We start from the raw sequence: 57,671 nt of genomic DNA on the forward strand, positions 1-57,671 counted from the left end.
TTTGTTGTTGCGAATGACTTTTATATTCCTAAATGAACCAATTTCGTTGGGACCTCCCGATAGGTATAATGCATTAAAGACAGTAGCTGTTACAGGGAGAGTATAGGTGCCGGGTGTTACCACTTCGCCCAGCAGGTTTACTCGAATAGATCGTAATTGTCCCATATCTAACTGGGCAAAGGTTCCCGGATTGTCGCCTCCCATATCGGCATAAATTGCCGTGAGGTTTTTTATAATTTTCTTTTCAGCCTCTTCAAAATTCAAGCCGGCTACATATATTGGTCCCAGGTCGGGGATTACGATTTGTCCATTATTGTTTACCCTTAACTGATAGGTGTTTTGCGAGTTTCCCCATATTTGTATAAGAAGTTGATCGCCATATCCAATCTCATAGTTTTTTGGTGTCTGTATGTTTAACTGTGGTTCAAAAGTAAGATTTTCGTTATTAAACAGGTAGGCTCCAAATACTTTTAATTCTTTAGCGAATTCGCTTGTTCGTTGTGAATTGATGGTGTCTTGTTCAGGAAGTATCTCCGGCTCTTCGTAGAGGTTGTACATATTTCGTCGCGAGGTATCCTGTTCACTTAAACGTTGCCGCATTTCGTTGATCTGCTGTTCGGTTGCTCCACGTTGTCGGGCAAGTTTTATAGCCTCCTCTTCCGATAATCCGGCGTCGATCATGGCTTTTTGAGCCTTTTCGATCTCGGATTGTGTTAATGATTTAATATCTATCTTCTTTACATCCTGTGCGTGAACAGACAAAAGCATTACAGTGCATAGGATTAATGTTAATATTGAACTTAATAAGTGCTTCATATTTTTGAAGTGTTAATCTTTCTGGTTAGTATATTGTTTGTCTTTGCAATAAGAACAAAGCTAAAATTTATTCTTTTGACCAAATATGTAAAGCGTTTTGTTTTTGCAAGTAATCGGTTTTTTCGTCGTCTGAAAGAACAAGGTAGCGTATTTTTTTATTGACCATTTTTTCGGCTTTAGAAACTAGCGCAACAACGAAACGTGTATCGATGGAGTCTCCAATCAGCAGCAGGTCGATTATTCCTGATGCCTTACCGATTGCCAGATCTCCAATTAGATAGGCTTCGTTGAGATCGCCAACATTTTTAAGGATCTTATCAATGACAGTATCTAAGCCCACTGTTTTTTGCAAAATACTATTGATCTCGCTGTATAGTGGGTGATTGTCGTTGGCACGGAAATATTTTCTGTTACCGTTAAAATTGGATACTAGTAAATCTGCTTTTTCTAGTCTATTCAGTTCCACTCGTATCGCATTTGATGACTCACCAAACTCATTCTCAAGGTTTCGGAGGTAGCTGGTAGTCTCCTTATTCAGAAAGAACTTGAGTAAAAGTTTTAGCCGGGTTTTGTTAGTAATTAAGGAATCTAACATAAGGGTTATTTAATAAGTTAATTGAAATGGTGCGTATTAATAGACCGGGTCGATATTCTGAGTTGGACACTGCTTCGCCTCCTCAGTTACATATAATGTATGAGTTGGTTGTTAAAATTAATATTGAGTAACAAATGTACTCGTTCTTCTACGAAAATAAACAAATTTTATAAAATTCTTTAATTTTTATCTCTACGTTAAATGTTTTGTAGAGTCGTAGGTAAAAAGTTTTTAACGGTATGTATTTGATTACAAAATGGTAAAAGAAATTTGAGTGGTGTTTCTTTTCGTAATTATATGTTAACTAGGTGTTTGGTTGATTTTACTTGCTGTTTTATGATATGCTATTAAGTTTGGTTTTTATTGTTTTTGATGGTCTGTTTAATTCTTTTTCGCGACTGTTGTTAAGAGCAAACGTTCATAGTTTCAGGCAGTGCACTTAGATAAGCGGCCGGTATTTCCACCAAAAAGGAGGTGTTGATCTGCTCAATACGCAACGCAAATTTATTCTTGCCCCTGGATTCGATCAGTTCACCTTTTAGTCCCACCATTGGTCCTTCGATCACTTCAACCAGTTTTCCCGGTTCAAAATTTTCCATGGTAACATCCACTTCAAAATCAAATTGCTGAAGTAGGGTGCGCATGGCATCAATTTCCTTCTGGCTGACGATGGCTGCTTTGCGCTCGAAAGTGATGTAGTATACCACATTTGTCAGTTGCAAAACCTGGTCGTATTCTTTTCGGGTGATATTTACAAAACAATAACCGGGAATGAGTGGTGTTTCTACCCATTTTTTGCGGTCTTTCCACTGGCGAAGCTGCTTCTGCATGGGGAGGAAGCATTCTATATCACTGGCCAGAAGTTCCTGTAGTACTTTTTTTTCGGCTCGTGATCGGGTATATATTACATGCCATTGTTTCTGGGTCTGTATGGTCATTATTAGTCTTTCTTGTGAATCTTAAATATGCAACAAAAATATAAATTGCCGGTGAAAATAACGCTTTGCAGCTTGTTATATTTTGTGCTGATGCTATTTTAGGCAATTTGCTGAGTAGGACTAAGGTGTTTTTGGGAATAAAGTGAAAAGGCAAAAGTAAAAAGGCAAAAGTGAAAAGTAAAAGGGCAAAAGTGAATGAGTAATTGAGTGATTGAGTGGGTAGTTGGCAAATGGCGGTAGGTATGTTGGCAATGTGGCGTAACGCGGTATGCTTTTGGAATTGTTGGTAAGTAGTGTTGAAAAGGGAAAAGAGTTTGAAGTTGTTTAGCTGAATAAACTCAGTCTTCTTGGTGTAGCTTTGTGACTTCTTTGTGAAGCTTTGTGGTAAATGGTATTCAGGTTAAGGTGAAAGGCAAAGGTGAAAAGGCAAAAGTAAAAGGTGAATGAGTAACTGAGTAGATGAGACGGTGAGCACTGCGACTGTGTGATGGTAAAATAGTGGTGCTGAGTTCTTGGGGTGGTAGTTTGCGAGTTTGGCTTATTATGTTTTGAACTTGTAACTCGTAACTCGCGGCTCGTAACCTTCTAAAAAGTATAAACCAAAGCAAGTCCCTTTTGCTGGCCGGTTTTCCACGGGAAAATATCGAGGTTTTTAAGGTGCTGGCGATCCCATTTGTATTGGTGGGTAAGGTAGGTGAGTTCGGTGGAGATCATTCCGATTCCAGCCCCGACCATTACGTCGGAAGCCCAGTGTCCGCCTTTGGCAACACGCATAACTCCTGTGGCTGTAGCACAAGCGTAGGCGCCTATACTGTACCACGGACTTAATTCTCCATATTCGCGGTGCATCCATTGAGCTGCTGCAAATACTATTGAAGTGTGTCCTGAAGGCATAGAGCCGGATTCACCTGTTGGGCGTTTCACATCCAAAATGCTTTTTAAGCTTTTTGTAATAAGCGTTGTCAATATCATACTTTTGCCCAGGATCGCAGTTTGGTTACCAATGTTGTTTTTCCCTTTAATTCCAAACGCATTTAAAGAATACACTGCGGCAATTGGTGCAAAACGGAGATAATCGTCCAGGTCTCCGGTGTAGTTAAAATGTTCCCAGCGCCACTGGTCGATATCGTATTTCCAATCGGAAAAATGCAGGATCGTTCCTCCTGCAATCAGAATCGATGGAGCGATAAAAGGCTTAAACCCTCGTTTTTTATCCGCATAACGAAAATCAATCCGGTGAATGGAATCGTTGTGAAACGCAAAGCCGGAATTTATTTCAGTAGTCAGCAAAGAAACCCGTTCCGGATTTTTCTTATCAGACGCTATTCCTATTATGGAGAATAGTAGCAGTACAGCTACCAGGATATTTTTTATGAGTGTTGAATGATTTTGCACGTGGCAAAAATAGAAAAAGGATTTGCAAGGCAAAAGGAAAAAGTTTAAAGGCAAAAGTTAAGAAGCACCAAGACTGTGAGATTGTTGGAGATTGAAAGGCCGAGAAGGATGAAGGATTAAAGAGCGCTGAGCACTGAGATGGTGAGAGATTTGAAAAACTAGTAGCTAGTGACTAGTAGCTCGAAGCTGGAAACAAAAAAGCACCACCTCCAAAATTGAAGATAGTGCTTTAAAATCTATGGTGGTTTTGCTTAAGCCAGTGTGGTGACCATAACTGCTTTAATGGTGTGCATACGGTTTTCGGCTTCGTCGAATACCAGTGATGCTTCGCTCTCAAAAACTTCTTCGGTTACTTCCATTGCTTCCAGACCAAATTTTTGATAGATCTGCTCGCCAACTTTTGTGTCGCGGTTATGAAAGGCCGGTAGACAATGCAGGAATTTTACATCGGGATTGCCGGTGAGGTCCATAGCTTTTTTGTTTACCTGGTAAGGGAGTAGTAGTTTAATTCGTTCCTGCCATACTTCGTCGGGTTCACCCATCGACACCCAAACATCGGTATAAAGAAAATCACAGTCTTTAACGGCGGTGGATACATCTTCGGTAATAGTAATTTTGCCACCTGTTTGAGTGGCTATTTCGCGGCATTCAGCCTGTAATTCTTCCGAAGGCTGACAGGCCTTTGGAGCAGCTGCCCTGAAATCCATTCCCAGTTTGGCCGCGCCTACCATTAGCGAATTGCCCATGTTGTTTCGAGCATCGCCCAGGTAGCAGAATTTTATTTCCGATAAAGGTTTGTTGCTGTGTTCTTTCATGGTCAGGAAATCAGCCAGAATCTGCGTCGGATGAAATTCGTTGGTTAGTCCATTCCAGACCGGAACGCCGGCAAATTCTCCTAATTCCTCCACAATATCCTGTCCAAATCCACGGTATTCAATTCCGTCGTACATTCTTCCAAGTACGCGTGCTGTGTCTTTCATAGTTTCTTTTTGGCCAATTTGCGAACCCGAGGGGCCGAGATAAGTAACCTGCGCTCCCTGATCGTAAGCCGCTACTTCAAAAGCGCAACGGGTGCGGGTAGAGGCTTTTTCAAAGATCAGTGCAATGTTTTTACCTGAAAGTTGCGGTTTCTCAGTGCCTTCGTATTTTGCCTTTTTTAAACTTGCTGCTAAATCGAGCAGTTCATTTATTTCGTTGGGTGTAAAATCAAGTAGTTTAAGGAAGTTTCTGTTTTTTAAATTATTGGTCATTCTATTTTAGTATTTTATTTGGTTGCTGTTGATTCTAATTTGTTACTAGTTTTTTACTACAGAGCCGCACAGAGCCGCACAGAGAAAAAGGCAAAAGGAAAAAGTGTAAAGTCAAAAGTTATTAGCACAATTTATCAGTTTTTCAATTTAACAATCTCTAATCAATCTTTTCTTCATCGTCGTATTCCATTGTAATCTTCGATCCATAACTTTTGTCAGCCAGTTTTGTGGCTTCGGTGATGATACTTTTACTGCCGCCGTTTTTTATAAAATCGAGGCAGGCTTTAATTTTGGGCTCCATTGTTCCTTCAGCAAATGTACCATTTTCAAGATGCTTTAGCGTGTCAGCATAATTTAAAAATTCCAGTTTTTGCTGCGTTTCCTGTCCAAAGTCTTTATAAATAAAAGGTACGTCTGTGAGGATGTATAACTCGTCAGCATCGATATTTGTGGCCAGCATACCCGAAGCCCTGTCTTTATCGATTACCGCATCCAATGTGCGTACGTCGTTGTTCTCGTCGAAATAAACCGGAATGCCACCGCCTCCGGCAGCAATAACAATATTACCGTTTTCCAGTAGTTGCCGGATAATGTCTTTATTCAAAATATCAATGGGCATGGGCGAGGGGACAACTCTCCGGTAACCATCTTTGCTTTTTGATGTAGATTTAAATACCCAGCCTTTTTGTTTGGCCAGTCTGTCTGCTTCGGTTTTGCTGTAAACTTTCCCGATTCGTTTCGATGGATACTGAAAAGCCGGATCGTTGGCATCGATCTCCACCAGCGTAACCATGGAAATTACGTTTTTATCGATGCCGTGTTTGTTAAGCACATTGCGCATCATTCGCTCGATCATAAAACCGATACCGCCTTGTGAGTCGGCTACGCAAATATTAAGTGGCATAGGCGCAATACTGTAAAGTTGTTCACCGGCGTCGTTGCGCATTAATATATTCCCTACCTGCGGCCCGTTGCCGTGTGTGAGCACCAGCTCGTAACCTTCGCGAAGCAAAGGCACCAGGTTTTCAAGTGTGTCGGTTACATTTTTTTCCTGCTGAACGATGGTTCCTTCTTCGTTACCGCGCAGAATGGCGTTTCCGCCCAAAGCAACAACAGCTCTTTTCTTCATTGGTATAGTTAATTAGTAACCTGAAAATAGATCAGGCGCCTAACAAACATAGAAAAACAAAGCATAAAAAGAAATGTGTTATCGCTTGGTTTTGTGTTGGTTGTGCTATTTTACAACAGCTTTTTCCGATTGATTTATTAATTCGGAAAACAGGTGTAAGGTATTCTTTCGAATTGCAAGAAAAAGGCCTTTATTTATTAACACTTTTTTCTTGAAATGATAGCCGGAATTAGCAAGCAGGCATAACTTCTACCTGAGTTTTTTTAGTTAAATTTGCGGGCAATTTAACCCACATTATTCAGTTTATGCAGAATAATGTTCCTGTTTGGCGGTTAAAGTCGATTTTGTTGAATGATTTTTGGGATCTCAAAAATTGAAATGAAACTTAATCGTTATATTGGAAACTTGTTGTGAATAAAAATTCGGATTAAAAATAACTCCATGGCATTTAGAGCGAAAAAAAAGCCAGCAAAATCGAAAAATAAACGTACCAAAAAGAAGCGTACACCCCTCGTAAACAAGGAAAAACTGTATTTCCTGTTTGGGTTGTTCGTGCTTTTGGTGGCAGCTTACCTGCTAATTTCTTTTGTGTCGTTTTTATTTTACGGTGCAGCCGATCAAAGTATAATGGACTCGGGCTGGCGCGAATTCCTTTTTAACACCGAGGTGAAAGCTCAGAATAAAGGGATGAAACTGGGTGCTTATTTGTCGGAAGTTATTATGAATCGCGGATTCGGATTGGCGTCATTTGGTTTGGTGTATTTAATGGCCATTTCAGGTGCGCGTATTTTGGGCCGAAAAACAGGAAACTTCCTGAAAAGTGTTTGGTATAGCGTTCTCTGTATTATTTGGTTTTCGGTAGCGTTGGGTTTGTTTTTTAATAAAACCGATGCCGGATCGGCTATCTACTGGGGGGGGCATTATGGTTTTGTGCTTAGCAACTGGCTGCGCTCGCTGATCGGGATTGTTGGACTTGTATTCCTGTTATTTATTTCCGGACTGGCGATTGTTGTTGTGCGTTTCGACGGAGCTTTTAACATGCTGAAAAGTCTGTTAAAAAGGAAGTCAGGTGAAACAGCGCAGGAGGATGCCGATGTGGAAGAAGAGACCATTTCGAATGAAGAAGTTGATGGTGAAGAGGCAATAACAAAGGTTATTGAAGATGACGACGATGTGGTGAAAGCCATTTTTGAGTCGGATGACGATGATGATTTGCCGATTGAAGAACCGGAGGTTGAGATTGAAGATGAAATTGAAATAGAGCAGCCGGAAGAGGAGAGTGGGGATGATATTGAAGTGATTCCGGTGAAAAAAGAGGATGACCTGAATTTAACTGTCGCGCCAAAACACGAGGAAGAAGAGTCGGATGGCAAGGAGCCGGAGGAATTGGAAGACTATGATCCAACACTGGATTTGGCCAGTTTTAAATTCCCGACACTGGAATTGCTGGAAGACCATAAATTCGGGAATGCCGAAGTTAAAAATGAAGAGCTGGTAGCCAACAAAAATAAAATTGTTGAAACGCTACGTCATTATAAGATAGAGATTACGAAAATCCGTGCTACCATTGGGCCAACAATTACACTTTACGAAATTGTACCGGCGCCGGGAGTGCGTATCTCGAAGATTAAAAACCTGGAAGATGATATTGCCTTGAGTTTGGCAGCATTGGGTATTCGTATTATCGCTCCAATTCCGGGGCGCGGAACCATCGGTATTGAGGTGCCAAACCAAAATCCGGAAACGGTGTCGATGCACTCGATTATTCGCTCGAAGCGATTCCAGGAGAGCAAAGCAGAATTGCCGGTGGCTTTGGGAAAAACCATTTCGAACGAGACCTTTATGTTCGACCTGGTGAAAATGCCGCACATACTTGTCGCAGGTGCTACCGGACAAGGTAAATCGGTGGGTATTAACGTCATCATTACTTCGTTGTTGTACAAAAAACACCCGTCGCAACTAAAGTTTGTTTTTATCGACCCGAAAAAGGTGGAGTTGAATATTTATTCGGTACTGGAAAAGCATTACCTGGCAAAATTGCCTGATGCTGAAGAGCCGGTGATCACCGATATTCAGAAAGTAAAAAATACGCTGAATTCGATTAACGTGGAAATGGATGCACGTTACGATTTGTTGAAAGCGGCGCAGGCACGTAATATAAAAGAGTATAACAAGAAATTTATATCGCGCAGACTGAATCCTGAAAAGGGACACCGGTTTATGCCATACATTGTGGTGATCATCGATGAGTTTGCCGATCTGATTATGACCGCCGGAAAAGAGATTGAGTTGCCGATTGCAAGGATTGCACAGCTGGCAAGGGCTGTGGGAATTCATATGATTATTGCCACGCAGCGCCCATCAACCAATATTATTACCGGTGTAATTAAGGCTAACTTCCCGGCGCGTATTGCGTTTAAAGTAGCATCGATGATCGACTCGCGTACCATTCTCGATTCGCCGGGAGCGAACCAGCTTATCGGGCGTGGTGATATGCTTATTTCGCAGGGAAGTGAAATGACGCGTGTTCAGTGTGCTTTTGTCGATACGCCTGAGGTGGAAAATATTGTTGAGTTTATCGGCGATCAACGCGGGTATCCAACGGCATTTTTATTGCCTGAGTATGCCGGCGATGAGGAACCCGGACCGGGCGAAGTGGATTTGCGAAACCGCGATGAGTTGTTTGACGATGCAGCACGAGTAGTAGTAATGAACCAAATGGGATCGACATCGATGATCCAACGAAAATTCTCTATCGGTTATAACCGTGCGGGACGTTTGATGGATCAGTTGGAAGCTGCGGGTATAGTTGGCCCAAGCGAAGGAAGTAAAGCACGACAGGTTTTGCTTCAGGATGAATATAGTTTGGAACAGTTATTGAATGGTTTGTAAAATTAATTTTTGAGGGTGATACGGGATCGGGATTTATACATTGGGTAGAAAAATCGTAGCGTTTTCATTTTCTGACAAAGGAATAGAACAATAGTAAAATGATGAGAAGGATAGTATTGATGGTTGCGCTGGTGATGGTAGCAACATTAGGATGGTCGCAGAGCGATGCAAAGGCCAAACAAATTCTGGATGAGGTAAGTGCCAAAACCAAAGAAATTAAATCGATGTCGGCCAGTTTTGTGTTCTCGATGGTGAATGAAGAAATGGATATTGACGAAACCAACGCCGGTACCATAAAAATTAAAGGTCAGAAATATTGCGTGCAACTGCCCGATTTGGGAGTTGAAGTATTTTCGAATGGCGAAACCATCTGGAATTACATGAAAGACGGTAACCAGGTTACCATTTCGAATATTGATGATGAAAGCAGCGAACTGATGGATCCTTCGTCGTTGTTCAGTATTTACGAGCGCGGTTTCCGTTCGGAGTTTGTAGATGAAAAAACAGAAGGTGGAAAAACACTGTATCATATCAATCTTTTCCCTGATTCGGATACTTACGATGTAACAAAAATTGAAGTGGCTATTGATAAGGCTGAAATGATGATCCATTCGGCAACTTTATACAGTACCGATGGAAACTTGTACGGAATTCTGGTAAAAGAAATGGATACAAACGCCGGATTTGATGATTCGGAATTTGTTTTTAACGCTGCTAATTATAACGATGTAGAAGTTATCGACTTCAGATAACTAAAGTATATAAAAAAGAAAAAGCCTTGTTTCTATAAAGAAGCAAGGCTTTTTTTATGGTGATATACCGAATCACAATATCGAGTATCCAGCATCAAGGCAAAAGTTGAGAGCAGCTTTGCCGGGAGCAACAGTTGCAAGCTACAAGCCACTAGCCGCGAGTTTGTAGCCAGTATAAAGGCAAAAAGATATAAAGGATTTAGCACAGAGTTACACTGAGAAATTACAGAGTTCCGCCGAGAATTGGATAAAAGGTTATGAACTACAATTTTACAATTTATCAGTTAAAACAATTCTGTTGTGTCCAGCATCCAGTTTCCAGCAACGAGTATCCAGCATCCAGTAACGAGCATCCAGTATCCAGCATCCAGGTTTGTATACAAAAGAAAAAGCCTTGTTTCAATGAAGAAGCAAGGCTTTTTTTATGGAGTAAATCGTTGTTAACTTAATTCTTTTGGTTTCATAAATAACCTGTCGGCAGTTGATATTTCGATGAACGATGCACCGGCATCTTCACCAAAACGGCCACCTACATAAATTACCAAGTCATCCATGTTAATTGTTCCCTGGTTAACCAGTTCCTGAACAGCAGCTTTCTGGATCTTCATCTTGTTCTTTTTCGCTTCAAGGTACGAAGGATGAACACCAAAAGAAAGTGCCAGTTCACGCATTACTCGGTGTGAGTGACATTTTACAAAAACCGGGTAAAACGGACGGTGCGATGCCAGGTAACGACCTGTTTTTCCTGTAGTTGTTGATGTAATAATTGCATCGGGTTTTAACTCGCGTGCCATACGAATTGCCGATTGTGCCAGGTAAGCCGGAATATCAGCTTTTAATGGTACAAGCAATTCTCTGCGGTCGCGGTCAGGTTCAACCTCCTGAGCAATTTTAGCCATCGCTTTAACGGCTTCAACAGGATATTTTCCGTAGGCAGTTTCGCCACTTAACATTATTGCATCGGTTCCCATGTAAATCGCACTTGCCACGTCGCTAACTTCTGCACGTGTTGGTCTTGGGTGCTCAATCATGGTGTGCAGCATTTGAGTAGCAATAATAACCGGTTTTTGGTACAATATTGCACGACGAACCAGGTTACGTTGAATAGTTGGGATCTTCGATTCAGGAAGTTCAATACCCAAATCGCCACGAGCTACCATAATACCATAAGCGTGCTCTAATATCTCGTCGATATTATCAACACCCTCCATATTTTCGATTTTGGCAATAATTTTAATCGGGCTATTATGCTCATCAAGAATCTTTTGAACGTCGTTTACATCTTCTTTGTGACGAACAAATGAATGTGCAATAAAATCAAGATTGTTTTCTGCAGCAAAGCGAATAAAATCTACATCGCGTTCAGTTAACGATGGAAGTTTAATTTCTACGCCGGGTACGTTAATACTTTTACGCTTTTTAATAACGCCCGAGTTGCAAACTTTACACAATAAATATTGAATGTGTTTTTCAACCACTTCAAATTCAGTTTCGCCGTCATCCACAAGGATTTTGTTACCTACATTCAGGTCGTTTACAAAACCTTTGTAGTTAACGCAAATGTTTTTTACATCGTCCAGTACTCCGGTAGAGTACGACAATGTAACCAGTTCTCCTTCCTTAACTTCTGTGTCCGAAAGAGTTTGACATGTTCGTATTTCTGGGCCTTTCGTGTCAACAAGAATTGCAATTTTATCTGAAACCGCACGAATATTATCCACCATTACTTTCCCGCTTTCGGGAGTAATATGGGCGGTGTTAATACGGGCTACGTTTAGTCCCGCATCATAAAGTGACTGGATAAAATCTACATCACATCTTTGATCTGAAATTGTTGCAACAATTTTGGTCTGTCTCATTACTTCTAAATTTTAAGGGCGCAAAAGTACAATAAAACCCGATTTAACGGTTAAATTAAATTTAATGAATGATTAAATTTAATAGAGAGTATAGATTCATCATCAATTTACGAAACTTTGAATTGCCAATCGATACGATTCGAGGCCAAATCCCATAATACATCCTTTACATACCGGGCCGATAATTGATTTATGCCTGAAATCTTCGCGCGTAAGTGTATTTGAAATATGCACTTCAACAACGGGTGTTTTTATACCTGCAATTGCATCGCGAATGGCCACCGATGTGTGCGTATAGGCACCTGCATTTATGATTATTCCGTCGTAACTAAAACCATGCTCGTGTAACGAATTTATGAGTTCTCCCTCAACGTTTGATTGATAATAGGCAAGGTCTAAATCGGGAAAATCCTGTTTCAATTGTTCATAATAACTTTTAAAACTTTCTGTTCCATAAATCGACTTTTCCCTTATCCCAAGTAGGTTTAAGTTAGGTCCATTGATAATCAAGAGCTTCATTTCTTCGATTTTAATTTATTTTATAGTAACTTTATTCAAAATGCAACGTAATATTTTTTTGTTATAATAGTTCATCTATTTAACAGACGTACGTAGCATTTAATAAACAGACATAAAAGTAACCTTAATTTGCAATATTATGAAATGGGAGGAATGTAAAAAGGGATATGAGAATTACTTGAAGTTGGAGAAGTCATTATCGCAGAACTCGATAGCTGCATATATTAATGATATTAATAAGCTTGAAGATTTTTTTGACAAAAGCTTCAAAGGGGTACCCCCTGAAAAGGTAACATTGAGTCAGTTAAAAAGCTTTGTTGAATGGTTAAACGATAAAGGAGTTAGCCCGAGAACTCAGGCACGAACCATTTCCGGCATAAAATCTTTCTATAAATACCTGTTGATCGAAGAGAAAATAACCAGTGATCCGACTGCTTTGCTCGAGTCGCCAAAAATTGGTCGCAAACTTCCTGATATTTTGTCGATGGAAGAAATTGATATGCTAATTAATGCTATCGATCTGAAGAAATCAGAAGGGCAAAGAAATAAAGCTATGTTGGAAACCTTGTACAGTTGCGGATTACGCGTATCAGAACTTGTGAACCTGAAAATGACCAACCTGTTTTTTGAGCAGGGATTTATAAAAATTGAAGGAAAAGCAGGTAAAGAGCGATTGGTACCGGTTAGCGGACGGGCAATTGAAGAGATTAACAAATACCTGGGTAACTACAGAAAAAACTTGCGCGTGAATAAAGACAGCGAAAATATTCTGTTCTTGAACCGCCGAGGAAGAAAACTAAGCAGGGTAATGATTTTTACCATTATAAAAAACCTGGCCGCTAAGGTTAACTTAGATAAAAAGATCAGTCCGCATACTTTCCGTCACTCGTTTGCCACACACCTGATAAATGGTGGAGCAGATTTAAGAGCTGTACAGGAAATGTTAGGTCACGAGTCGATATTAACGACCGAGATTTATACACATCTCGATAAGGATTATCTGAAGTCAACAATCCATCAGTTTCATCCACGATCGTAATCAACAAAAGATTATAATAAAAGAGCGTTACATCTTTATTTGTAGCGCTTTTTTTATGTCTAAATTAAGACAAAAATACCTTCTTAAACGCAAAAATTCTATTGTTAAGCTAATGTTTAATCGGTGTGAAAAAATGGTCAAATGGGGGAGATCAACCCTGTCGATTGGAAAATTATGATATTTTTGTGTCCCGATTTAAGTAGACGAAAAATTGTATTATTAAGTTAATTATTAGGTAGTTATGGCAAATTTAGATTTAAGCAAGTACGGTATTGTAGACGTACAGGAAATTCTCCACAACCCTTCATACGAGAAACTTTATGAAGAAGAAATGAATCCAGCTTTAGAAGGATTCGAAAAAGGTCAGTTAACAGAGCTTGACGCTGTTAACGTAATGACAGGTGTTTTTACAGGTCGTTCACCTAAAGATAAATACATCGTTAAAGATGCAACCACTGAAGATACAATGTGGTGGACATCTCCAGAATCACCAAACGATAACAAACCAATTACTCAAGAAGTTTGGAACGATCTTAAAGCTACAACAACAAAAGAGCTTTCAGGAAAAAAATTATTCGTAGTTGACACTTTCTGTGGAGCTAACGAAGACACTCGTTTGAAAGTTCGTTTCATTATGGAAGTTGCATGGCAAGCTCACTTCGTGACTAACATGTTCCTTCGTCCAACTGCAGAAGAATTGGAAGCTTACGGCGAGCCTGATTTCGTTGTAATGAACGGTTCTAAAACCACTAACGAAAAATACAAAGAGCACGGCTTGAACTCAGAAGTGTACACTGTATTTAACCTGACTGAAAAAATGCAGGTAATTGGTGGTACATGGTACGGTGGCGAAATGAAAAAAGGTATGTTCGCAATGATGAACTACTACTTGCCACTTCGCGGTATTGCTTCAATGCACTGTTCGGCTAACGTTGGTAAAGAAGGTGACGTTGCTATCTTCTTCGGTCTTTCAGGTACAGGTAAAACAACTCTTTCAACTGATGCAAGCCGCCAGTTAATTGGTGACGACGAGCACGGTTGGGACGACGATGGTGTATTCAACTTCGAAGGTGGTTGTTACGCAAAAACTATCGACCTGGACAAAGATGCTGAGCCAGAAATTTTCGGTGCTATCAAACGTAACGCTCTTTTAGAGAACGTAACTGTTGATGCTGAAGGTAAAATTGATTTCACTGACGGTTCTACAACTCAGAACACTCGTGTATCTTACCCAATCAACCACATCGAAAACATCGCTGTACCATCAAAAGCTGGTCACGCGCAAAAAGTAATTTTCCTTTCTGCTGATGCATTTGGTGTATTGCCTCCGGTTTCAAAACTGACTCCAGAGCAAACTAAATATCACTTCTTATCAGGATTTACTGCAAAATTAGCAGGTACTGAGCGTGGTGTAACTGCTCCTCAGCCTACTTTCTCTGCATGTTTTGGTGCTGCATTCTTAACATTGCACCCAACAAAATATGCTCAGGAATTGGTGAAAAAAATGGAAGAGCACGGAGCTGAAGCTTACTTAGTAAACACTGGATGGAACGGTACTGGTAAACGTATCTCTATTAAAGATACTCGTGGTATTATCAACGCTATCCTTGATGGTTCTATCGAGAAAGCTGAAACTAAAACTATTCCGGTATTTAACCTGGAAGTACCTACAGCATTGCCAGGAGTTGATACTAACATTCTTGACCCACGCGACACTTACGCTGACGTTAAAGAATGGGAAGATAAAGCTCAAGATCTTGGTGGCCGCTTTGTTAAAAACTTCGTTAAATATACTGATAACGAAGAAGGTAAAGCATTGGTTGCTGCTGGTCCACAAGTTGACTAATTCAGATCAATCTTTATATATTCAAAACCTTCTGCTTTTGGGCAGGAGGTTTTTTTTATGCCTTATTTTTTAATGGATACCGGAACGTTTTAACTCATCAATAATTTTAGATGTAGTAGCCGCGATATTATAAAACAACCGAAGTTGCTGTCGTTTTAAACCGGCTTCGGTGTCTTTAATTTGCTGTTGCAGTGTCAATAATAGTTCCGATAGGTCCGACGAAAATTTATCTTCTTTAATTGTGCTCTCTTTTCCTGCCTCGTTTAGCTTTTTATCAATTTGCTGAAACAACGGCTCAATGTCTTTGTAGCTCTCAATATGGGTTTCGCGATGTGCTCCTAGCGCCGAAAGATGCGACAAAAGCGCATGATTTAAATAGGTAATGGTTAACGCGTTTTCCATTATGCGCTGTTTGCTTTTGGGTTCCTGGCGCATACTGTTCCAGGCTTGTGCCAGTTCGTTATCGGCCAGGTGGGCTTCTCTTCGGGCAATACGGTACTTTAAATCGTCGTTACTGGCTTGCTTATACTCTTTTGCAATGGCCTGAAAATAGTTTCTGTTCTTTTCCATAGCTGTTGAAATAAGCCCCGAAATACGTCGATACTGCCACCCCGGCCACAAAAAGCGAATGGTGAGAAACGACAAGGTTGCACCAAGCAGTGTATCAATCAGGCGCGGAACCATAATGTTTATGCCTCCGTCGTTCGAAATAATATTAAAAGCACTCAACACAAAAGTGGTTACAAATATTACTGCTACCGAATATTTTTTTCGCAGCCAGTAGAAAAAGGCCATGGCTGAACCCATCATGAGCAGTACCTGTGCCGCTGTGGTTGTAAATATCTGTAATAATGCAGCGCCAATAATAATACCTGTTGCAGTTCCGAGTAAACGCTCGAAAAGGCGGCGGCGGGTGTCGCTGTAGGTGATCTGACTAACAAATAAACTGGTTAGCATCACCCACTGACCTTTGTCGAGATCGAGATAGATTTGGAGGACGTATCCCAGCGCAAAGGTTAAACTGAGCCGTAATGCATAACGCATTCGTGGATGACGCAAAGTTAGCTGCTCTTTCAAACGTTGCCACGGTGTTCGTTCATCGCGTCGTAAACGGGGAATTGAAGTTCCTTCCTCCAGGTTATCGAGGTATTTTAACGAAACATGCGAGCGGTGCAAATTATGATGAAGCAGAATCAGGTCCTGGGCATCTTCGACAGGCATTGTTTTTAGTTTATCGTCGATGGCTTTTGAAATCCATTCGAGTGCCGGCGGGTGATTGTAAGGCGTTCCGGTCAGCATATTTTCGGCAACCATGCGCGATGCGTATGCCAGTTGACGAAGCATCTCGCCAAAACCTTCCAAAATCTCGATTTGTTCGTTGCTGTTTCCCAATTTATCGTGGCGCTGGTGCGTTGATGCTGCCCGCTCATGTAGACTCTGCAACAACATAAAACGCTGTAGGTAGCTGTTCAACGCCTCGGTGTTCTTCATTTCGCTGGCATAGTTATTCAATACGTTTTTTATGCGTTCAAGTGCATTTACAACATTCACGTTTAGCAAAGCGAGGTCTTTATTAATGTCTTCCTGGTCTTTTTTGTCACTGGGGAAAAGCTGGGCCTTTTTCTCGAGATAATCAGCTAGTGCCCTGAAACCATTTGCCATTTGCTGGTCGAGTAATCGCCACGGATTCCGGAAGATCAAAATCAAAGTTAGAATGCCGTGAAAAAGTGCTCCGGCAGGTAATAAAATCGCTTGCCAATACCACGCCGGACTGATCTCGATACCGAGCATGGCATAAATACCAACCAGTATGGAGCCGAATGTAATGGCACGATAACGTTCGCCAATTCCACCAATTAAAATGAATATAATAGTGGAGAGTATAAATCCGGCGCCAAGAATCCAGGTGTAGTTATTTAACAGCCCTACCGAAAAACTGGAGATAAAGAAACTCAGGATGGTTATCGACAGCGATTTTACACGTCCTTTCGGGTGGTCATCGGTTTCCGATAAGGCGCCTGCCAGTGCTCCCAGAGCCAGAGTTACCCCAAAAAACGGCAGGCCGGCAATTATAAACGGTACTGCCAAAACACCCATCGAAATAGTTGCGCGCAAAGCAAACAAACGGTAGGGATGTAACAGAAATACATCACGGAAAAATTTTATGTTCGTTCGCAAATGGCCTTTTTCCTGGTTCTTCATACTTATTCTTAGTGTTGTTTTACAAAGCTAATGAATGAGAACAGAAATTAACGACTAAAGTTTCTAGCTCTTAACAATAATATTTTGTAAGGTAGCTTTTATTGTTGGGTATTTGAAATGAAAGCCTGCTTTAAGTAGTTTTTCCGATGAAACTTCCGGTGACTCCGTAAGAAGCGAAGCTGCCTTGCCAAACACCAACTTTAAGGCAAAAGCAGGGACGGTAAAAAACGCTGGGCGATTTAGCTCACTTGCAAAGCTGTGGGTAAATTCTTTATTCGAAATGGTTTCGGGTGCGGTTAAATTGAAAGTGTCACTGGTTTCAAGTGTTTCGGTAGCCCAAACAAAAGCATTTACCACATCTTGTTCGTGAATAAATGGAAAGGCCTGCTTGCCCGATCCGATCTTGCCTCCAAGACCCAGTTTAAAAGGAAGAAGCATGTTTTGTATTGTTTTGGCTTCTTTCCCAAATACAATTCCTAAACGAAAAATAATGGTTTGCACATCGTTGGGTAATGCGGTTAGTTCGTGTTCCCAGTCTTTAACCACTTTCCCAACAAAACCTTCATCAAAGTATGTGCTTTTTTCGGTGTGCGAATAGCCTGATTTATAAATGCCAATTGCAGATGCTGATACTACTTTTTTGGGGCGTTCATTTTCTGGCAATTCAACAATTTCTTTTACAAGATTATGGGTGGTCTCTACACGGCTCTTGTAAATGGTTGCTTTATTTTTCTTTGTCCAGCGTTGTAAAATAGGTGCTCCGGCAAGGTTAATTACAACATCGGTATTGCGCAATTCCTTTTGCAAATTTGTTGATGGACCATAAAGTAAGTCTCGTTTAATACCCGAAACAGAGTGCCCTTTTTTTTGCAATTCGGTTAAAATTAATCCGCCAATATATCCGTTACTCCCCGTGAGTTTAATCTTCATACTTTTCCAATTTATTAGGTTAACAAAAACTTTAGGTTTTTAGTTCTTAAAAATTGTTAAGAGCGCTTGCTAATTGTTACTTTTACCAGATCGAAAAATGGCAAAGGACGGACAACATATTTGGGTTAAGTTCCACCGGTGGCGTTTAAAACACCTCGGCGAACGAGGTTTTTTAACTTTGCTTAGTATTGTTATTGGAGTCCTGGCCGGAATGGCGGCTGTTGTGCTTAAAAATACCGTAAGGTTTACTGAAGATTTGGTACACCGATTGGTCTCTAACGAAGTTCATAACTACATTTATTTTGCCATGCCTGTTGTGGGTATTTTTTTGGCAGTTGTACTGATTAAGTATGTTATTCGCTCGGAGGTAAGGCACGGAATTCCAACTGTTTTGTATAGCATCTCAAAACGTAAAGGCGATATACGACGACATAATTTGTATTCGTCGGTAATAACATCGGCCCTGACTGTTGGTTTTGGTGGTTCTGTTGGGCTCGAGGGACCAACTGTGGCAACCGGAACGGCATGGGGATCGTGGATTGCCAAGGTGTTTCGGCTAAATTATAAGAATACCATTTTAATGTTGGCCTGTGCCTGCGCAGGGGCGATGGCAGCTATTTTTAAAGCGCCCATCGCAGCTATCGTTTTTGCTGTTGAGGTGATTATGATCGACCTGACCGTATTTTCGCTGGTGCCACTTTTGCTGGCATCGTCAACCGCGGTAGTAACATCGTATTTGTTTTTGGGCCAGGATGTACTTTACCCGTTTACCGTGGTCGACGCTTTTAAACTGGCAGATTTACCCTACTATATTGCTTTGGGAATTGTAACCGGTTTTGTGTCGGTTTATTTCTCTAAAATGTACCTATTTATTGCGGGGATTTTTGAGAAATTTAAAAATAGCAGAATCCGGTTGGTAGCTGGAGGTGTAAGTTTGGGGGCATTGATCTTTCTCTTTCCGGCACTTTATGGCGAAGGATACGAATCGATTAACGAATGTTTGGCCGGCGATTTAAACTATCTTTTCGATAATAGTTTATTCTATTCGTTACGAGAAGAAATGTGGGCTGCCATGTTGCTCATCGTGGCTGTTATTTTGCTTAAGATCGTGGCCACATCGCTCACCTTTGGAGCTGGCGGTGTTGGTGGTATTTTTGCGCCAACGCTTTTTATGGGAGTTAACACAGGAATGCTTTTTTCGTTAATTATTAACCGTCTGGGCGTACGAGAACTAAATTCGAATAACTTTGCACTAATCGGAATGGCCGGGTTAATTGCCGGCGTTTTACATGCGCCGCTCACCGGAATATTCCTGATAGCAGATATTTCAGGAGGGTACAAGTTATTTGTGCCCCTCATGGTTACTGCAACGTTTGCATACCTTATTGTCAGGGCATTTACGCCTAATTCGGTGTATCATATTCAGTTGGCAAAACGTAAAGAATTGCTAACTCACGATAAAGATGCGAACGTGTTGCAGCTGATGCAAGTAAAAAATCTAATCGAAACTGACTTTGAAGTATTGTCGCCCGATGCAACTTTGCGCGACCTCACCGAGGCCATTACAAGGGCTCACCGCGATTTGTTCCCGATCGTTTCTGATGACGGAACATTGGTGGGCATGGTAAAAATGGACGATGTGAGAACGATGATCTTCAAACATGAACTATACGATACTGTGAAAATAAACGAGTTGATGTATATGCCTGAATTTTCTATCGACCCGAATGATAGTATGGAAATTGTTACTGCTAAATTTGAATCATCGGGGCGTTATAACCTGGCTGTAATCGAAGATGGCAAATACATCGGATTTATTTCGCGGGCACGTGTTTTTACCCGCTATCGTAAACAGATAATTAATGTTTCTCATGTTTAGAATTTTTCGAATTAACAAGTTGTTGTTGAATAAGTTACTTAATCGACTTGTTGCCTGGCGAATAGCAAAAATTCCGGAAAAGAACTTTTTGTATTTGCTAAGTTTAATTGTAGGACTGTTAAGTGGACTCGCAGCCCTGTTGTTAAAAAACCTAATCCACTTTGTTGCTGAAGAGTTAACCGAGATGATTGCAGTTGAAGGGTTTAATTACCTCTATTTACTGTATCCATTTATCGGGATAATGCTAACGGTATTGTTTGTTCGGTACGTAATTCGCGATGACATCGGGCACGGAGTTTCAAAAATTCTATATTCAATATCGAAGAAAAGCAGTAAGCTACGGCCATCAAAAACTTATTCATCGATGATTGCCAGTTCGCTAACCATTGGTTTTGGTGGATCGGTAGGATCGGAGGCACCGATTGTTTTAACAGGTGCTTCAATTGGCTCGAACCTTGCCCGAGTTTTTAAGTTACGGTATAAATACATCACGCTGATGGTGGGCTGCGGTGCTGCCGGTGCAATTGCCGGTATTTTTAATGCGCCAATGGCGGGTATTGTTTTTACACTTGAAGTTTTGATGCTCGACCTGACGATGGCCTTCTTGATCCCACTACTTATTTCGGCAGTTTCGGCCACCGTAATTTCGTACTTTTTTATGGGCGAAGGAGTAATGCTTCATTTCGACCAGATTGCACCATTTCATATTAATATGATATGGATTTACATGCTCGTGGGAATTTTTACCGGATTGTTAGGAATATATTTTACCCGCGGAACCATGTTTCTCGAAAAGCGTTTTGCAGGTATAAACAATTGGTTTGTGCGTGTGGTTATTGGCGCAGTTACACTTGGTATTTTAATATTCATTTTTCCTCCGCTTTGGGGCGAGGGGTACACCAGTATTAACTCGGTTTTTAATAACCAGGGCGCTGATTTGTTGAATAATTCCATGTTCTTTCAATGGAAAGATAATCCATACATCGTTTTACTCGTGTTGGCCGGAATTCTCTTTTTTAAAGTCTTTGCCATGTCGGCTACAACAGGTTCGGGCGGTAACGGAGGTATTTTTGCTCCAACACTTTTTACCGGAGCTATTGCCGGTTATTTTCTGGTGTTTATGCTCAATACTTTTTTCGACCTTGGAGTGCCGGAGAATAATTTTGCATTGGCAGGAATGGCCGGAATGATGGCAGCCGTTATGCATGCACCACTTACCGGAATATTCTTAACCGCCGAAATTACCGGAGGTTATGGTTTGTTTATTCCCTTGCTGATAACTTCAACGGTGGCGTATGTTACCATTATGCGTTTTGAGCCACATTCAATTTATACGAAACACCTGGCACAAACCGGCGATTTAATTACACACCACAAAGACAAAGCAATTCTACGGTCGATGGAGGTGAAAAAGCTGATTGAGAACGACTTTGAAATTATTTCTCCCGATGCCAGTTTACGCGATTTGGTAAAAGCAATTTCCAAATCAAACCGGAATTTATTTCCAATTGTTGATAAAGACGGTTACCTGAAAGGGATGGTAAAACTATCGAAGGTGAAGCATCTTATTTTTGAGCATGAACTCTACGATCAGGTGATGGTGAAAGACCTGATGTTTATGCCTGAATTTTATATTTCGTCGAAAGACAATATGGAAACGGTGGCCAAAAAATTTGAGACATCAAACCGTTACAACCTGGCTGTTATCGACGATGGTAAATACCTTGGATTTATTTCGCGCGCGGTGGTATTCTCCAACTACAGAAAAACGCTGGAGTATTTCTCGCACGAATAAAGCTGTTATATTTCGTTTCATTAAAAGTTATAAATATTTAAAAACGTCAGAGCGCTGAGTTTTGGAATGTATTTTGTTACTTTTGAAAAAAATTTAATAAGTCTCAATTTATGATATCCCGACGTTCCTTTATAGCGAAAAGTTCGTTAGTGCTTGCCGGTGCCGGTGTAGCCTCAAAAGCGTTTTCAAATTCAGTTTTCCAATCGACAAGTAAATACCCGGTTGTAATTTCAACATGGAATCATGGTATGCCGGCTAACGAAGCCGCCTGGGAGATTCTGTCGAAAGGAGGTCACTCGCTTGAAGCTGTAGAGGCTGGAGTGCGTGTTCCGGAAGGCGATCCGAATGTTATTACGGTTGGAAAAGGCGGAATTCCGGATGCCAGCGGAAAAGTAACGCTCGATGCCTGTATTATGGACGAAAAAGGGCGCGCAGGAAGTGTAACCTACTTGCAGCACATTGTTCACCCTGTTTCGGTGGCTCGCCTGGTTATGGAGAAAACACCGCATGTAATGCTGAGCGGTAAAGGAGCGTTAGAATTTGCGCTTGATAATGGTTTCGAAAAAGAAAAGCTGCTAACCAAAGCTCGTAAAAAGGAGTGGAAGAAGTGGAAAAAGGAAAACAAAGAATTCAGTAACAAGATCAACATTGAAAATGTTACCGAAGACAACCACGATACTATTGGGATGTTGGCGCTCGACGAAGATGGGCGTATCTCGGGTGCTTGTACCACCAGCGGGATGGGTTATAAAATGCCCGGAAGGGTAGGCGACTCACCGATTATTGGCGCCGGTTTATTTGTTGATGGCGAAGTGGGAGGAGCAACAGCTACCGGATCGGGCGAACTGGTAATGAAAACGCTGGGGTCGTTTTTGGTGGTTGAATTAATGCGCAGCGGTATGTCGCCCGACAGGGCTTGCGAAGAAGCAGTTCGTCGTATCGCGAAAAAAATTCCCGATTATCAAAATCATCAAATTGGTTACATTGCTCTAAATACAAAAGGCGAATACGGATCGTTTTGTATCCAGCCCGGTTTTAACTATGCCGTAAAAACGGCTGACCAAACCGAATTGATAGAGGCAGAAGCCTGGCTAAAGAAATTATAGATTCTTGGTGTTTTCTTAAAAAATAGAAGAGAAGATCTATTCTCAGAAAATAGCTTGAATATTTATAAGCCCATAAAAAAAGGTGTTCGACAAACGAACACCTTTTTTTAAAATATCTTTCGGTAAGCTTACCAACGGTCGCCACCGCCGCCACCGCGACGATCGTAGCCACCACCGCCACCGCCTCTGCGGTCGCCACCGCCGCCACCGCGACGATCGTAGCCACCACCGCCACCGCCTCTGCGGTCGCCGCCGCCACGGTTGTAACCACCACCGCCACCGCGGTTGTAGCCACCACCGCCGCCACCGCGATTAAAATCACGACGTGGACGTTCTTGTGGAGGATTTGCTTCCTTAACTACGATTTGTTTTCCTTCAATTTCCGCATCATTAAGTGCAGCAATCGCTGCATTAGCTTCTTCTTCGTTTGGCATTTCAACAAAACCAAAACATTTCGAGTTTCCCGTTTCTCTGTCAAAAATAACTTTGGCAGACGCTACTTCTCCGTGTGCAGAGAACAGCTCATTTAAGTAGTCACCTGTAATCGATGAGTCTAACTTTGCAACAAATAAATTCATAAAAAATAGAAAAATATAAATGTATAAATGTAAAAACTGGCGGCATTATACCGCTTTATTCTTAAAAAATTATTGTTAAATATAAAGAACGCGTCAGACGTTAAAACGGAAAATCACAAAAAGCAGGTGAAGTACGAATTAAAATCTTATATCAAAGTAACGGACTAATTATTAGATTTTCACAAAAAAATCGTTGTTTTTTAATTAAAATCTCAAAAAATTATTCAAAAAACAAAGCCTCTCCGAAGAAAGGCCTTGGTAAGGTGAGATTTAAATTAATTTCTTCTGATTTTCAGAAGATGTTATTTCATTACTTCTTAAGGCTAAAATAAGAAATTTGTTAGAATTCGTAATGGGGAGCAATAATTTTTTTATTCCGTAATATGTTAATTACCGCGTCAACTATTTGATCGTCTTCCATTGAGGCGTAATTAAAAATAACATCGAAATCATCGTTTTCGGCTTTTCTACCAATTATCTTTTCAATAAACGCGTCTCTCTTTTTATCAGCTAGCGTAATGTATTCTGCAGCCTCATTTCTGGTCATGTCTTTAATTTGCATTATTCGGTGAATTCTCCAGTCGGTTGGTGCTTCAAGCCTGATGTTCAGTTTGTTTGGAATGTCTTTCAGAATTGCTCCCGACGATCGGCCAACAATAATGGTGCGTCCGTGATAAGCCAATCGGCAAATTATTCCTTTTAAGGCTGCAATTAATTTAACGTCCGAAATGTCGTAGATCGTTTCATCGATAAAAGCTCTCCCAACTTCCTTCAAAAACAATATCGATTCGTCGGCATCTTCAAAATCCCCCGCTTTCAATTCCTCAATCATTTCATCAACAACACCTAAAAACACACCTTTGTCAACATATTTCCACTCCACATCGGTTTTGGTTTCCGACATGTAACTGTAGCCCGTCAGAATCTTCGAAAGCTTAATGGCTAAGCGCTTTGCCGAACAACCGGCTTGTCGCGAAATGGTAAGAAAAGGTCCGGGATAGTCACCTGATTCGAGGTTAATACATTTCGATTCGTTTAGATAACTCTGCAGAAAATTTTTCATATGATTAGGATTGTTTGTTTCCAGTGGTATCATATGTAACTGGCACCATGCATACGCTGTGGGGAGAAATAAATGTAGGTGTCCGTTTCATAACCGGAATGTTAGTGTAGTTTATCAGACCAATTTACGATCAAATTTTGTGGAATAGAAGCTAATGTGTTATACAATACCATGTTTGGCGAATGTTATTCAGCAACTTTTGCGAGCGAAACTTATTTGCGTATTTTTATTGAAGAGAATTTTGTGAGGATTAAATTATACATTTTTAGCATGAAGAATCAGGTTACAGTGGCGTTGGCTTCTTTTGGTATGTCGGGAAAAGTATTTCACGGACCGTTGTTGAAAGTGAACCCGAATTTCAGAGTTAAATTGGTGCTCGAACGTTCTAAAACATTATCGAAAGAGTTGTTCCCGGATGCCACGATTGTAACAAACTACGACGATATTTTAACCGATGACGAGGTGGAACTGGTAATCGTAAACACACCTGATAAATTCCATTATTCCATGGTAAAACTGGCGCTGGAAGCCGGTAAACATGTGGTAGTTGAAAAACCGGCAACATTTCGAAGTTTAGAGTTGGAAGTGCTCATTGAATTGGCAAAATCAAAAAATCTGGTTTATACTGTTTTTCAGAACCGCCGATTGGACGGGGATTTTAGAACAGTGCAAAAAGTGATTGAAGAAGCACGTTTTGGAAGGTTGGTAGAGTTTGAATCGCATTACGACCGATACCGCACTGAAATTACGGCGGATACCTGGAAAGAAGAAGGCGATGAATATTGTGGCGTTTTGTATAACCTCGGATCGCATATGGTTGACCAGGCTTATGTGTTGTTTGGAAAACCGCAGACTGTTACTGCACATTTAAAAACGGTGCGAACCGGAGGAAAAGTTGCTGACTATTACGACATCCGGCTCGATTATGACGGTTTTTCTGCATTGTTGAAATGCTCGTACCTGGTAATGGATCCCGGACCAAGATATACTTTAAACGGAGAGTACGGCACGTTTAAAAAGTGGGGGATCGATGGGCAGGAAGATTTGTTAAAAGCAGGCAATTTGCCCGAAGGTGAAGATTGGGGAAAAGAAGAAGAAGACTGGTGGGGAATGCTGGTTTACACCGAAAACGATGAGCATGTAGAAGAATTGGTAGAGACCATACCCGGTGATTATCGCATTTTTTACAATAACCTGTACGAAGCAATCCGAAACGGCAAAACTTTATTAGTCAGGCCGGAACAGGCACTGGAAGTTTTGAAAATATTGGAGGCTTGTTTGTTGAGTAATAAAGAGCAGCGAACAGTAATCCTTTAAGACGCGGAAGTTAGTTTTGCATGTTCTAGCGCTTTTTCAAACGAATCTTCCATGTCAATGTAATCGATAACTTTTGAGCTGAGTCGTTTTTCCAAGTCATTTTTCAGTTGCGTAGAAACACCCGATAATATCACTTTCACTCCTTGTTTCTGAAGGATTTTAAGCGAACTCTGCAGGTTTTTCATTCCCGTTTCATCTACAAAAGAAACATGGCGCATACGCAGAATTAGTGTGTCGCAACCTTGTCCGGTTTCCTGAATTACCTCGGAATAACGTCGTGCCGAAGCAAAAAACAGCGGACCACTGATTTCGTAAACAGAAACACCCTTCGGTAGCTGCGAATAGTCTTCAATTACATCGGTGTCAACAACATTGTTTATGCGTTTTTCGCTGATGTCTGACATACGTTTCATAAACAGAATTGCGGAGAGTACTACGCCAACTTCGATAGCTACAGTTAAGTCAACCAGCACCGTTAAAATGAAAGTGGTAAGCAGCACAATGATGTCAAATACCGATCCTTTCAGAATGGAAGCAAACGAGCGCCATTCACTCATGTTATAGGCAACGATAATTAAAATCCCAGCCAGGCACGACATCGGAATCAATTTGGCCCATTTTCCCAGAAACAGCATAATCAGCAACAAGGTAATGGCATGTGCAATACCCGCAATTGGTGTGCGTCCGCCATTTTTTACGTTGGTTGCTGTACGTGCAATCGCCCCGGTTGCCGGAATTCCACCAAAAAACGGTGTAACAACATTGGCAATTCCTTGCGCGATCAATTCGGTATTCGAGCGGTGTTTTCCACTTATCATACCATCGGCAACCACTGCCGATAACAGTGATTCAATACCACCGAGCAGAGCAATTGTTAAAGCTGGCTCCAGGTAATTTTGCAGATCGTTCAAACGTATCTGAGGAATCGTAAAATGAATGGTATTGCTGATTTCTCCAAAATAGGTTTCAATGGTTGCAATGGGGATTTTAAAAAGCTGCACAACCAGTGTAACAAGGATAATGGCAATAAACGATCCCGGTATTTTTTTTACAAATTTTCCGCTGATCAGCGTTATGGCAATCGTTGCCAGCGTTACGAGTAAGGCTGCAATATTTACGCTGCCGAGGTTGCTAATATAAACGTGCCATTTTTCGATAAATCCCGATGGAAGATCGGTAATGGTTAATCCCAGCGCGTCTTTAATTTGAGTTGAAAAAATGACCAGTGCAATACCGCTTGTAAATCCAACGATAAGCGGGTGGGGGATAAATTTTAGCAATGTCCCTAATTTTAAGACACCAAATAGAATTAGAATGACACCGGCCAAAACGGTAGAAATAATGAGTCCGTTTACGCCGTATTGTTGTATAATTCCGTAAACAATTACAATAAAAGCTCCGGTTGGACCGCCAATCTGCACGCGGCTACCACCCAAAAACGAAATTAGAAAACCGGCAACTACAGCGGTGATCAAACCTTTTTCAGGAGAAACGCCCGACGCAACTGCAAAAGCGATGGCCAGTGGGAGGGCAACTATACCAACAACAACTCCGGCGAGTATATCCGACGTAACTTGTTTTTTACTGATGCCGTTTTTTAAAATCGTAAATAGTTTGGGCTTAAATATTGTATTCATGATACTGACGAAATTTCGCGCAAAATTACATGGATTACTGCCTCATTGTTCTGAACTTAAGTTAGAAAATTAAGAAGTTTTGCTAATTGCAGTAAATCAGTGAGTTACAGTGTGTGGTTTTCTTAACATTGACTCCCTGCTCTCAAATTGTATAAATTTAACTGCAGCAAATTTTACTAAAGCCTCTTCAATTCAGTCTCCATTCGGGAGATGTAATTGTCTACCTGATCTTTTGTCTCGAAACCAACAATCATCATATCTACACAACCTAATCCCAAAACAAATCGCAGTGAGTTATCTATTTTTTCGCTGTCGTTTCGTAATTGGCCGTTGCCCACCAGTTTCATTCCTATAACTCCTTTTCCTGACTGGTGCAATTGCTGAATAACCTCCACCACTTCCTGCGGATCGGGCTTATCCATTGCAATTCCGTACGGATTGATGCGTGCATGCAAAACATCAACCCAGGGGCTTTCAACGGCAGCTTTCATGGCATCATACGAATGCACCGAAACTCCATGAGCCTTTATAATTCCTTTGGCTTTCAGGTTCGAAAGAATTTCCATTTGCGGCTTTAAAGTTTCTGTCCAGTCCTCGTCAACCATACAATGTATTTGCACCAAATCGATGTAATCGGTATTCAATTCTTTTCGGAACCGATCCACCACAACGTCAGCATCAGGGCGTTCTTTCTCCGGAATTCCGCCCGGGCGTGTCCATATTTTTGTGGTGAGTGTTAGTTCTTCTCGGCTCATTTTTGTCATTGCTTCGGCGAAAAGTCCGTGCGTGCCGTAGGTATCGGCCAAATCAAAATACCGGATGCCTTTGTTGTAAGCATGATGCAATAAATCGAGGCTGATGTTTTTGTCCTGCTTGGTAAGGAAACTGCTACGGTTAGTGGCGTGTACACCGGTTCCCATTCCCAGGAGTGTGGTTTTTATCCCTGAATTTCCCAATTCTACCAACTGAAAAGGATCGTGACTTCGGGCAGGAATATTGCCCGCATAAATTGGATTCGAGAATAAAACATGAGCCGTTCCAGCGCTAAGGGCTCCGATAAATTTCCGTCGATTCATTTGAAAGTTGGCCATAAGGATATTTTTAAGTCGTTTAAATTTAGAACAGGGTGCTGCCGAATTTGTTGAATGCAAACGGTTTATCCGCCTCAATTATAGTTTTGGGCGGTAATGACGTTTTAGCCAGCTTGCCAAACCATCAAGCCCGGGGAAAAGTACCCGCTCGGTAATATTGGCCTGATCGAGTTTGTCGCGCACTTCCCACTTTAATTCAGCGGGAATAATAATACGTCGGTACAGTTCAGGGTGCTTATCCAGCCACTCGTCTAAAACCGATGTGGCGCTTGTCATTACCGAAAACAACGCAAACTGGTTTACAATCCGGTCGTCGATCGATGGCGGTTCAAAAAACAAAGCATGACCGCTTCCGATAGTCTCATCCAGTTTCTGAATTGTTGGGAAAATTGACTCCAGCATTTCCACTGTAAAAGCGTTACATTTTTCAAGAGTAAGCAATTCTTTTAGTGGCTCAGGAATAAGTCGGTTCACTTGAACAAAATCTACTTTCCAGATTACGCCATCCAAATCATATTTTTCGGTGTTCGATGTGGCAAAATGCATGGCTATGTAGGGCGAGTAAGTCCAGTCGAGCAACCGTGTTGCTAAACCATGATGCTGTGCGAGTACCAGTGCCCGAAGTGGTGTGTTAGCCAGCAAGAAATCGTCGATGCGGGCATATTTACGGAAATTACGCAACATGTGATATTCCAGTTCAGGACGTTCTCCACAGTTGCGAACAAAGCTGTTCTCCAGTTTGTAGTGGCAGTCGGAGAGGCCACGAAAAGCAAAGTCGGACCGGAACCGGCCAAGATCGGGTTTCCACGATTGATGGTAAACTTCTTGCGTTAATTCCTCCCAACTGTTAACCCGAATATCGTTTGATGTGATCGCGCAATTCATATTGAAATAGTTCAGAATTTAGTGTTACCTAAAGTACGAAAAACAAAACAGGAAACCATTAAATGATTCCCTGTTTAAATCTTTGCTGTTTATTTCTATGAGGAGGGTGTTATTCCATACTTTCCTTAGGCGGTGTTTTTTCTTTTTCTTGTGTGTCTTTTGGTGCTTCTGCTTCAAAAGTTGCACATTTTTCGGGCTCAGCAGCTTTTACTTTGTGGGTAATAATTTTCTCCACCGGATTCGATTTTTTTACCAGGTCGATTTTGTTGCTGATCTTCAATCCGAGAATGTAAAAGATTGAGGAAATGAGGATAAGAGCTTTCATGGTGTTTTCTGTTTTAATTCGAACACCAAATTATGTAAACGTCAGTAAATACCGAAATTATATCTGTGAATGATCTGATTTACTCTGCCAACGACATAATAAGCTCTGCGAAAAGACTTGCCCGATCGATTTCCAAGTTGTGCCGAACCGCATTCGGCACGCCGTATTTATGCCGGTTTTAAAGTTTTAGTTGTGCCAGGTAATCGTGATGTGTTCCTTTTTCGAGCAAAGTGCAGTTATAACCGATTTCGTTGGCAATAAGCTGCAGCGTGTTAAAATCGATAAAAAGCCAGTCGAACTGTGCCTCTTCTTTGCGGAAACTCACTTTGTATTGCATTTCGCCGTAGTAGTTGTTATTGGCGATATCAACCCATTGCGATCCGTCTTCTTCTTCAAAAAGGTATTTAATATCTGATGAGTCAATTAAAATCTGGCCACCTTCCAGCAGAAGACTTTTCAGGTGAGTCAGCAATTTTTTCAAACCAGCGATAGTTCCGCCAATTCCCGATCCGTTCATGAGCAGCAGAATGGTGTTGAATTGTTTTTCGTTGTACTCAAAAATATCGGCATGAACTACTTTTACAATCCCCTGCTGGCGCATCACTTCAACCGACACTTCCGACTTTTCAAGCGCCGTAACACTGTAACCTTTTTTCTGCAGAATAAGTGAATGACAGCCTGCAGCAGCACCAATATCTAAAATGCGGCCTTTGCAATTTTTCAGCGCAACTTTTTCAATTTTGGGGAGTTCCTTTTCGTTGCGGAAAAAATACGACGGGGCAATAGTTTCGCCTTCGGTGTAATTCGAATCTACCTGAATCTGAGGCGCTTTTCCTCGTTCATAATATTCTTTAATGGCCAGGCCAATCGGATCGTTCATCTGTAAATTTTAACTATTGATTTTGTGTGCGTTGTGCATTTATCTTGTACAAAAATATACGACTTTCATTTAAGTTAAGCTATACCTCTCTACAAAAAATTTTGAATAAAGTTTAATGCTCCTGCCGAAATGCAACGAAAAGAGTTAAACGGTTAAATATTAATGGTTCCTACCAGGTAAGTAACTGCTTTGCCGCCAATCTCAACGCGGTCGCCTAATTGTTTGCAATGCAGTACTCCGCCTCTTTTCGATATCTGTTTCGCCAACATATTTTTCTTATTCAGTTGCTCCGACCAATACGGAATTAACATGGTGTGTGCCGATCCGGTTACAGGGTCTTCGTTAATACCCACCGATGGTGCAAAAAAGCGCGATACAAAATCGTATTTCTCCGATTTCGCCGTGCAAATTATTCCTCGCGATGTAGCCTCTAACATTTTTGTGAAATCGGGCTCCAGGTTGTAAATGTCGTTTTCAGTTTTAAAAACCAGCATCAAATCTTCGCGCCCTTTAAAACATTCCTGCGGATGAATTCCAAACGCCGTTTTTAAACCTGTGGGAATATATTTGGCCTCCACCTGCGATGCCGGGAAGTTCAATACCAACAAATCGCCTTCTTTTTTTACACTCAGCTTTCCGCTTCTCGACTGAAAACAAATCCTATCGGCCGTATAATTTAAATGCTGAAACAGTACATGCGAAGTTGCCAAAGTAGCATGTCCGCAAAGATCAACCTCGGCTTCGGGAGTAAACCAGCGAATATGGTAACAGTCGTCTTTTTTTATAAAAAATGCGGTTTCCGAGAGGTTATTTTCCAAAGCCAGTTTTTGCATGATCTCATCAGGAAGCCACTCATCATTCAGTGGAATAACGGCTGCGGGGTTCCCTTCAAAAACTTTCTCGGCGAAGGCATCAACCTGGTATACAGTTAGGTTCATATAGTAACTAATTAAGTTGTAAGGCAAAGGTAATCTATTGGTTACAATAGTTCATATCAATGGCGCCGCGCACTAAAGTTTTAATGTTGCTTAAACATTACATTATGTAACTAATTGCTTATGTTGTTGGAATTTAGAATTTTACCGTAAGTTTTAAGTTGAATTTTCTTGAAGTAAGATAATTCGGAACGGCATACTGGTCGCCATAAATACTCGATACCCAGAAATAAGAGATCGTATTATTAATGTCGAGCAAATTAAATACCTCAAGACTCAGCGATAAATCGGTAATATGCCTGAAAAACGGGCTGTTCGAGCGGTTTGCCCGGCTTATAAATACTTTTGAAAATCCAAGGTCGATACGGCGGTAAGGTGGCATACGAAATACATCCTGGTAACGCTCACCATTTGGCGGTCCGGTTGGCAGGCGGGCTCCGTAAAATCCTGATAGCTGCATTTTATAACTTGGGTTTCCCGGTAAATAATCCTGGAAGAACAAACTAAAGTTCATCCACTGATCGGTAGGTCGGGGAATCATTCCGTGACCGTCGCCTTTTATGTCTTCCTCGGTTTGCAGAAACGATAAACTTGCCCACGATTGTAATCCGCTTACAAACTCACCATTAATTTTAAAATCAACTCCGGTGGCATAACCGCTTGCTTCTTCCTCTGCCAGGTAACGTATGCGAACGTTATCAATTTGGTAAGGAATCAGGCGGTTCATGTGTTTGTAGTATGCTTCGGAAGTAAATCGAAACGGACGATCCCAGGCGGTAAACAGAAGATCTGTTCCTCCAACAACCTGAAACGAACGTTGTGCTTTCGAGTCGTAATTTATATAACCGTCGCTTTGTTTCAGCTCTTTAAAAAACGGCGACTGATGATACCATCCTGCTGATAAGCGAAATGACATTTTTTTCTCCCACTCGGGGAAGTAACTTAATGTGGCGCGCGGACTAATGAGTAGTTCATTGTTAAAATCCCAGTAATTGAAGCGAACTCCTCCGGTGAGATACAGATCGCCATTTTGGGTAGGCATGCCCCAACTGTCCTGAATATATCCGGTTATCCGGTTCGAACTGATTTTGTTTTTGGCATTAAGCGTGTAAAACAAATTTACTTCGTTATCAGAATAGGGAATGGAATAACCGGCAGAATCGCGGTAAATCCACTCGTTCAGTTCGTCGTTTATTTTTTCGTGCTGAAATTTAATTCCCCAGTTTAACAGGTGTTTTTCAGAGTTTAAAGCTCCTTTGTGCGAAAAGCTGTAAACAGTTGCATCGAGGCTGTTTCGGGCATGGTTGATAAAGGTACCAACACCCAAATTCAGTGTGCTGTCGCCAAACTCATCCGAGCCCATATTGCGCTCCAGCTGGTTTAAATAGTACTGCCCCTGAATATCGTAAGTCTCTTTTTCTTTGGCATGGTAAGCCGATGCAATAAACTTCAGGTTCAGGTTGGCATTGGGATGATAGTTGGCGGTTACCGCTCCTAGATAAGTTTCAAAATCATCCTGCTCCTGACCGTCAAAATAGATTCGGGTGTTTAGCGGGTTTTGCCACGTACCAAAAGTTGTTTCGCGGGTTTGCGGAATAAAATTGTATTGGTTTTGCGCTACGTTACCTAAAAACGATAGGTCGAATTTCTCGTTAAACTGGTAGGTAATGTAGGTTTGAAAATCGAGAAAACGCGGATCGTATTCGCCCTCTTCGTCCAAAGTTCCCAGAATGTAACGGTTGGTTTTGTATCGTATTCCTGAAATGTGCGAAAGTTTTCCGTTTAGCGCAACATCCTCGAAATGCGCCGAAGCACCGAGCATACTAACCGATGCCGATCCACTAAAATCGCTCGGTTTACGGTATTTTATATCAAGTACCGACGACATTTTATCACCGTATTTGGCATTAAAACCACCCGCCGAAAAATCGATGGTAGAAACCATGTCGCTGTTAATAAAACTCAACCCTTCCTGTTGTCCCGAGCGAATCAGGAAAGGACGATAAACCTCAACATCGTTTACATAAACCAGGTTCTCGTCGAAGTTACCACCACGAACGGTGTATTGCGAGCTTAATTCGTTATTTGATGATACGCCGGGCAGGGTTTTCAACCCGGCTTCAATTCCTCCCGAAGCACTCGAAATGGAGTTAATAATTTTCGGATCGAGACTTATAATACTTCCGCCGTTGCGTCGCTGTTCTTTTACAATAATTTCTGCCAGTTCGAGGTTAGTCTCCGGCATTGTAATCTGCTTGATGATCGTTTCTTCGCGATTAGCGTAAACCGAATCCTGAAAAGTTTGATATCCCAGCGATGAAAAAATTACCGTGAGCTGTTTGCGCGCCGGAATACGCAGCAGGAATTCACCGTCGGCAGTTGTTGTGGTGCCAAGAGTTGGGTATTCTTTCAAAACCACATTTACCATATCGATCGGAACGCCGTTCTGATCTTTGATAACACCTTTTAAAGTTGCATTGTTACTTTGCCCAAAAGCAATGGTTTGGGTTAGCAGGAATAGAAATAGAATGGTAAAGTTTTTCATTCGTCGGTTATCGCTTGTTTTTATGGAGACTCATGTAACTCGCAAGATAATCATTCATATGTGTTTTGAAATTTACTGAGCTCGTTTCATCATTGGCACAAAACTAGGCAAACACGTTTTATAATCAACATTATATTGATTAATAAATTGTGCGATCGGGATAATTTTATCTACAATTTACTTTGTAATTCCCGACCAGTCGTCTGTTCTGAAAGGATTGGCTGGCAGAAGCTCCAGGTTATATAGGTTCAAATCATCAGGATTATCCGACCATCCAAAACGCACTGCCACCGGATCGGTAACTGCATACGAATAAACAACCACCGTATTTTTATTGATGATCTCGGCTTTTGCCCAATGAAACTGACGATCGGCACCCGCAATCGAAAAGGCTTTAACATAGCCGTACTTATCTTTTACGGCCAGTCCCGATCCTGTTTCCGAGAAAGTAATGTAGGCTTTCCCATCTTTAAATTCCACCGATTCGAAAGTTGGACCTGTGTAAACAACATCTTTATTGTAAGCTACCTTGAACGCATTTAACGCCAGTCGTTTTCCAACGTCCTGTTTGTTGCGCGGATGTATATCATCAGCTTCGCCAATATCAATAGCCGAAGCCATTCCTGTATTTGGTAGCTCCAATGTTTTGGTTTGTGCTTCGCGTAACTCTGCCCATTCACTGTCTGTAGGTTTTTGTACCGGTTTCATATAATTGGCCAGTTGAACAAAAAGGAAAGGGAAATCGCCCTGGTTCCATTGTGCCCGCCAATCGTTTATCAAATTCGGAAATACACGTTGATATTGTTTGGCACGGCTGGCATTTGATTCGCCCTGGTACCAGATAACTCCTTTTATCCCGAATGGTACAATCGGATTGATCATGCCATTGAATAAGAGGGTAGGATACGAGTTGGGACCAAGGTCGATATCCTGCATCACTGCTTTTGAAATTTTGAATTTCCAATCGCCCGATATATCAATTTTTTCCTGACCAATTGCTACATACTGATCTTCTGGATCGCCCCAAATACCGCCACCGCCACCGGTGTCGTTAACGCGGACTACGATCATGTTTTTCCCGGGATTCAAATATTTTTTGTCGATGGTGTAAACTCTTTCTTTATCGTATTGATTCTCTGTTTTTCCTATTTCAATACCATTCAGAAAAGTAATATCAGAATCGTCGATTTTACCTAAATGTAAATTGAGGTTGGTTTGAGTCTGGTCTTCCGTAAGGTCAAGTTCTTTCCGATACCATCCAATTCCGTCGATGTCGATATAGCCCTGATCTTCCCACAAACCGGGAGCGATAATTTTGCTCCAGTCGGTGTCGTTTAATTCCGGATCCGACCAAACAGGTTTTCCATCTTGCATGCCTTCATCTTCGGTAGGAATTTCACCACCGAGTATTTTCTTTATTTGAGCTTCCTTATTTTTTCGGTACTCTTCAACATTCATTTGCTGCAATTCGATCATGGGCTCCCTGAAATCCGGATCGTTTTGTATGGTTTGTGGACTGGTCCATGTTTCGGCAACGGTTCCGCCCCAAGAAGAGTGAATCAAACCAATGGGAACATTCAAATCTTCTTTTAAAGCTTTACCAAAAAAATACCCGACAGCCGAAAAGTTATGCGCTGTTTGCGGTGTACATTCCATCCATTCGCCACTTTCCATATCATCTTCAGGGAATTGTGCCACACGGCGAGGTACGGTAAATAAACGAATGTTGGGATAATTAGCAGCAGCCACTTCTTCGTCGGCATTTTTTACCTGTGCCAGTGGCCATTCCATATTCGATTGGCCCGAACAAACCCAGACCTCTCCAACCATTACATTGCTGAACGAAATAGTGTTTTTACCTTTTATAGTTAAGGTGTAAGGACCACCGTACTTTTGTGCCGGTAGTGCTACTTTCCATTTGCCATCTTCGTTGGTCATTGTTTCAGATGAGACTCCATTAAACAATACAGAGATTTCCTCTCCCGGCGTTGCCCAGCCCCAAACAGGAATTTCAATTCCTTGTTGCAAAACCATGTTCGAGCTAAATATTTTGGGGAGTTTTACTTCTGCTTTTGCACTAATAACAACAGCAAAAAGTAAGATGTATAACAGGCATATTTTAGTCTTCATATTGATTAATTTACGTTTTCTCAAAGCTAATGAATTGAATGAAAACTTCAGCCATTTCACTAGGGTATAAACATGAACTCAAAAATAGAACGGTAGGTGAGAATTAAAGTTTTCCCGATTTTCTGAAATATTCAGAAATGGCTTCCACATAAATTTCGTAGGCCTCAATTCCTTTGGGAGTAATGCTTAATGTGGTAAGCGGATAGTTTTTGCGAAACGACTTTTTTACCTTGATGTAACCACCTTCCTTAAGTTTTGTGATCTGGAAACTGAGGTTGCCTTTCGTAGTTTCGATATTTTCGAGCAAATACGAAAACTCGGCCGACTTAACATTAAGCAGAATGGTCATTATTGCCAGCCGCACCTGCGAATGAAGAAGTGGATCGAGGCTTTTAAACATGGGCCGCTTTTTTACTTTTCAGATACATGAGAACGCCCGGAATTACAAAACAGACAAAGTTGGCTATCGCCCGAATCAGATACTGGTCAGCCAGCTCAACGCGGGCACACAAAACTGCGGCGATCCACATTACACCACCACTAATGGAAAGTAACTTGTAGCGGTAAATTCCGCCGGTAACAAAAAGGGCAAAACCAATTAAAACCATTTGAAGCGGATGGAGCAGCGAAAAATCAACTTCTTGCAGCAGGCTTTTGGTAACGATCACGTTCAGGTTGTGCGCAATAATTATTCCCAGCCAAACATATCGGGTGGAAATAGCTGTATATGTATGGAGTTTTGGCTTACGAAGGAAGATGTAATAGATGGTAAATCCGATCAATAATATAGCTGCCAAAATATTCAGGATATCTATAATGTTACGTTCCCAGTAAACTACAAGATGAGTGGATTTATAATAATTCAGTAAGAATCCAAAGGTAAATGATGCCCCCCATATGATGAGTAAAATCCCATCTTCATATAACGACCGTTTCGATGAAGCAATGGCTGTTTTAAGTGTTTTCAACATTTCGTTGTCACTCATTTCCTGGTTCGAAGTACTTGAGTTCATATTGGTTGTTTTGTTTATAAAATTAAACAAGTTTGTAATACAAACCAAATAAATTGATAAAAATGAGGATTTTAAGAGAGCTTGTTAATCTGTGTTTTTTAATCTGCTTTGCTAATGCGTGTGACAAATTCTTTGGTTCCGGCCTTTACCCGAATTATGTAAATCCCTCTTTTTAAGTGAGCCAGCGAAAGATGGTGTTCATTTCCTTCGAATAATTCCAGGTGTTCCAGCCTTCCTTGAATGTCGAAAATTTTGACTGAATTTTCCGGTGCATTATTTTCTGTGCCCGGAAGTACGATTGTACACTGATCAACAACAGGATTGGGATAAGCAACTAACTCGTCTTTGCCGGTTTTTGCATATGGCTTATCATCAATCACGATGTAATTATACGGATCGCGCCAGTCTCTGATGTTGTTGGTATCGTTGTCGGGTAGGGGGCTACTGCTGCCCATTGGATTTAGCCGCGATATGCCGCAATTTACAGTATCGCAACTGTTGTCGAGCCCGTCAGTATCAAAATCCAGGTTCGAAAAATTTATTGCCGGTATTTTGTCGTTGTTAATGTCGAAAGCCTCAATGTAGTCAGGTATTCCATCGTTGTCCGAATCATTATCCTGAAAATCAGGAATCCCGTCCATATCGGTATCAACCTGCTCGTAATAATCGCCACCTTCTGCCGGGTCGAAAGCTGCATCCCAGCCATCGCCATTCTCGTCAATCAATTGTAACGATTTGCAAAAGCCTTCGGTTTGCCATTCAGTAAAATCGGTAATACCGTCGTTGTCCGAGTCAATATCAAGACAATCCGGAATTCCGTCGCCATCGGTGTCAACAGTTTCGTCGCCTTCATGAACATCCAAAATACCGTCGTTATCATCGTCGATGTCGATGCTGTTTACAACCTGGTCGCAATCGGCATCATCTTCAACATAAATTACCAGATAGGCATTCGAATAAGAGTCGGGATTGCTTATGGAACTCAACCGGTACTGAAGCACAATTTCTCCCTGATAACCGGGATCTGTGGTAAACACAAAATTCCCTTGCGGACCGCATGAAAAATGTCCGGTTTTTGGTCCGTCGATTCGGCTTAACCAAGCATCGCCGGGATCGTAGTTGTCGTTCAACAGCAGGTTGCCCGAAACCAAATTATTACTACATCCTGAGGCCAGCAAAAAGGTGTCGTTTGCTGCTTCAGGAACAACCGTTGTTCGCTGAAATGAGTGGGAGACGAAGGGATAACAAGAATCATTATTGTTCGCAGGATTCGATGCGAATACCCACGAGAAAATGCTATGTGTCAATACACATAACAAACCCAAACCTATTTTTTTCATCTTGTCTTTTTGTCTGGGCGCAAATATATTTTAGATGTAATAAATAAAACCTTAGAATGGCTATAAATAGGCTGTAGTTATTAACATCGAATGTTTGAAATCGGTATCTGCTCTGAGTCTTAAATTTTTCAGGTTTCGCCTTAAAATAAAATAGAAACCACCGAATAGTTTTATCTTTGAAGGAAAATTAATTTAACCGATTATACAATGGCAGATTTTAAATATCAAAAACCATTTCCAATTTTAAAAGACGATACCGAATATCGTTGCATTACAAAAGATTATGTGTCGACCATTGAAGTTGATGGCCGCGAGATTTTAAAAGTAGATCCTAAAGGTTTGGAAGAACTGGCAAAAGAAGCATTTTCTGATGTTTCGTTTTACCTGCGTTCTGCTCACCTCGAAAAGCTGGCCAAAATTCTTGAAGACCCGGAAGCAACGGATAATGACCGTTTTGTAGCTCACACCATGTTGATGAACCAGGCTGTTTCGGCCGAGGGCGAATTGCCAACTTGCCAGGATACAGGTACAGCAATTGTTATTGGTAAAAAAGGTGAAGATGTGTACACCGGCGCCAACGACGCAGAAGCCTTATCGAAAGGTATTTTTAATACCTATGCTGAAAGGAATTTACGCTATTCGCAGGTGGTTCCGTTCACTATGACAAAGGAAAAGAACACCGGAACTAACCTTCCTGCACAAATCGATCTTTACGCCGAGCAAGGCAATAAATACGAATTCCTTTTTGTAACAAAAGGTGGAGGTTCAGGTAACAAAACCTTTCTTTATCAGCAAACCAAATCGTTGTTGACAGAAGAAAACCTCACCAAATTTGTACAGGAAAAAATTATGGATCTGGGTACTTCTGCCTGTCCTCCATATCACCTGGCACTGGTAATTGGTGGTACTTCAGCCGAAGCAACTCTTGCTACCGTTAAAAAGGCGTCAGCCGGTTATTTAGATCATTTACCAACCGAAGGTAACGAAGGTGGTCAAGCTTTCCGTGATTTGGAGTGGGAAGAAAAAGTAACTAAAATTTGCCAGGAAAGTGGAGTAGGTGCACAGTTTGGCGGAAAATATTTTGTACACGATGTACGTGTGATCCGCTTGCCACGCCACGCAGCTTCGTGCCCTGTAGGTTTGGGTGTTAGCTGTAGTGCCGACCGTAACATAAAAGCAAAAATTACCAAAGACGGTATTTTTGTTGAGCAATTGGAGAAAAATCCTGCTCGTTTCTTGCCTGCGAAAGCTCCGGCAATGAGCCCTGCAATCGATATCGACCTGGACCAGGGAATAGACAAAGTATTGGCAGAATTGACAAAATACCCAACAAAAACACGTTTGAACCTGAGTGGTACTTTAATCGTAGCACGCGACATTGCACACGCGCAGATCAAACAAATGCTCGACGAAGGTAAACCAATGCCGGAATACTTTAAAAACCATCCGGTGTATTATGCAGGTCCTGCAAAAACTCCAAAAGGTATGGCTTCCGGTAGTTTCGGACCAACAACTGCAGGACGTATGGACCCTTATGTTGACGAATTCCAAAGCCAGGGCGGTTCCATGATCATGCTGGCAAAAGGAAACCGCTCGCAAGCAGTTACCGACGCCTGTAAAAAACATGGTGGTTTCTACCTTGGTTCAATTGGTGGACCAGCTGCAATTCTGGCCAAAAACAGTATCAAATCTGTTGAGGTAGTCGATTTTGAAGACCTTGGAATGGAAGCGGTTCGTAAAATTAAAGTGGAGAATTTCCCGGCATTCATTATTGTTGATGATAAAGGAAACGACTTCTTTAAAGGATTATAAGAAAAATTCGAGAATAACTATAAGAAAACCTTCGGAGTTATCCGGAGGTTTTTTTGTGCCCCGGATTGGCGCTTTAAAAGAAAACGGAAAGTAGTCAGCATCCACTCTCCGTTATCACTTATAAATCTATGCGAAAGATTTTGTGATAAATATAATCTATTGTTTGAGTTATTTAAAAAATGCGGGTCTGTAAATAGGCTGTTGTTGAGCATGTTGTAAAAGAGTAAAAAGTACTGTTTATAAAGTTGTGAAAGAGTTGTGATGGACTTAAACTTTAGAGAATCAGTGTTGAACGCGCAAAATCCTCTTACTTTTTTCTTTGCAACGAAGTGGTCATTACCAGTTTATTACAGATAAAATATATTTATTCTAAATTATGAACGTTCAACCATTTATTGTGAATAGAATGATTTTGCTGAATGTCGCGAAAACTTTAGCTTTGGCATACTTAAAAAATAAAAATGAAACAAGATATTACAATTGGTTGGATTGGCACCGGAGTGATGGGAGTTTCCATGCTGGGCCACTTAAATAATGCGGGTTATTCGTGTACCACATACACACGAACAAAAAGTAAAGCAGAATCGTTGCTGGCAAACGGTGTAAAATGGGCTGATAGCCCGGCTGAGGTTGCTGCGGTTTCCGATGTAATTTTTACGATTGTTGGTTTTCCGAAAGATGTTCGCGAAGTATATTTTGGTGAAAATGGAATTCTGGCAAAAGCAAAGCCGGGTGCTGTTTTGGTTGATATGACAACTACAGAACCAAGTCTGGCCGTTGAAATTTATGAGGCTGCAAAAGCAAAAAACATTCAGTCGGTTGATGCACCTGTTTCCGGAGGTGATGTTGGTGCAAAAAATGGAACACTTTCAATAATGGCCGGTGGCGACAAAGAAGCTTTTGATAAGGTTATGCCGCTGTTCGAAATCATGGGGAAACAGATCGTTTACCAGGGCGAAGCCGGATCGGGGCAACATACAAAAATGTGTAACCAGATTACCATTGCCGGAACTATGATCGGTGTTTGCGAAGCGTTGTTGTATGGACATAAAGCCGGTCTCGATTTACCGACTATGCTTTCATCAATTAGTGGTGGAGCTGCCGGTTGCTGGACGCTTGATAATCTGGCGCCGCGCATTGTAAATCGCAATTTCGATCCCGGGTTTTTTGTAGAGCATTTTATCAAAGACATGGGGATTGCCTTAAAAGAAGCGGAAGCAATGGGCTTGTCGTTACCCGGTTTGGCGTTGGTAAAACAACTTTACCTGGCGGTTCAGGCGCAGGGCCACGGAAAACTGGGAACGCATGCATTAACACTGGCTTTGGAAAGAATATCAGGCTTGTAGTCGAAAATCTAACCGTTAAATCATCATTTTAAAAAATCATCAGCTATGAATAGAATATTGTTATTGGTGCTTATTGTCGCTGTGTTTTGGCAATCGTGTACACAAAAAGATAAAACCGAAACGGCTGCAGAAGACCAGATCAGTTACAGCGAAATAAGGGCTAATTTCGAAAACCTGCCGCGCGAATATGGTGTGAATTGCTGGTGGTGGTGGTTGAATGGGAACGTGAATAAGGCGGCTATTACAAAAGATCTGGAGGCCATGAAATCCAAAAACTTTCAGGGAGCTATGATCTTTGATGCCGGCGGTCATAACCAGCGCGGAAATAAAGATATCCCGAAAGGACCATTATATGGATCGGACGAGTGGAACGAACTTTTTGTGTTTGCGCTTGATGAGGCCAAACGTTTGGGATTAACCATGGGATTTAATATTCAGAGTGGCTGGAATCTTGGTGGCCCGCGTGTAACACCTGAATATGCTGCTAAACAATTGACCTTTTCCGAAACTAAAGTTGAAGGAGGAAAGACCGTTTCGATGAAATTGGAGCAACCTTTCACCAGAGACGATTTTTATAAAGACATTACAATCCTTGCTTTTCCGCTAAAGGAAACAGGGAAAACAGATGTGGTGATCACAGATCTTGATTACAAACTGGGATTTCATGAGTTGGGTGGATCTGCTCCGGATTGCAGATTCCTGCTTTTTAATGATCCAGAGAAGGAAAAGGTAGACGGCGAGGAAAACTATACTATCAATAAAGATGAGATCGTTCAGCTTGATGCATTTGTGTCGGAGGATGGAACACTGAATTGGGAAGCGCCAGCAGGAAACTGGAACATAATGCGGGTTGGGTACACTTGTACCGAGGCTGAAGTTTCAACATCGAGTGGCGACTGGCAGGGCCTTGTGTTAGATTACATGAGCGAAGAGGCGTTTGATTTTTATTGGAACGATGTGGTTGAGCCAATTTTTGAAGCTGCCGGCGATCACGTTGGAACGACCTTAAAATACATGGAAACCGACAGTTGGGAGTGTGGTGGCATGAACTGGACCGATAAATTTGCGCAGGAATTTACCGATTACCGCGGTTACGATGTAACAAATTATTTGCCGGTTGTTGCCGGTTATATAGTTGATGATGTAAACACCTCAAATGCTTTTTTGGCCGATTTCAGAAAAACACTGGCCGACCTGGTTGCCGAGAAGCATTACAAACGTTTTCAGGAATACGCACACCAATATAATATGGGTGTTCAGCCCGAATCTGCAGGGCCGCATGCCGGACCAATGGATGGTATAAAAAACTACGGTTACAACGATATTGTAATGAGTGAGTTTTGGGCACCATCGCCACACCGGCCGCGCGACGAAAACCGTTTCTTCCTGAAACAGGCTTCTTCGGCTGCGCACATTTACGGCATTAAAATAGTTGGTGCGGAGAGTTTTACTACCATCGGCCCGCACTGGAACGATGAACTTTGGCACGACCAGAAATCGTCATTTGATCATGAAATTTGTGCAGGTTTGAACCGTATGTATTTTCATACTTTCACTTGCTCGCCACTCGAAATGGGATTGCCGGGGCAGGAATATTTTGCCGGTACTCACGTAAATCCGCAGGTGACCTGGTGGAATCAGTCGGGGCCGTTTATCGATTATATGCAACGTGTGCAGGCTGTTGTGCAGGAGGGCAAATTTGTTGCCGATGTGCTGTATTATTATGGCGATCATGTGCCCAATGTATTTCCGTATAAACATTCCGATCCTGCCGGAGTTATGCCGGGGTACGATTACGATGTAACCGATGAAACGATATTCCTACAGTTAAAAGTGAATGACGGAAAAGTTGTTGTTCCAGGAGGAATTGAATACAACGTTTTGGTTTTGCCCGATCATAAAGTTTTATCGTTGGCAGTACTCGAGAAACTGGAGGAGTTGGTAAATCAGGGAGCAACGGTTATCGGAAGCAAACCTGAAGGCTCAATAAGTTTGGTTCGAGGCGAAGCGGCTAACGAAGAGTTTCAAACGCTGGCAGATAAAATGTGGGGAAGCGATACTTCGGCCGAAGGCACAAAAAGTTATGGTGCCGGAAAGGTTGTTTGGGGAGTTACTGCCCGCGAGTACTTGTCGTCGCAAGATGTTGCACCTGATTTTGCCGTTAAAGGCAACACCAGCACTACCGATTTCGATTACATTCATTATACCATTGGAAAAACACAGGTGTATTTCGTGTCGAATCAAACCGCGGAGAAACAAAAAATAACAGCAGCATTCCGTGTGAGCGGATTACATCCGGAACTTTGGGATGCCAACACCGGCGAAATTCGTGATGCATTGGCGTTTAAACAGACCGATGGTAAAACGGAAGTGCCTTTAACTTTGGAGCCTTATGGTTCGGTTATGGTTGTTTTTAACGCGCCAATTCCTGCCGATCGTCAGGGGGTGGAAACGCGGAATTATCCTGAATATAAAACGCTTGCGACCATTGATGGTGAATGGGAACTGTTTTTTGATCCGGAGTGGGGTGGTCCCGGAAAAGTGGTTTTCCCGGAACTGGCTGACTGGTCAAAATCTGATGATCAGGGAATAAAATATTATTCAGGGAAAGTGGACTACACAAAAACATTTAATCTGGATTTTGCACCGGGAAAAGGGGCTGATTATTTCCTTCAGTTGGAAACGGTAAAAGATGTTGGTATTGCAGAGGTTACTGTTAATGGAAAATATAAGGGAATTATCTGGACTAAACCTTTCCGGGTAAATATCAGCGATGTGTTGCAAGAAGGCGAAAATACGTTGGAGATTACAGTGGTGAACTCGTGGTTTAACCGTGTAGCGGGTGATGAAATTCTTGAGGATCAGAAAAAGTACACATCAACCAACATTGTAATTTCAAACGACTTTTTGGGAAGAAAACGACCGGAGATCAACCTTGAACCTTCCGGTTTATTAGGGCCGGTAACCATTCGTGAAAGTGTTTGGGAAAATAACTAGTTAAGCTTCCTTCTTAGCAGGTCTTCAGAGGGGATTTGCATGATTTCATATAGCTTGTTTTTTGATTAGAGGTGAATCGGTCGACTTTTTAGTTGTCGCCAATTCAGGTATTTTCATAAAACGAAGCGAAATTTTACCCCATTGAAACCAATATTCATCGCAACAAATTGTTTTTGCCAGCGATTTCTGCTAATATTATGTTCTGACAATCAACCACGGAATACAGGTCGTTGCCTGAATTTCACTTTTTTGCGAAAAACCAAAATTAAAACCATATGAAGAAACTAGTCATTTTAACTTTTGCGTTGGCAATCAGTTCTGCTTTGTTGGCGCAGGATTGGCCACAATTTATGGGGCCAAATCGAAACAGTATTACACAACAGGATAATTTGTTAAAAACCTGGCCGGAAAGCGGTCCTGAAGTACTTTGGAAAGTAAACGTGGGCATCGGTTATGGCGGCCCTGTTATTAAAGACGGCAAAGTTTATTTGCTCGACCGCGACGACAAAACAGGTGATATCATGCGTTGTTTTGACCTGAATACAGGCGATGAACTATGGACGTTTGAGTATGAGTCAGCCGGAGAAGTGATGTTCCCCGGATCGCGCAGTGTGCCGATCGTTGATGATAAACATGTATATTCTTGCGGACCATACGGACATACATATTGTATTGATTTGGAAACCCATCAGCCGGTTTGGAAAGCCAATGTGTGGACTGATTTCGGCGGTGCATTACCGGAAGGCGGTGGCCCCGGATTTGGCGGAGGTGCCGGAAGTTTCCCAACATGGGCAATTTCGCAGTGCCCGTTAATTTATGGCGATTTGCTGATTCTTGCATCACAGGCTCCTGAAGCCGGAGTTGTGGCTTACGATAAAAATTCAGGTGAATTGAAGTGGAAAACACCATCACTCGGATTAACAGGTTATGTAAGCCCGATAATTGTAAAAATAGATGGAAACGATCATTTGGTGATGATAACTGCCTCGGGTGGCGGCCGCGGAGGACAGCCGGTAGAGCCGGGTAGTGTTGTTGGTATGGATCCGTTAACCGGTGAAGTTATTTGGGAATTTAACGATTGGGTGTGCCGTATTCCTGTGCCAAGTGCTGTTGATGCGGGCGATAATAAACTGTTGATTGCAGGTGGTTACGAACTTGGCGCGTTGATGATTCAAGTGGAGAAACAAGCCGATGGTACTTATGGTACTAAAGAACTTTTCCGCACCGAAGAATTTGGTGATCAAACCAAAACTCCATTGTTCTACGATGGATATTTTTATGCAGAGTTTGGTACAAACAGTACACGCGACGGCTTAACTTGTATGAATATGGATGGCGAAATTATGTGGAAAACAAAACGCGATCCTGATTTTAACAAAGGAAGTATGATCGTTGCAAACGATATGATTCTTGCTACGGATGGAACAAATACCTTGTACTTGATTGAACCAAGTCCGGAAGCATTTAAACCGGTTGCAAGTGCCGAAATATTGGGAAGCAATCCTGATGCCGACGAGAATTCAATGTCAACACGGTTTGGCGGGGCGACACAAAACTGGGCACCTATCGCAATGGCCGATGGTAAATTGCTGATACGTGACCAGAATCAGATGCTTTGTGTTAAAGTAGCTGAATAATACCGGTTCGTTAAACGGATCATTTTACAGAAATCCGGGATGAGACATAAATCGCAGTCAGTCAGTGGTGTGGATTATTTTATCCCGGATTTTTGTTTTCTGAATATACCATTATAAATACCTGTAATAATGGTAGGTATACCTGTGCCGGTGGTAGCAAAGTAATGTTTGTTTCGTTCTAGATTTGCCAACATAAATACCAATAACTTAAAATCATGACTTCATTATTGACTTTTTTGTGTGCTCCCCGACTAAAAAATTTTATGCCTTTTGTTTTTACTATTTTATTGCTTGGCACTGCTCTTTTTGCACAGGCACAAAATACCGACAGAAGTATCCGGGTGAAATACATTTCGTCGCCAATTACGCTTGATGGTGTTTTGGATGAAGCCGAATGGCAGCTGGCCGACAAAGGAGGTGATTTCTGGCAATTCTTTCCGTCGGATAAAGAGAAGGCGATGAATAATACCGAATTTCAATTGCTGTACGACGACCATACATTGTACATCGGAATCCGGGCCGATGCTCAATCCGATAATTATATTGTATCCTCGTTACGCCGCGATTTTGGCGGAACAAGTAACGACAATGTTACGCTGATGTTCGATACCTTTAAAGATGGTACTACCGCTTTTCTTTTTGGAATGACTCCTTATGGCGTGCAGCGCGAAGCGTTTATCTCGGGTGGCGGTTCCGGCAGAAATGGTTTTAATACCAGCTGGGATCAGAAATGGCAATTGGAAAGTACTATGCACGACGATTATTACGTCCTGGAGGCAGCAATTCCGCTTAGCTCAATAAAATTTCACGAAGGCGATAAAACATGGCGTGTACAGTGTTACCGCTGGGATATGCAAACCAACGAGCAAAGTGCCTGGGCAGCCGTTCCACAAAACCAAATGTTGTCGAGCCTGGCATTTATGGGCAACATGGAGTTTGAAAAACCATTAGGAAAATCGCGTACGCCATTTGCCATTATTCCTTATGTGAATACGCTGGCATCGAAAGACTTTACAAGCGATAAAACAAAAAGCGATTTTACGTTTGGAGGTGATGCTAAACTGGCCATTGGTAACAGTATGAACCTGGATATTACGGTTAATCCCGATTTCTCGAATGTTGAAGTGGACGATATTTTTACCAACCTTACCCGCTTCGAAGTTTTCTTGCCTGAAAAGCGCCAGTTTTTTATCGACAATAACGACTTGTTCGGAAGTTACGGCGATGCTTATGGTTCGGCAAATCCATTCTTTTCGCGGCGCATTGGATTGGCACGCGACGCCAATGGAAATATGATTGAAAACCGCATTATAGGCGGTGTGCGTTTAAGCGGAAAACTAAACGACAGGTGGCGACTTGGTTTCCTGAATATGCAAACTGATGAAGATCCGGGTAACGAAATTGCATCGAATAACAACATGATGTTTACCATGCAGCGTAAGATGTTCTCACGCTCGAGTTTAGGAATATTTGCAGTTAACCGTCAGACTTTTGGCGACTACGATTTTCAGGACCCAAACGAAGAATACAACCGGGTGCTTGGTATCGACTATAACCTGGCGTCGGCCGATAACGACTGGACGGGTAAGTTTTACCTGCATAAGTCGTTAAATCCGGATGATACAGAAGGGAACTACTCGTGGCAGACTACCGTAACTTATCAACCACGAAAATTTCGCTATGTTTTTGATTTGCAGTATGTGGATGATGAATTTCAGGCCGATCTGGGATTTGTGCAACGCAGAGGTGTTTTTAAAAATGGTAACGGATTTCGTGTTAATTTCTATCCCGAAAACAGCAAAATAAGTTTTCACGACGTAGGGATTATGACCGTGACTTACTGGCGCCCCAATATGGACTGGAAAAAAACCGACCATACTTACAGTTTGTATTACGATATTAATTTTAAAGACCAGTCGACCATTGGTTTAGACTTCAGGAACAATTATACTTACCTTACATTTCCTTTCGATCCAACACGATCGGGCGCTGAGCCATTACCCGAAAATCAGGGCTACACTTACAATACTTTTAGTGTTGAATACGCATCGAACCCGGCAAAGGTATTTTCATTAACTGCCGAAACATCGGGTGGTGAATTTTATAACGGAAATAGCTTTTCAGCATCTACCGTTTTAACATATCGTATTCAACCCTGGGCATCGTTAAGCTTGAATACACGTTATGATGCTTTGCGTTTGCCCGATCCGCACGGAGATGCCGATTTTTGGCTGGTAACGCCCAAAGTGGATGTTACCTTTAGCAAATCGGTATTCTGGTCGACACTGGTTCAATACAGCAACCAGCGCGATAACCTGGGAATCAACTCGCGTTTACAATGGCGTTTTGCTCCGCTGTCGGACTTGTACCTCGTGTATAACGACAACTATTTTACCAAAGATTTTGGGCCAAAATTCAGGTCGATTAACTTAAAAGTATCTTATTGGTTGAATTTGTAATCTTAAGATAATTATGGTTTTACGACCGGATGAGGTACGACAGCTTAATAAAAAATCCACGTTGCTGTTGTGTTGGCCCGTGGTTTTTGTCGAAGAAATCCAGGTCGGCATCGGTTTGCTGATACAAAGCCCCGTAACCAATGTGGCCCACTGTTCCGGGAATGTAGGTAAACGACAGCAACATATCGCCAACAAACTGTTTACTAAAACCGTTGTATTCGCCCACACCGCGCAAAAACAGGTACTTGTTAAACTGGTAGGTAACTTTCAGGCGTTCGATGGGGTAGTTGTATAGTTTCTCTTGGCTGTCATCGGCCACAAAATCGTACCACGAAAGACTGGCCACCGCATTTAATTTTGGCAGTGGCTGAAAACTGAATGTCGACGTGATTTTATTGTATTTACCCTGCTCGGGATCGGCAGAATAGTAGATTCCGTTCATACGGCGGTAAACAACATGACCTTCGAACCAGTTTCCGGCAGCACCGCCAAGCAGCACATTTACACCGCCGGTATTAAACCGTTCGCCCATAAAAATTTCGTTACTCAGAAGGTATTTTATTTTAAAAATTCCGCGCCCCTGTGTGCGCACCTGCGCCGACACAAAATTGTAGGTTTCGTTCATGCTGTAAATCCGGTCGCGGGTGTAGGTAGTAAACAGCTCGAAATCGAGGCGGTTAAACACCTTGTTCCCGGGGTAAAGTTTGGGTATAAATAAGCTGGCCAGTTGGTAAACTCCCGTTCTGGTTAGATAACCGGTTTCTACATGAAAATCGTCGTCGACACCTTTTGCCGAAACTTTGTAGGTCAGGTTTCGGGTATCGTGCGTTAACACGAGTCCGAAACTGTTGCCTGGCGATTTTTCATCCGCCGCGATTGTCTGGCTGTGAAAGCCGTTAAACTCGAACATCGTCGATTTATTTAGGCGAACTTGCCCGTCGACTCCCAAAACCCGGTTGTTGAACTCAGGCGCCTCACGACCGGTGTATAAAAAGCCCAGAAAGCTTTCGTCTTTCAAATTTCGTTTGTAGCGAAACAGTGGAAAATGAGCATATTCGTTCTTGCCATCGGCCGTTTCGGTACCCAGTTCATCGGCCGAATACAGAATGTTCACCTCGTCTTTTTTACCGATTTTTCCGGTGAGTTTTGCCCCGGTAAGCGGATTCACAATGGTTCGGGTGTGCACCATCATTTGAATGGGATCGATAACCGAAGTTTGTGTACCCGCCACGTTAAAGCGCTCCAGCCCCTCTAAAAAGAACGGTCGTTTTTCGGGATACAACAACTGGTAGCGCAGGTTTACATCAATTTGCCCGGCATCGGCTTCCACCTGGCTAAAGTCGGGGTTCAGTGTCCCGTCGAAAACAAGGTCAGAAGTAATGCCGTATTTTACGGTCAGGCTGGCTTCCGGTTTGCGCTGGTCCTTCACCATTTCGCCATCCTGGTTGATATCGGTGTGTTTGTAGGTTACTGCAGGAAGTATTTCCCAAAGTCGGTGATAATTAATTCCGGCATAGTTTACACCCATAAACTGGGTTAAAAAAGCATATCCTTTTTCTGGATCGAGCTCGGGCACCGAACCGTGTGTTTTTGTGCGTGCAATGGTTCGTTCGAGGAAAAGCCCCATTTGTACGGTATCGTTTTTCGAAAAACGGATACTTTTCAGCGGAATACTCATTTCAACACTGTAACCGTCGTCGTCGAGTTTACCGGCGCTGTACCACACCAAATCGATACTCGGATCTTCGGTTCCTGCAGCAAAACGCGAGTCGCCCTGAATTCCCAGCGGGTTGACATAAAAGGCGTAAAGCGATTGCTGGTCGTTATGCGAATCGAGATTTACGCAAACAAAATCGTCGTCCATAATTTGGTCGCGCGCCGAAACAGTGGCTTTTATTTTTTCGGGTTCGCTATCGTAACATTTAAAGGCAAAGTACAGGTTCTCCTCGTCGTAACTTAACCATGCTTCGGTTTTTTCGGGCATGGGTTTTTCAAAGTCGGGGATGAAAGTTATAAAGCCGGTGAATTTATTGGCACTTGTCCAGGTAGCATCATCAAGCTTTCCGTCGATAACGGGTGGCACGGTGGTTTTAACAACATTAACTTCCTGTTTGGCGGCAAAACAATGAACGGAAATAAAAATAAAAAGGACAAGGTAGATTGACTTCATGCACGATTTGGTTTTTTCAGCAGTAAATATAAGTTTTCGGCTGATTAGTCGTATAATCTGCCCATTTATTACACTTAAATTTAAAGCTGTAACCGGTCATTGTTGTTTTGAGGAAAAAATAATTTATCGCGGTTTAGTTAACCGAACGGTACTCGGTTGGAGACACACCCATACTATTTTTAGACATCCGGGTAAAGTGCTGCGGGTATTTAAAACCCAATTCGTAGGCAATTTCACTTACCGATTTCGATTCGTCGAGTATCTTTTCTTTCGCTAGGTTCATAATTCTCAGGTGCACGTAATCTTTTGCCGATTTGCCGGTTTCTTTCTTCACCAAAACGGCAGGTGGATCACTAATTAGATTGTTGCTACAATATTTGAATCAATTCAACTTTTCGTTGGTGCTTGCATTTTATTAAATCAGTAATTATGGTAGTAACAACTGTAATATAGATAGTTCACATCGTTAAATTATTTGAACCTTTGCACCGTCTTAATCATTAAGACTTTGTAGGTATGATAAGAAGTAAATCAGAAAATACAACGGTAAGCCTGTTTATGTGGTTGGTTTTAGGAGCTTTAATGGCTTTTACCTCGCTCTCGACCGACATTTATCTACCGGCGATGCCACAAATGCAACTCGATTTGCAAGGCGATATCGAACTTACTGTAACCGGCTTCCTTATTGGTTTTGCAATAGCACAAATTATTTGGGGACCAATCAGCGACCGCTACGGACGAAAGATGCCGCTGGTAATTGGATTAATCTTATTTATTATAGGTTCTGTTGGTTGTGCATTTTCTGAAAACATTACTCAAATATTGTTCGCCCGTGTAGTTCAGGCTTTGGGAGCTTGCGTAGGGCCGATGCTTTCGCGCGCCATGGTGCGCGATATGCTTGAAAGAACGAAGGCTGCCGAAATGCTTTCTACATTAATGATTCTGATGGCGCTGGCACCAATTTTTGGCCCGCTTATCGGCGGTCAGTTGCTGAAATTCAGCTCGTGGCAAAGTATCTTTTGGCTGCTCACAATCATTGGAATTGTAATGTTGCTGACCATGAAAAAGCTGCCCGAAACACTTCCAAAAGAAAAACGTCAGAATACCTCGTTGTGGAATGCCTTCAAAAAGTATGGCGTGCTGCTTCGAAACCGGAAATTTATGGCTTACACGCTTTGTGTGTCTTTTTTCTACGTTGGCGTTTATGCTTTTGTGGCCGGTTCGCCCGAGGTTTATATCACCTATTTTGGTGTCGATCCTCAACATTATGGCTGGTTGTTCGCGCTAAACGTTTTTGGAATCGTGTCATTAAGTTTTGCCAACCGTATTTTGGTGCGTAAGTACAGCCTCGATTTTCTGTTACGAGTTGCCACAACAATTGCAATGATCGCCGGATTGGTTTTATTGGTAACGGTGAAGTTGCAAATCGGAGGAATCTACGGCGTCATTATTCCTGTGTTTTTCTTCTTCTCAATGAACGGAATTGTTGCTGCAACAACAACCGCGGCTGCTTTGGACAAAGTTCCGGAAATGGCCGGTGCGGCTGCTGCATTGCTCGGATCGTTGCAATACGGCAGCGGAATATTATCGACACTTTTACTTACCTTTTTTGGCGACAGCGAAAGTTCTCCGTGGACAATGAGCTGGATTATTGCCGTGTTTGCCATTGCTTCTGCCGGAACTATGTTAGTACGAAGTTTATTTGGTTTGTTGCCCATTGAAATAAAACGAACTCCGGAAGAGCCGGGTAAAGCTTTTGCCATCTACCGCACTTCCTGGGGAAATAAAAAGCAGTAGAACCTGTTCAATTCTATTTATTCATTTCGTACTAAATACTCCCTTATTCTTAACGTAATCTGCGTTTCGTTTTCGTGTATATTATTCTTAATTCCTACCTGAACATTTACTATAAAGGTTTGTTGTAAAGGATGTTAATTGAGATATCTACAGATAGATATATCTTGATTTCAAAGCTTCGTAACATCTTTAAAATCTATAAATAAATGGCAGTATTTAATCTAAACATCAACGGAAAACAACAACAGGTAGACGTTGATCCTTCCACTCCAATGCTTTGGGTGCTCAGAGATCATCTTGATTTAGTAGGAACTAAATTCGGCTGTGGAATTGCACAGTGCGGAGCGTGCACCATCCTTGTAAACGGGGTTGCAACGCGTTCGTGTATCACTTTTGTCGACTCGGTGGGCGACAAAGAAATCACCACAATCGAAGGCCTTTCTGAAAATGGGGATCACCCGCTTCAAAAAGCATGGATCGAAGAAGATGTGCCGCAGTGTGGCTACTGCCAGAGCGGACAAATTATGAATGCTGCAGGATTATTAAATGCGAATCCAGCGCCCAGCGACGAAGAAATTGAAACGGCAATGCACGGTAATATTTGCCGGTGCGGAACTTACACAAGAATTAAAAAAGCGATCAAAACAGCTTCAAATTCTTAATCTGCACAATATAAATTTCACACTTTCTCGCATTCAATAACATTAAAATCTTTTCACATGGCAACTGTTAAAACAAAACTCAATAGACGTTCATTTATACGAAGCTCTGCATTGGCTGGAGGCGGATTACTGCTGACTTTTAGTTGGCTGGCTCCGGCTTGCACCACAGATTCGCCGAAAGAATTAACCATGCCCGATAATTGGTATGAGTTAAATGGTTTTCTGAAAATCGGTAACAACGGAGCGGTGACTATTATGTCGCCCAATCCCGAGATTGGCCAGAATGTAAAAACATCGATGCCGATGATTGTGGCTGATGAACTGGACGTTGACTGGAAATTTGTAATGGTGGAACAGGCACCACTAAATACCGACATTTTTACCCGACAGTTGGCAGGAGGTAGCCAGTCTATCCGGCAGGGGTGGAACGGACTTCGAATGGCCGGTGCAACGGCAAGAAGGATGTTGCGCGAAGCTGCAGCTCACGAATGGAAAGTTCCGGTTGATGAAATCACTACCGAAGCCGGAGTTTTGTATCATAAGAGTAGCGGAAAAGAAGCCGGTTATGGAGAAATGGCTGCGGCCGCAGCTGAATTAACGGTTCCTGAGGAGGTTGAATTGAAAGACATAAAGGATTTTACCATTATTGGCACTTCCCGAAAAAATGTGGATGGCCAAAAAATAGTTACCGGACAGCGCTTGTTCGGGCTCGATTATAAGGCCGAAGGAATGCTGATTGCGATGATCGAACATCCGCCGGCATTTGGAATGAAACTGAAATCATTCGATGCGACTGAGGCAAAAGCGATGCCCGGAATTAAAGATGTTTTTGCGATTAAAACATACGAAGACGACTACCAAATGCAGTGGTCGGATGTTACTTCTTTTACCGAATTAGTGGCTGTTGTTGGAAATTCAACCTGGGAAGTGATGAATGCCAAACTGATGTTGAACGTGGAGTGGGAACCCATTTCAGAGAACAATTCACAAGGTGTTCCAACGGGTTTTGAAAACACTTCCGATCATTATAAAAAAATGGCAGAAGCAGCTGCCAAAGCGGGAAGAGAACAACGTCGCGATGGAAATCCGGAAGAAGCGTTTAAAAATGCTGCCAAAGTAATTGAACGTACTTACACTGCACCATTTCAGGCGCATAACCCAATGGAACCCATGAACTTTTTTGCCGACGTAAAAGATGATTTTGCGTTGCTGGCAGGGCCGACTCAAACGCCTGAGTTTATGGAAAAATCGGTTGCAGCCCGACTTGGATTGCCACTCGAAAAGGTGGATGTGCAAATGACTCGCATGGGAGGAGGTTTCGGCCGACGCCTGTATGGCCATTTTATGGTTGAAGCAGCCGTTATTTCGCAAAAGGTGAAAGCCCCTGTAAAATTGATCTACTCGCGCGAAGACGATATGTCGTACGGAATTTATCGTCCGGCTTATCACGCCTTATACCGTGCGGCACTGGATGCCGACAATAACCTGATCGGTTTCCATGTTCGAATGGGTGGTATTCCTGAAAGTCCTTTACATGCCAATCGTTTTCCAGCCGGATCGGTGGATAATTATCTTGCTGAAAGTTTTACCGTAGATTCAAACATCAGCACCGGAGCGTTCCGTGCGCCAGGTTCCAATTTTAACGCAGTAGCCGAGCAGTCGTTCCTCGATGAGGTAGCTGAAGCTGCAGGCAAAGATCCTATACAGTTTCGCCTCGATTTATTGAAACGCGCACAGGAAAATCCGGTGGGTAGCAACAATGATTACGATGCAGCCCGCTATGCCGGCGTTTTGGAACAGGTTCGTGAAAAATCGGGCTGGGATACCAATTCAGAAGGTAAAAATCGTGGTGTTGCCGCCTATTTCTGTCATAATTCGTATGTGGCAAATGTGGTGGACATTGCGAACAAAGATGGTAAGTCTGTTATCGAAAAAGTATATGCTTCAATTGATTGTGGAATCGTGGTAAATCCCGATGCTGCGGTTAACATGACAGAAGGAAGTATCGTGGATGGAATCGGCCATGCCATGTACAGTGGATTGACTTTTAGTGAAGGTCAGCCGGAACAAAATAATTTCGATATGTACCGGATGATCAGGCACGGCGAAGCACCCAAAGAAATAGAAGTACATTTTGTAGAAAACAATATCGACCCGACCGGATTAGGAGAACCACCTTATCCTCCGGTGATGGGAGCGTTGGCGAATGCATTGTATAAAGCAAATGGTGAACGTTACTACCATCAGCCATTTGTGAAAAACAGTATTGGATAGGATTGGAAGAGATAAGAAATAGAACGCAGATAACACTGATCGAACTGATTTATCTGTGAATATCTGCTAAATCAGCGTCATCTGCGTTCCATCTTCAATCAAAATCGAAACAGATTAAACCGGTTATCGCGGATATTAAAAACCAATAGTTTTCCGCTAATTACTTCACCGTAACCGGTTATTATTTTTATGATCTCATTAGCCTGCAGCGTTCCGGTTATCCCTGGCAAAACACCCAAAAGTCCAATATCATTTTCGCTGTAAATTCCGTCTTTTGGCGTTGTTGGAAATAGATTGGTATACACAGGTCCGTTCTGATAATTAAATACACTTACTTGCCCCTCGTAATTTAGTACTGAAGCAAAAGCCAGTGGCTTGTTTAAACTTGCTGATTTTAAGCCGATCAGTTGACGCGTTTTATAATTATCGGTACAGTCGGCAATTACATCGTATTGTTGAAAAAGCTCTTCCACATTGGATTCATCCAGTTTTGTATCAAATGACTGAACCTCAACTTCCGGGTACAATGCCTTTATCTTTTTAGCAGCGATATCCACCTTCTTTTGCCCCACTTCTGCAGAGGTATAAAGTATTTGTCGTTGCAGGTTCGAGGTACTCACCACATCATCGTCAACAATGCCTATGTTGCCAATCCCGGCAGCAGCGAGGTACATCAGCAACGGACTTCCCAATCCGCCGGCACCAATTACCAATACACGTGCATTTTTCAGTTTTAGCTGGCCGGTAAGGCCAATTTCCGATAAAGAAAAATGACGAGTAAATCGTGTCCGGTCTTCATTATTCAGCTCTCTCATAGTTGTGATGATGTTGGTGGTGATGGTGATCGTTGCTTACGCAATCGCAGTTTTGGCCCCATTCGCTCGTGCCATCGGTAAAAAACTCGTGCTTCCAAATGGGCACTTCATTTTTCACGCGGTCGATAATATAACGGTTGGCATCGTATGCTTCTTTTCGGTGCCCCGATCCGGTGATCACAACAACCGCACAACCACTGATCTCAACACGGCCAACACGATGAACACAGGCTGCCTGGTTAAGATTAAAGCGCGATTTTGCTTCTTCCAGTATTTCACTGATCATTTTATTTGCCATAGGCTCGTACGCTTCGTATTCCAGGTGCGTTACTGCGCGGCCTTTATTGTTATCACGAACTTCGCCACTGAACAACACTACTGCGCCACTTTGCGGATGCCTGAAATCATCAAAAAGTTCGCTGTAATTGATGGCTGTATTTTGAATGTGCTTCATATCGTTTGATTTATCCTCCACTCGAAGGTGGAATTAAAAACAATGTAGTTTGGTCATTTATCGTTTCATTTAGCGGAACAAATTTTTCGTTTACAGCAATCCGGCAGCTGGTCAGTACCTCTTTTGCGTCCGGGTTTAATTCTGCCAGTTTCTCTAGTAAGCCGGCATAACTTTCTTCCGGAGCCACTTCAACGCTGGTTTCGTCGCCAAAGAACTTTTTCAGTCCCGCAAAACATACAATCTTTCTATTCATTTTAGCCTCCTATATTTCTCATTGATAATTCGCTACCATGGAATTTTACCGCTTGTTTTAGCAATAGCAATCCTTTTAGTTTCTCAGTAAGCAGTTGGTCGTTATCGATATACGGCATCAGTTTTTCGCCATGCGCATTACTCAGGCATCCAAAAAAGTAGCCGTTGCTATCCAGTCGTAAGCGGTTGCAGTCGTGACAAAATGGAGTTGATTCATTGGCAATAATTCCAAAAATTCCACCTTTCGAGGTACGCCAGTAATGCGCTGTTGAAGCGTGTTCTCGTTTAATTTCCTCGATCTCGTATTTCTCCTGA

At 42.0% G+C, this 57,671-nt stretch carries 45 protein-coding genes (2 of these 45 cut by a window edge); 16 read left to right on the top strand and 29 right to left on the bottom strand.

Translation table 11 applies throughout. The annotated features are described in order from the left end of the window. The 6 genes from QZ576_RS06480 to QZ576_RS06505 all read right to left on the bottom strand — a co-directional run. Positions 1-816, bottom strand: partial view of an SLBB domain-containing protein gene (locus tag QZ576_RS06480; protein WP_297095275.1) — the start only. The gene continues 1,509 nt to the left of window position 1, outside the view; only the first 816 of its 2,325 coding nucleotides appear in the window; it begins with the start codon at positions 814-816; the stop codon falls past the left edge of the window. 67 nt (positions 817-883) lie between these two features. Continuing rightward, positions 884-1,411, bottom strand: a complete 528-nt coding sequence (locus tag QZ576_RS06485; RefSeq protein ID WP_297095277.1) for an ArsR family transcriptional regulator — start codon at positions 1,409-1,411, stop codon at positions 884-886. Positions 1,412-1,815: 404 nt separating this feature from the next. Beyond that, positions 1,816-2,349, bottom strand: a complete 534-nt coding sequence (locus QZ576_RS06490) for a UpxY family transcription antiterminator (RefSeq protein WP_297095279.1) — start codon at positions 2,347-2,349, stop codon at positions 1,816-1,818. A gap of 585 nt (positions 2,350-2,934) precedes the next feature. Continuing rightward, on the bottom strand, positions 2,935-3,777 hold the full coding sequence (locus QZ576_RS06495) for a phosphatase PAP2 family protein (protein ID WP_297095281.1): 843 nt from the start codon (positions 3,775-3,777) through the stop codon (positions 2,935-2,937). A gap of 218 nt (positions 3,778-3,995) precedes the next feature. Continuing rightward, positions 3,996-4,994, bottom strand: coding sequence for an ornithine carbamoyltransferase (gene argF, locus QZ576_RS06500; protein ID WP_297095283.1), 999 nt, complete (start codon positions 4,992-4,994; stop codon positions 3,996-3,998). Positions 4,995-5,151: 157 nt separating this feature from the next. Beyond that, positions 5,152-6,123: a carbamate kinase gene (locus tag QZ576_RS06505; protein ID WP_297095285.1), complete on the bottom strand. Its 972-nt coding sequence runs from the start codon at positions 6,121-6,123 to the stop codon at positions 5,152-5,154. A 441-nt stretch (positions 6,124-6,564) separates the two neighbouring features. Here QZ576_RS06505 and QZ576_RS06510 point away from each other — a divergent pair, with 441 nt between their 5' ends. Then, positions 6,565-9,015, top strand: a complete 2,451-nt coding sequence (locus tag QZ576_RS06510; RefSeq protein WP_297095287.1) for a DNA translocase FtsK 4TM domain-containing protein — start codon at positions 6,565-6,567, stop codon at positions 9,013-9,015. Positions 9,016-9,113: 98 nt separating this feature from the next. Further along, complete coding sequence (locus tag QZ576_RS06515) at positions 9,114-9,767, top strand: outer membrane lipoprotein carrier protein LolA (protein ID WP_297095290.1); 654 nt, start codon at positions 9,114-9,116, stop codon at positions 9,765-9,767. 440 nt (positions 9,768-10,207) lie between these two features. Here QZ576_RS06515 and pyk read toward each other — a convergent pair whose 3' ends face one another. Together pyk and aroQ are read right to left on the bottom strand one after the other, a co-directional pair. Beyond that, positions 10,208-11,626 (bottom strand): pyruvate kinase, encoded by a 1,419-nt coding sequence (gene pyk / locus QZ576_RS06520; protein ID WP_297095292.1) that lies wholly within the window; start codon positions 11,624-11,626, stop codon positions 10,208-10,210. Positions 11,627-11,728: 102 nt separating this feature from the next. Next, on the bottom strand, positions 11,729-12,145 hold the full coding sequence (gene aroQ, locus QZ576_RS06525) for a type II 3-dehydroquinate dehydratase (RefSeq protein WP_297095294.1): 417 nt from the start codon (positions 12,143-12,145) through the stop codon (positions 11,729-11,731). A 139-nt stretch (positions 12,146-12,284) separates the two neighbouring features. On the opposite strand from aroQ, the gene xerD reads away from it, so the two are divergent. Next, positions 12,285-13,184, top strand: a complete 900-nt coding sequence (gene xerD, locus QZ576_RS06530) for a site-specific tyrosine recombinase XerD (protein WP_297095296.1) — start codon at positions 12,285-12,287, stop codon at positions 13,182-13,184. Positions 13,185-13,425: 241 nt separating this feature from the next. Beyond that, positions 13,426-15,030: a phosphoenolpyruvate carboxykinase (ATP) gene (gene pckA / locus QZ576_RS06535; RefSeq protein ID WP_297095297.1), complete on the top strand. Its 1,605-nt coding sequence runs from the start codon at positions 13,426-13,428 to the stop codon at positions 15,028-15,030. Between the two features lie 69 nt (positions 15,031-15,099). Here the strand turns inward: pckA and QZ576_RS06540 are convergent, their stop codons facing one another. Both QZ576_RS06540 and QZ576_RS06545 read right to left on the bottom strand, forming a co-directional pair. Then, positions 15,100-17,232: an FUSC family membrane protein gene (locus QZ576_RS06540; RefSeq protein ID WP_297095299.1), complete on the bottom strand. Its 2,133-nt coding sequence runs from the start codon at positions 17,230-17,232 to the stop codon at positions 15,100-15,102. 63 nt (positions 17,233-17,295) lie between these two features. Next, positions 17,296-18,162, bottom strand: a complete 867-nt coding sequence (locus QZ576_RS06545) for a TIGR01777 family oxidoreductase (RefSeq protein ID WP_297095300.1) — start codon at positions 18,160-18,162, stop codon at positions 17,296-17,298. Positions 18,163-18,259: 97 nt separating this feature from the next. Between QZ576_RS06545 and QZ576_RS06550 the strand changes: the two genes are divergently transcribed. The 3 genes from QZ576_RS06550 to QZ576_RS06560 all read left to right on the top strand — a co-directional run bounded on the left by QZ576_RS06550 (position 18,260) and on the right by QZ576_RS06560 (position 22,942). Then, positions 18,260-20,041, top strand: coding sequence for a chloride channel protein (locus QZ576_RS06550; protein ID WP_297095302.1), 1,782 nt, complete (start codon positions 18,260-18,262; stop codon positions 20,039-20,041). A 25-nt stretch (positions 20,042-20,066) separates the two neighbouring features. Beyond that, complete coding sequence (locus tag QZ576_RS06555; protein WP_297095304.1) at positions 20,067-21,836, top strand: chloride channel protein; 1,770 nt, start codon at positions 20,067-20,069, stop codon at positions 21,834-21,836. A 110-nt stretch (positions 21,837-21,946) separates the two neighbouring features. Further along, complete coding sequence (locus QZ576_RS06560) at positions 21,947-22,942, top strand: N(4)-(beta-N-acetylglucosaminyl)-L-asparaginase (protein ID WP_297095305.1); 996 nt, start codon at positions 21,947-21,949, stop codon at positions 22,940-22,942. A gap of 128 nt (positions 22,943-23,070) precedes the next feature. Here QZ576_RS06560 and QZ576_RS06565 read toward each other — a convergent pair whose 3' ends face one another. Both QZ576_RS06565 and QZ576_RS06570 read right to left on the bottom strand, forming a co-directional pair. Further along, a complete protein-coding gene (locus QZ576_RS06565) occupies positions 23,071-23,520 on the bottom strand; it encodes a hypothetical protein (protein ID WP_297095306.1) in 450 nt (149 codons plus the stop codon). Between the two features lie 340 nt (positions 23,521-23,860). Next, complete coding sequence (locus QZ576_RS06570) at positions 23,861-24,583, bottom strand: AAA family ATPase (protein WP_297095307.1); 723 nt, start codon at positions 24,581-24,583, stop codon at positions 23,861-23,863. A 270-nt stretch (positions 24,584-24,853) separates the two neighbouring features. On the opposite strand from QZ576_RS06570, the gene QZ576_RS06575 reads away from it, so the two are divergent. Continuing rightward, positions 24,854-25,900, top strand: a complete 1,047-nt coding sequence (locus tag QZ576_RS06575; protein ID WP_297095309.1) for a Gfo/Idh/MocA family oxidoreductase — start codon at positions 24,854-24,856, stop codon at positions 25,898-25,900. On the opposite strand, the gene QZ576_RS06580 is transcribed toward QZ576_RS06575, so the two are convergent. From QZ576_RS06580 to QZ576_RS06630, 11 genes are all read right to left on the bottom strand, one after another. Beyond that, entirely contained in the window at positions 25,897-27,537 is a 1,641-nt protein-coding gene (locus QZ576_RS06580) for a SulP family inorganic anion transporter (RefSeq protein ID WP_297095310.1), read from the bottom strand. The genes QZ576_RS06575 and QZ576_RS06580 overlap by 4 nt on opposite strands. A 176-nt stretch (positions 27,538-27,713) precedes the next feature. Next, positions 27,714-28,628, bottom strand: a complete 915-nt coding sequence (locus QZ576_RS06585; RefSeq protein ID WP_297095312.1) for an aldo/keto reductase — start codon at positions 28,626-28,628, stop codon at positions 27,714-27,716. A 78-nt stretch (positions 28,629-28,706) separates the two neighbouring features. Next, complete coding sequence (locus tag QZ576_RS06590) at positions 28,707-29,513, bottom strand: FRG domain-containing protein (RefSeq protein WP_297095314.1); 807 nt, start codon at positions 29,511-29,513, stop codon at positions 28,707-28,709. Positions 29,514-29,622: 109 nt separating this feature from the next. Then, on the bottom strand, positions 29,623-29,838 hold the full coding sequence (locus QZ576_RS06595; protein ID WP_297095316.1) for a hypothetical protein: 216 nt from the start codon (positions 29,836-29,838) through the stop codon (positions 29,623-29,625). 178 nt (positions 29,839-30,016) lie between these two features. Continuing rightward, on the bottom strand, positions 30,017-30,718 hold the full coding sequence (locus QZ576_RS06600; protein WP_297095318.1) for a bifunctional 2-polyprenyl-6-hydroxyphenol methylase/3-demethylubiquinol 3-O-methyltransferase UbiG: 702 nt from the start codon (positions 30,716-30,718) through the stop codon (positions 30,017-30,019). A gap of 152 nt (positions 30,719-30,870) precedes the next feature. Then, the gene (locus QZ576_RS06605; protein ID WP_297095320.1) at positions 30,871-31,656 is read right to left on the bottom strand and encodes a PhzF family phenazine biosynthesis protein; all 786 of its coding nucleotides are present in this window, start codon (positions 31,654-31,656) and stop codon (positions 30,871-30,873) included. 133 nt (positions 31,657-31,789) lie between these two features. After that, positions 31,790-34,198 (bottom strand): TonB-dependent receptor, encoded by a 2,409-nt coding sequence (locus tag QZ576_RS06610; RefSeq protein WP_297095321.1) that lies wholly within the window; start codon positions 34,196-34,198, stop codon positions 31,790-31,792. A 177-nt stretch (positions 34,199-34,375) separates the two neighbouring features. Further along, entirely contained in the window at positions 34,376-36,328 is a 1,953-nt protein-coding gene (locus tag QZ576_RS06615) for a sialate O-acetylesterase (RefSeq protein ID WP_297095323.1), read from the bottom strand. A 103-nt stretch (positions 36,329-36,431) separates the two neighbouring features. Beyond that, positions 36,432-36,728 carry a transcriptional regulator gene (locus tag QZ576_RS06620; protein ID WP_297095325.1) on the bottom strand — a complete coding sequence of 99 codons (297 nt, stop codon included), beginning with the start codon at positions 36,726-36,728 and terminating at the stop codon, positions 36,432-36,434. Then, entirely contained in the window at positions 36,721-37,341 is a 621-nt protein-coding gene (locus QZ576_RS06625; protein ID WP_297095326.1) for a hypothetical protein, read from the bottom strand. The genes QZ576_RS06620 and QZ576_RS06625 overlap by 8 nt, the downstream gene beginning before the upstream one ends. A gap of 98 nt (positions 37,342-37,439) precedes the next feature. Then, the gene (locus QZ576_RS06630; RefSeq protein WP_297095328.1) at positions 37,440-38,681 is read right to left on the bottom strand and encodes a T9SS type A sorting domain-containing protein; all 1,242 of its coding nucleotides are present in this window, start codon (positions 38,679-38,681) and stop codon (positions 37,440-37,442) included. 207 nt (positions 38,682-38,888) lie between these two features. Here QZ576_RS06630 and QZ576_RS06635 point away from each other — a divergent pair, with 207 nt between their 5' ends. From QZ576_RS06635 to QZ576_RS06655, 5 genes are all read left to right on the top strand, one after another. Continuing rightward, positions 38,889-40,493 (top strand): fumarate hydratase, encoded by a 1,605-nt coding sequence (locus tag QZ576_RS06635; protein WP_297095330.1) that lies wholly within the window; start codon positions 38,889-38,891, stop codon positions 40,491-40,493. A 461-nt stretch (positions 40,494-40,954) separates the two neighbouring features. Further along, positions 40,955-41,839, top strand: coding sequence for an NAD(P)-dependent oxidoreductase (locus QZ576_RS06640; RefSeq protein WP_297095332.1), 885 nt, complete (start codon positions 40,955-40,957; stop codon positions 41,837-41,839). A gap of 45 nt (positions 41,840-41,884) precedes the next feature. After that, a complete protein-coding gene (locus tag QZ576_RS06645; protein ID WP_297095334.1) occupies positions 41,885-44,836 on the top strand; it encodes a glycosyl hydrolase in 2,952 nt (983 codons plus the stop codon). Between the two features lie 275 nt (positions 44,837-45,111). Then, complete coding sequence (locus QZ576_RS06650) at positions 45,112-46,473, top strand: PQQ-binding-like beta-propeller repeat protein (protein ID WP_297095336.1); 1,362 nt, start codon at positions 45,112-45,114, stop codon at positions 46,471-46,473. A 215-nt stretch (positions 46,474-46,688) separates the two neighbouring features. Further along, positions 46,689-48,932 (top strand): DUF5916 domain-containing protein, encoded by a 2,244-nt coding sequence (locus QZ576_RS06655; protein ID WP_297095338.1) that lies wholly within the window; start codon positions 46,689-46,691, stop codon positions 48,930-48,932. A gap of 19 nt (positions 48,933-48,951) precedes the next feature. On the opposite strand, the gene QZ576_RS06660 is transcribed toward QZ576_RS06655, so the two are convergent. Further along, positions 48,952-51,102, bottom strand: coding sequence for a DUF5916 domain-containing protein (locus tag QZ576_RS06660; protein WP_297095340.1), 2,151 nt, complete (start codon positions 51,100-51,102; stop codon positions 48,952-48,954). Positions 51,103-51,235: 133 nt separating this feature from the next. Next, on the bottom strand, positions 51,236-51,436 hold the full coding sequence (locus tag QZ576_RS06665; protein WP_297095342.1) for an AraC family transcriptional regulator: 201 nt from the start codon (positions 51,434-51,436) through the stop codon (positions 51,236-51,238). 182 nt (positions 51,437-51,618) lie between these two features. On the opposite strand from QZ576_RS06665, the gene QZ576_RS06670 reads away from it, so the two are divergent. The 3 genes from QZ576_RS06670 to QZ576_RS06680 all read left to right on the top strand — a co-directional run bounded on the left by QZ576_RS06670 (position 51,619) and on the right by QZ576_RS06680 (position 55,835). Beyond that, positions 51,619-52,899 carry a multidrug effflux MFS transporter gene (locus QZ576_RS06670; RefSeq protein ID WP_297095345.1) on the top strand — a complete coding sequence of 427 codons (1,281 nt, stop codon included), beginning with the start codon at positions 51,619-51,621 and terminating at the stop codon, positions 52,897-52,899. A 206-nt stretch (positions 52,900-53,105) separates the two neighbouring features. Next, a complete protein-coding gene (locus tag QZ576_RS06675) occupies positions 53,106-53,561 on the top strand; it encodes a (2Fe-2S)-binding protein (protein WP_297095347.1) in 456 nt (151 codons plus the stop codon). A gap of 57 nt (positions 53,562-53,618) precedes the next feature. After that, the gene (locus QZ576_RS06680) at positions 53,619-55,835 is read left to right on the top strand and encodes a molybdopterin cofactor-binding domain-containing protein (protein ID WP_297095349.1); all 2,217 of its coding nucleotides are present in this window, start codon (positions 53,619-53,621) and stop codon (positions 55,833-55,835) included. Between the two features lie 98 nt (positions 55,836-55,933). Here the strand turns inward: QZ576_RS06680 and QZ576_RS06685 are convergent, their stop codons facing one another. The 4 genes in view from QZ576_RS06685 to QZ576_RS06700 are tightly spaced (at most 10 nt apart) and all read right to left on the bottom strand, a layout consistent with a single transcriptional unit that may run on beyond the window. Beyond that, positions 55,934-56,650 (bottom strand): HesA/MoeB/ThiF family protein, encoded by a 717-nt coding sequence (locus QZ576_RS06685; protein WP_297095352.1) that lies wholly within the window; start codon positions 56,648-56,650, stop codon positions 55,934-55,936. Continuing rightward, on the bottom strand, positions 56,634-57,104 hold the full coding sequence (locus QZ576_RS06690) for a molybdenum cofactor biosynthesis protein MoaE (protein ID WP_297095353.1): 471 nt from the start codon (positions 57,102-57,104) through the stop codon (positions 56,634-56,636). Before QZ576_RS06690 ends, QZ576_RS06685 begins: the two co-directional genes overlap by 17 nt. A 10-nt stretch (positions 57,105-57,114) precedes the next feature. Continuing rightward, complete coding sequence (locus QZ576_RS06695; RefSeq protein ID WP_297095355.1) at positions 57,115-57,357, bottom strand: MoaD/ThiS family protein; 243 nt, start codon at positions 57,355-57,357, stop codon at positions 57,115-57,117. A 1-nt stretch (position 57,358) separates the two neighbouring features. After that, on the bottom strand, positions 57,359-57,671 hold the end of the coding sequence (locus QZ576_RS06700) for a GTP 3',8-cyclase MoaA (protein ID WP_297095357.1). 662 nt of this gene lie beyond the right edge of the window; 313 of the gene's 975 nt are visible here — the last part of the coding sequence; the start codon falls outside the window, past its right edge; its stop codon occupies positions 57,359-57,361.

Origin of the sequence: uncultured Draconibacterium sp., from assembly GCF_913060805.1 — a bacterium.
GTDB lineage: Bacteria > Bacteroidota > Bacteroidia > Bacteroidales > Prolixibacteraceae > Draconibacterium.

Excerpts from the sequence above, each read along its gene's own strand:
- xerD (WP_297095296.1), top strand. The coding sequence starts at position 12,285 with ATGAAATGGGAGGAATGTAAAAAGGGATATGAGAATTACTTGAAGTTG.
- QZ576_RS06575 (WP_297095309.1), top strand. The coding sequence starts at position 24,854 with ATGAAGAATCAGGTTACAGTGGCGTTGGCTTCTTTTGGTATGTCGGGA.
- QZ576_RS06655 (WP_297095338.1), top strand. The coding sequence starts at position 46,689 with ATGACTTCATTATTGACTTTTTTGTGTGCTCCCCGACTAAAAAATTTT.
- QZ576_RS06510 (WP_297095287.1), top strand. The coding sequence starts at position 6,565 with ATGGCATTTAGAGCGAAAAAAAAGCCAGCAAAATCGAAAAATAAACGT.
- QZ576_RS06550 (WP_297095302.1), top strand. The coding sequence starts at position 18,260 with ATGGCAAAGGACGGACAACATATTTGGGTTAAGTTCCACCGGTGGCGT.
- QZ576_RS06640 (WP_297095332.1), top strand. The coding sequence starts at position 40,955 with ATGAAACAAGATATTACAATTGGTTGGATTGGCACCGGAGTGATGGGA.
- aroQ (WP_297095294.1), bottom strand. The coding sequence starts at position 12,145 with ATGAAGCTCTTGATTATCAATGGACCTAACTTAAACCTACTTGGGATA.
- QZ576_RS06595 (WP_297095316.1), bottom strand. The coding sequence starts at position 29,838 with ATGAAAGCTCTTATCCTCATTTCCTCAATCTTTTACATTCTCGGATTG.
- QZ576_RS06570 (WP_297095307.1), bottom strand. The coding sequence starts at position 24,583 with ATGAAAAATTTTCTGCAGAGTTATCTAAACGAATCGAAATGTATTAAC.
- QZ576_RS06625 (WP_297095326.1), bottom strand. The coding sequence starts at position 37,341 with ATGAACTCAAGTACTTCGAACCAGGAAATGAGTGACAACGAAATGTTG.
- QZ576_RS06580 (WP_297095310.1), bottom strand. The coding sequence starts at position 27,537 with ATGAATACAATATTTAAGCCCAAACTATTTACGATTTTAAAAAACGGC.
- QZ576_RS06505 (WP_297095285.1), bottom strand. The coding sequence starts at position 6,123 with ATGAAGAAAAGAGCTGTTGTTGCTTTGGGCGGAAACGCCATTCTGCGC.
- QZ576_RS06670 (WP_297095345.1), top strand. The coding sequence starts at position 51,619 with ATGATAAGAAGTAAATCAGAAAATACAACGGTAAGCCTGTTTATGTGG.
- QZ576_RS06485 (WP_297095277.1), bottom strand. The coding sequence starts at position 1,411 with ATGTTAGATTCCTTAATTACTAACAAAACCCGGCTAAAACTTTTACTC.
- QZ576_RS06680 (WP_297095349.1), top strand. The coding sequence starts at position 53,619 with ATGGCAACTGTTAAAACAAAACTCAATAGACGTTCATTTATACGAAGC.
- QZ576_RS06560 (WP_297095305.1), top strand. The coding sequence starts at position 21,947 with ATGATATCCCGACGTTCCTTTATAGCGAAAAGTTCGTTAGTGCTTGCC.
- QZ576_RS06540 (WP_297095299.1), bottom strand. The coding sequence starts at position 17,232 with ATGAAGAACCAGGAAAAAGGCCATTTGCGAACGAACATAAAATTTTTC.
- QZ576_RS06490 (WP_297095279.1), bottom strand. The coding sequence starts at position 2,349 with ATGACCATACAGACCCAGAAACAATGGCATGTAATATATACCCGATCA.
- QZ576_RS06620 (WP_297095325.1), bottom strand. The coding sequence starts at position 36,728 with ATGTTTAAAAGCCTCGATCCACTTCTTCATTCGCAGGTGCGGCTGGCA.
- pckA (WP_297095297.1), top strand. The coding sequence starts at position 13,426 with ATGGCAAATTTAGATTTAAGCAAGTACGGTATTGTAGACGTACAGGAA.
- QZ576_RS06515 (WP_297095290.1), top strand. The coding sequence starts at position 9,114 with ATGATGAGAAGGATAGTATTGATGGTTGCGCTGGTGATGGTAGCAACA.
- pyk (WP_297095292.1), bottom strand. The coding sequence starts at position 11,626 with ATGAGACAGACCAAAATTGTTGCAACAATTTCAGATCAAAGATGTGAT.
- QZ576_RS06545 (WP_297095300.1), bottom strand. The coding sequence starts at position 18,162 with ATGAAGATTAAACTCACGGGGAGTAACGGATATATTGGCGGATTAATT.
- QZ576_RS06650 (WP_297095336.1), top strand. The coding sequence starts at position 45,112 with ATGAAGAAACTAGTCATTTTAACTTTTGCGTTGGCAATCAGTTCTGCT.
- QZ576_RS06565 (WP_297095306.1), bottom strand. The coding sequence starts at position 23,520 with ATGAATTTATTTGTTGCAAAGTTAGACTCATCGATTACAGGTGACTAC.
- QZ576_RS06635 (WP_297095330.1), top strand. The coding sequence starts at position 38,889 with ATGGCAGATTTTAAATATCAAAAACCATTTCCAATTTTAAAAGACGAT.
- QZ576_RS06675 (WP_297095347.1), top strand. The coding sequence starts at position 53,106 with ATGGCAGTATTTAATCTAAACATCAACGGAAAACAACAACAGGTAGAC.
- argF (WP_297095283.1), bottom strand. The coding sequence starts at position 4,994 with ATGACCAATAATTTAAAAAACAGAAACTTCCTTAAACTACTTGATTTT.
- QZ576_RS06685 (WP_297095352.1), bottom strand. The coding sequence starts at position 56,650 with ATGAGAGAGCTGAATAATGAAGACCGGACACGATTTACTCGTCATTTT.
- QZ576_RS06610 (WP_297095321.1), bottom strand. The coding sequence starts at position 34,198 with ATGAAAAACTTTACCATTCTATTTCTATTCCTGCTAACCCAAACCATT.
- QZ576_RS06630 (WP_297095328.1), bottom strand. The coding sequence starts at position 38,681 with ATGAAAAAAATAGGTTTGGGTTTGTTATGTGTATTGACACATAGCATT.
- QZ576_RS06690 (WP_297095353.1), bottom strand. The coding sequence starts at position 57,104 with ATGAAGCACATTCAAAATACAGCCATCAATTACAGCGAACTTTTTGAT.
- QZ576_RS06660 (WP_297095340.1), bottom strand. The coding sequence starts at position 51,102 with ATGAAGTCAATCTACCTTGTCCTTTTTATTTTTATTTCCGTTCATTGT.
- QZ576_RS06695 (WP_297095355.1), bottom strand. The coding sequence starts at position 57,357 with ATGAATAGAAAGATTGTATGTTTTGCGGGACTGAAAAAGTTCTTTGGC.
- QZ576_RS06605 (WP_297095320.1), bottom strand. The coding sequence starts at position 31,656 with ATGAACCTAACTGTATACCAGGTTGATGCCTTCGCCGAGAAAGTTTTT.
- QZ576_RS06600 (WP_297095318.1), bottom strand. The coding sequence starts at position 30,718 with ATGAACGATCCGATTGGCCTGGCCATTAAAGAATATTATGAACGAGGA.
- QZ576_RS06585 (WP_297095312.1), bottom strand. The coding sequence starts at position 28,628 with ATGGCCAACTTTCAAATGAATCGACGGAAATTTATCGGAGCCCTTAGC.
- QZ576_RS06590 (WP_297095314.1), bottom strand. The coding sequence starts at position 29,513 with ATGAATTGCGCGATCACATCAAACGATATTCGGGTTAACAGTTGGGAG.
- QZ576_RS06645 (WP_297095334.1), top strand. The coding sequence starts at position 41,885 with ATGAATAGAATATTGTTATTGGTGCTTATTGTCGCTGTGTTTTGGCAA.
- QZ576_RS06615 (WP_297095323.1), bottom strand. The coding sequence starts at position 36,328 with ATGAAGACTAAAATATGCCTGTTATACATCTTACTTTTTGCTGTTGTT.